Raw genomic sequence first — 57671 nt, forward strand, 5'->3', positions numbered from 1 at the left:
GCCGTCTTAACCCTCGAAGATTTGCATCACGATAGCGCGATGTTTGCCATGCTCATAGCTGTTACTTTTCGAAGATGTTATATACATCAGGAGGGAGGATGCCGATGCCAGATCGCTCGACGCGAGATTTTCCGGGCTATAGCCGCATATCAAAAGCCATGCACTGGATTGTGGCTTTGCTTGTTTTCGTGACATGGCCTCTGGGCTTGATGATTGGCTTCGTCAAGGATGACGTCAAGCTGGATTTCTATCTTATGCATGAAAGCTTCGGCTTTCTCGTGCTCTGGGCCATGCTGCTCAGAGTTGGATTTCGGTTTTTTCAATCACCGCCTCCAGTGGATAGATCCGCGCTAGAGCGTATTGCGGCCAATACGGTTCACGGGTTGCTTTACGTGTTTTTGATCATCATGCCCGTTTCAGGCTTCTTAGCCACAAATGCCCACGGGTTCCCCCTGCAATGGTTTGGATTGGTGACGATCTGGAGTCCGCTTGGCAAATCTTCGGAGATCGCGCCGACGCTCTCAGCCATCCACGAATGGAGCGCGTGGATCATTTTAGGGCTTTTCGCGTTACACATATTGGCGGTGATATTCCATCACCTCATACGCCGAGATGCCACGCTTTACAGAATTCTTTAGACAGGGACGTCGATGCAAAACCTCCATATGAATGACAGGCTTTGGACACGGCTCCTTTCACTACGCAATGGGAAAGAACCAATCGGCAGGCAAGATGTAGATCCGGCCTTTGCGCTTTACGGTCCGATTGCGTCGGCCAAGGATGGGTTTGTCCTTGCGCAGGTCGGTCAGTCTCTTGATGGTCGCGTTGCCACGCCAAGCGGGGATGCTCGCGATATTTCGGGACCTGAAGGGCTTGCGCATCTTCACCGCTGCCGCGCCCTTGTCGATGCGGTCATCGTTGGTATCGGAACCGTCCAGAATGATGATCCGCGCCTCTCCGTACGAGAGGTCTCAGGTCCAAGTCCGACCCGGGTCATCATAGACTGTCGCGGCGAATTGACCGGAGATGAGCGCCTGTTTCAAGATGGCGCTGCACCGGTTATCGTCATCCAGGGGCATGATGCGCCGAGGTCCTCACGCCGGTTCGATGTGGTGAGACTTCAACGTGGCCCAGATGGCCTCGATCCTCAGGACATCCTCGACTGTCTTGCCGAGCGCAGCTTGAAGCGGATATTGGTGGAAGGTGGCGCGAGAACAATCGCGCGTTTCATCGATGATGGGCTGGTGGATCGCCTTCACGTGACGATCTCACCTTTGATCATCGGCTCCGGACCATCCGGCATCTCGCTGGCACCTATCACGGAACTCTGCAACGCTCAGCGCCCATCAGCAGATGTCTACGTGCTGGGAGGCGATGTGCTGTTTGACTGTCGCATGAAAGCAGATACGTGCCTAAGTGCTGGGAAGGGCCAGAAAGTCCGTATGTCCAACGATGCAGAGGCTGCCGTCGCGGTCAATGTGTGAGTGGCGGAACTCGAGCCACTCATTGAATGCCGGATCGCTGACATTGCCTATTTCCTGCACCGGCCGATGAAGTCCCGCAAGAAACTCTTTCTGAAGCTCGGCTGAAGACGACCCAAGGCGCCAGGGGCTATCGGCAATCTCAACCGTAAATCCCAGTTCTTCACATCGATGAGAGAGGTGGGCAGAAGCGCCAGGTCCGAGAGCTGGGCCAAAGCCTTTGTCAGATCTCTGATGCAGGTTAAAATCTGCGGCAATCTGTTCATCCAGCGGATGCTTGATCGACCATTCCATGATGCCGTCATAGTTCAGCGCTGCGTAAAGGCCTATGTTGCGATGAGATAACTTTTCTACGAAGCGGTCGCAAAACTCCGATGAGCACAGATCGAAAAGAGCCGATGCGGTGACAATCGAAACATTATCGAGAAGTGTGTCGTCAAGATCGTTCAGGTCCTGGCGGTGGAACTCGATGTTTTCATGCACACCAATTTGACGCTTCGCCTCATCCAGCAACACGGTTTCATAGTCCAGAAGCTTCCAATTGCAGTGCGGCAGTGTCTGTGAAAGCGTCCGGTAGGTCGATCCTGTGCCGCACCCGATATCCATAATGACATGCGGTTGCGGAAGGGCATCGAGGTACTGACGCACTTTTTCGAGCATCGGCGCTGCTCTTGCTTCACGGTCTGCCGGTTCACGAAGTTTCAGCCAATCCTTGTCAAACCCGCTCATGCCAACTCTTTCAATGCCATCGAAATGATTTTCGATGTGTCTTCCCATTGCGGGAGTAAAGCGCCCGCTCTCGCGGCTGCTTCCGCCCGCTGACTGCGTTCCTCTTGATCGGTCAGCAATGTCCTCAGCGCGGAAGCGACCGCCTCGACATCGTCCACCTCAACAATGTAGCCAGCCTCACTTGGGACAACATCTGGCACCGCACCAGCCTTGCAGGCAATGATCGGCAGGCCATGAGACAGAGCTTCGGCAAAGACCATGCCATAACCTTCATAACGGCTTGCAAGCGCGAAAATGTCTGCCGTGGCGTAGGCCGTTGTCAAATCATCGGTTTCTCCAGCCAGATTAATGCGTTTTGAAAGACCAAGCGTTCTTATTTGCTCTTCCAGAGCATTGGCGATGGTCGTGTCCAAATGGGGGCTTCCGATGATCGTTGCTTGCCAATCTAGCTCGGAAATCCTCGCCAGCGCATTGATCAAAACATCATGTCCCTTGCGCCTTGTCAAAGAACCAACAGATAGGATTTGCGGGATTTCGTTTGCAACCTTGCGGGATGCCGGTGGCCTTACGGTTCCGGGCACTGCGACGCTGATCTTGTCAGGAGAAACACCGAAATTTCTCGTCAGTTCGGCCGCCGTCATTGGCGAGGTTACAAGAACATGGCGCACGGCACGGAGTGCTACCATTTCACTTCGCCGCAAAGGTTCCTGTTGTTCTGCGCTCAGCCCGGTTTCCAGCGCCAGCGGATGATGCACCAACGCCACGATTCTGAGGCGCTGAGCCTCACGGCTCGCCCAAGCATCCATGACACCGAAAGCCAGCCCGTCTATGACAACGAGCGCGTCATCGTCCAAGGATGACAACCGCTTTTCCGCTTCTGCCAGTGTGTCAGGAGTGGGGGAGGGAAAGCCATCTCCCAGCGGCTGAAAATCGATCTCCCAGCCGAGGTGTCGTAACCCTTTGATGATTTCTCGATCATAGCCATATCCCCCGGTCCTCAGTTCAAGGTTGCCGGGGTAGGCGAATGTGAGGCTTGGCGTCAAAGGTCTGCCTCATACCAGCCGCGAGCTGCGTGGGATTCATGCAGCGTAATCTTGAGGCGCGAGATCCGGTGGCTGCCGGGGCCCAAACGCTTGGCTGTCACTGCGGCTGCAAGCTCATCGAATATGTGTTTTGCGATGACTTCCGTGGTGCTGATCTTGCCTTTAAAGACCTCGACCTCATCCAGGTTTTGATAGTTCAGAGGCTTGAGAACCTCCGATAGAACGGTCGTTGCTGCGCCGATATCAACCGCCAGACCATCCTCGTCCACATCCTTTGTAAAAAATGCTGCGTCCACAACGAAGGTGGCACCGTGCATGCCTTGGGCCGGGCCGAAAACCGGGCGCGGCAGGCTGTGGGCGATCATAATGTGGTCTCGAACTTCGACTGCGAACATGGTCTCTCTTTCATGGGTAGCGGATGCGATGGCAAAGTGTGTCGTGTGATGAAAGGATACGTGGATAATCAGCAGCCAGATCATCAAACGACGTCTCGCCGGAAATTAAGTGGTCGAGATGGTCGTCTCGCAAAAGCTCAAGAGCCTTTGCCATACGCCGCCCAAACGTCCAGCGCGCCTTGCGAAATGCGGGGATGGAGCCGACCTGCGAGCTGACGAGGGAGAGCCGTTTTGAATGAAACGCGCCGCCCAGCGGGATGGTAACGGTGCCTTCGCCGTACCAGCTAGCCTCCACGATCCGCGCTTCCGTTCCGGCATGTTCAATGGCATTGGCAAGAGCTGCTGATGATGCCGATGCATTGATGAGCACGTCGAACTCGCCGTCCAGATCGCCAGCCTCTACGAACCGGATGTTCATGGCTTCAACGTGCTTGCGACGATCCGGGTTCACGTCAACGAGAGTGGTTTCCGTGCCCCCAATTCTGCTGGACAGGCTCGCCACAAGTGTTCCCACCACGCCGCTACCGAAGACGGCAACCCGGTCTCCTGGCTGAATGAGGGCATCCCACACGATGTTGAGGGCGGTTTCCATATTCGCGGCGAGCACGGCACGCTCTGGCTGAAGATTTTCCGGCAGGGGCGTAACCATATCCTGCGTCGTGACGAAGAAATCCTGATGGGGGTGGAGGCAGAACACCGGCCGGCCCAGCAATTCTGCTGGCCCATCTTCGATCATACCAACGCTGGAGTACCCGTATTTCAGCGGAAACGTGAAATCGCCGACCATATGCGGCCCGCGCATTCTGTCGAATTCGCTTAGGGGAACGCCGCCATTGAAGACAAGAGACTCCGTTCCCCGGCTAATGCCGCTGTAAAGACTGCGAACAAGGACCTCATGGGGCTCAAGGGCCGATCTCAGGTTTTCGTCCTTCATCGCACATTGGCCTGCGCTCTCTATCCAGAGCGCGCGAGCTGGGCGCCGTGCGGCGATTGTCGCGGTGTTCTTCGCAAATGCCAAAAGAGTGATCCCGTATGTGCGTGTTCAATGGAGCGTATGACGCAGAGCCACGTTTTGTTCCGTGAGTAAATCAAAATAAATTTACGGCTCACACAAAACCAGCCTGCGAATTTCATCGTAAAAACAGAAAACGCACAGGGAGATTATGTCCGATGTTGAATGCCTCCAAGCCATCTTTTCAGTTCAGCACGCCGGAAATCGACGTAGAACGCGCCGTTTCCGAGTTGCGTTATGGACGCCCCGTCGTGTTGTCATCGAACGAACGGAAGATGGCAGTTCTTGCTCTTGATGCCGTTACACCCTCTATTTACGACCAATTCGCAGCCGCATGCGATCAAACTCACTCGCTGCTGCTGACCGCCCCACGGGCATCACGCCTTGGTATCGCAGGACACCAGGATATATTGACGCCACTTGCGGGCGTGAACTTCGAGGCAGCTTCGCGTCTATCCTACGTTCTCGGCGCCAAGCGTCCTTCCAACTGGGTCGAGGCGGATACTCTCGCTTCCCAGACGGCAGAACTGGCGAGGATTGCTCTTTTGCTCCCTGCTATGATCGTCGCCGACATTTCAGCGACAAGCAACACATTTGCAGGATGCTGCCACTTATCTGCCGCTCACTTGAAAGGTGCAGATGTGGCCCGCCAGCGCTTCCAGCAGGTTGCTCGCACCCGCGTTCCTCTCAAGGAGCTGGGAGATGCTGAATTCGTCGTTTTCCGTGGCGGGCTCGCGCAGAAGGACCAAGTCGCAATTGTCGTTGGCAAGCCTGACATATCGCGCACCGTGCCGATCCGTATCCATTCATCCTGCATTACCGGCGATCTGTGTGGCTCGCTGAAATGCGATTGCGGCGATCAGCTTCAAAACGGGCTTGCTCTTCTCAAGGAAGCCGGTGGTGGCGTTCTGCTTTATCTGGATCAGGAAGGCCGGGGCACGGGTATCGGCGCGAAAATGCGCGCTTATGGCTATCAGCACCTCGGTCTGGACACGATTGATGCGGATGCGGAGCTTGGCCTTGCTGAGGATCACCGCCGATATGAGGCAGCCGTTGCGATGCTGTTGCTGATGAAAATCTCGAATGTTGCCGTCTATACGAACAATCCCACAAAGATCAGCGCGCTGAGGGCAGGTGGCATCAAAGTTGATGCGCGTGCGCCGGTCAACGGCACTGTGACAATGGAAAACCAGAATTACCTCCGCACGAAGACACTTCGTGCCGGGCATCTCATGGACTTGAAGGCGCTGGTTGCCGCAGAGTGATGTTTGGCCGCAAGGAGGAATGAATGGCGTTGATCCCAACTTATGCCGCTGAAAAAATGGGGGGCAGACGGCCCCTCATTCATAGCACGCTGGCGAACCTTGCCTGTCTCATGCTCGGCACGATCATCGTTGCAATCGTGTTGCGCGCAAAACTGGCCTTGGGTTGGGATTTCGTGGCGGCTGCGGTCCTGTCCCTTTCCCTCATTTTCGGCTTCGTCATGTATCTCTTGCCGGATTATCCCCACCGCAGGTTTGGCTATGCCAATTTTGTCACGGCATTTCGCAGTACGCTTGTCAGCCTGACCGGCGCGACGGTGATCTGCTTTGAGAGTTTGCATCAGGCGGATACCGTTCTCTGGGTACTGGTCGGCGTCGTTGCCTTCGCTCTGGCGCTTGATGGTATAGACGGTTATCTCGCCCGGAAATATCGCCAGGAATCTGAGCTGGGGGCGCGTTTTGACATGGAAGTCGATGCGCTTCTCATTCTCATCCTTTCCGTAGCCGCTGCCATACTGGCGAAGGCTGGGGCATGGGTCCTTCTCATTGGATTGATGCGCTATGGATTTGTCGCTGCTGGCTGGTTCTTCACCGCTTTGGCCGCCGATTTGCAAACCTCGTTCAGGCGCAAATTTGTGTGTGTGGTCCAGGTGTCAGCACTCTGCCTGATCCTCGTGCCTTTTGTCACCGTTCCTCTGTCGAGCTATCTCGCGGCTATTTCGCTTGCCATGCTTGTGATGTCCTTCGCCATCGACGTCGTCTATCTCCTGCGCAACGCGACGAGGAAAACTATTCCAGGCGCCGCACCCGCAAGTGACAGCCAGCCATAACTAATGCTCGCGGCAAGACCATCGGCGGAAGACGCGCCCAACAACGGCCAGAGTGCCGTCGCCGCAGCTTCGCGTGTTCCCCAGCCGCCAAAGCCGGTGGGGATCAGCATCGCCACCAGACAGAAGGGGATGATCGTCAGTCCTGCGATCCACGGCAGGCTGGAGCCCATGGCATGAGCCGTTATTAGGAAGACGGCGACATAGGCGAAGAGAATAGCTGCGCTTGTTGAGATTTGAAACAGCCATGCCTTGCGCCGGACGAAGACGTTGAGCAGGCTTTCAAAAAGGTTGCTCTCCACGTTTCGCCTTTTGACCCATATGGTGATCAGTATGACGGCGGCGATTGCGGCTATGCCGAGGATGATGAAATGCCACGAATACTGAACATTGTCGCTGTTCGACACGAAGGGCCAGATGGAGAGGCCAATCAATGCCAGAAGAAAAAGCGCAATCTGTCCGGAAAGCCTTTCGAAGATAACGGCCTTAGCGGATTGTTTCCACCCACCGTGCTCATCGCTGCGCATTCTCCAAGCTCTCAACGCATCACCACCCATGCCGCCCGGCAGGGTTTGGTTCAAAAGGCTGGCGACGTAGTATTCCCGAATTGCCGTGAAAGGCGCGATATCCTGGCCAAGACGTCTCGCCGTAAAACGCCATCTCAACGCCGACAGCACGATTTGCATCTGTACCAGCGCGAGGCAACATATGATCGCGGTCCAGGAGATGCGCGAGAGCGATTGTGCAAGACCCGCCAGATCGGCGCGCAGGATTATGATGATAAGAAACGCCAGCGTGGCGATGGACACGAATATTCGCAGTTTGTTCAAGCGGGGGCGCCTCTGTATTTTGCCTGTTTTTCCAATAGAATTCTACGTGCAGGAGACGGGAGCAGATTGCAGTGATGCGCCAAAGCCGAGTGGATCTCAAACACATTAACTTGAAAGCTGTGGTCGGCGCAGTTCTTTTCTCCGTCACCGCATTTCTGGCTTTCACGCTGCCGGACCACCCGGACGCTCTGGGAGTAGACGCATTTTTGCGTTTGCCGCTAGAATGGCCTGTCATCGCCATCCTCGTGCTGATGACACGGGGCTTGCTTAGGCGTCTCATCATCTATCTTTCCAGTTTAGTGGTCTTTGCCGTTCTCTTCCTGAAAATAGCAGATATCGGCGTGCAGACGGCGTTCCAGCGGCAGTTCAATCCTTATCTGGATTTGAAGATGCTGGCCGATGGCTGGAACCTGATTTCGGGTACCATCGGAACGCCCGCTGCCCTTATCGCTTTGACGGGCGGCATCCTTATTGTCCTGCTGGTCGTCATCATCTTTCTGAACTCGCTGCGGCAAATGGCTGAGGCCCAAGCAAGCCTTCGCAGATTACTCATTGGCGTTTTTGCATGCATCTTCGCAGGGGCGATGGCCCTTCTTTGGGTCGACAGGACGCGTGTGGAGTTGGCTACACCCACCTATCTGACTGGGCGGCTCGACCTCGTCGTCCGCTCTTTCGCTGATATGCAGGTGTTCGAAAAGCAACTCGGGGCAGGCCTTGGTCCGCGGGATGGAACCGGTCTTTTTCAGGCGGTGAAAGGCAAGGACGTATTTCTCATTTTTGTGGAGTCCTACGGGCGTTCGGCAGTGGATGACCCGCGATACTCAGGCGTGACGTTACCCCGGCTCTCGGCAATGCAAGCACAGATCGAGGCGGCGGGTCTGGAAGCGGCAAGCGGCTGGGTCACATCGCCAACTGTCGGCGGGCTAAGCTGGCTGGCCCATGGGACGTTGCTCTCCGGCCTGTGGGTCGATAGTCAGGCGCGCTATGACCGTCTGATGATCAGCCGCCAGCCGAGCTTGAACCGGCTGTTCCTGCAGGCTGGTTGGCAAACGGTTGCGGTTATGCCCGCCATTACGATGGCGTGGCCTGAGGCCGACTATTTTGGCTACAACCAGATCCTGTCCGCAACTGGTCTGGAATATCGTGGCAAGCCCTTCAACTGGGTTACGATGCCGGATCAGTACACCCTGTCGGCCTTTGATCGACTGGCATTGAAGCCTGCATCTTTGCGCGGTCAAAATGTCATGGCTGAAATCGCCCTCATTTCCAGCCATGCACCCTGGACGCCCGTACCAAGACTTGTTGATTGGGATGCAGTTGGCGATGGCTCGATTTTTAACAGTCAGGCCACCAGCGGTGATCCTCCTTCTGTGGTTTGGGCTGATCCCGAGCGCGTTCGCATCCAGTACATTCAAACCATCGATTATTCACTGGCGACACTTGGGGACTTCATGGCAAGGCAGGGGAAGGGCGCTGTCTACATCATCCTCGGAGACCATCAGCCCGCCTCCATCATTACCGGTCCAGGCGCGTCGAGAGCGGTGCCGGTGCACATCGTTACAGACGATGCACAGCTTCTCGCCCGCTTCCAGAAAGATGGGTTCACCAGCGGAATGACGCCTGTCAACACGACTGGAGAAAGGCCGATGAGCGAGCTACGTCAGCTGTTGATCGACGCGTTCAGCAGCACTCCGTTTCATGGGCAATGATTGGGAATGTCTGGAACTATTGAGCGGGTCTCAGCTTGTTACCGCAATATCTTAATCTTCACATCTCTGATATGAATGACCGGCGCTGTACGCTGTCGCCTTGGGAGTAAATGCACTTGAAATTGTTGGATGATTTCGACTGGTCAAAGACCCCGCTCGGACCAAAAGACCAATGGTCAGTTGCTCTGCGGACCACCTACGATCTCATCACGGCATCCGGATTTGGCATGTGCGCTACATGGGGCCCGGAAGGTACCTTCCTTTATAATGACGCCTACGCAGCATTTCTCGGCGACCGCCATCCCCAGGCTCTTGGGCAACCGATCATGCAGGTCTGGCCTGATGTATGGGATGAGATCAAACCACTCATTGATCGCGCCATGGCGGGAGAAACCATTCGCCTCGAGAACCTGCATCTGACGATGACCCGTAACGGATATGAGGAAGACACCTATTGGACGTTTTCCTACAGCCCCTTGCGTGATGGTGACGTGATCTCAGGCTTCCTGAATGTCGCTCACGACACGACGGCTCTCGTCTTCGCGCAAAAGCGTGACCGGGTCAATGCTGAGCGGGTGCAATTGGCGCTCGGTGCGGGTGCAATTATCGGCACATGGTTCTGGGACATACCAACGGATCGCTTTACCATCGATGCTGCTTTTGCGGATAGTTTCGGGCTCGACCCAGCACTCGGCAGGACGGGCATACCGTTAGAGCAGATCATATCGACCGTGCATCCAGATGATCGCGACGGCTTGATCGCAGCCATCAACGAGGTCATTTCTCGAGGGGGTGCCTACGCCCATCAATATCGTGTCCTGCGCCGAGATGGAAAGTACTACTGGATCGAAGCCAATGGGCGTGTCGATCTTGCCGAAGATGGCTCTCCTTCCAGCTTTCCCGGCGTCTTGATCGATGTCGAAGAGCGCCGTGCGGTCGAGGCTGAACGTGACCGGGCCATTTCCATGTTGCGTGCGCTGAATGACCAGTTGGAGCAACGCGTTTCAGATCGCACATCCGAGTTGCTGAAAGCGCAGGACGCCTTGCGGCAGTCCCAGAAGATGGAGGCTGTCGGCCAGCTGACAGGCGGGCTTGCGCACGACTTCAACAATCTTCTGGCGGGCATTTCTGGAAGTCTGGAACTCATGGGCCGCAGATTGTCTCAAGGGCGCGCGAACGAGCTGGATCGATATCTTTCCGCCGCACAGGGTGCGGTCAAGCGGGCGGCTGCGCTTACTCATCGATTGCTGGCCTTCTCCAGACGCCAGACGCTTGATCCAAAGCCAACCGATATCGACAAGCTGATTGTCGATCTCCAGGACCTGATACAGCGTACCGTTGGTCCGTCTATCGATATTGAGGTCACGAAGGCATCCGAAACATGGAAAACGCTGGTAGACCAGTCGCAGCTTGAAAATGCGGTTCTCAATCTTTGCATCAATGCGCGGGACGCCATGCCGGATGGTGGCAAAATCACCATCAGAACGGAAAATACGACAATTGAAGCGCAGGCGACGGATGAAGGCGGAACTTCGGCAGGCGAGTATGTTTGTCTGCGAATTACAGACACAGGCACGGGCATTCCAGCAGATGTGATCGACAAGGTCTTCGAGCCATTCTTTACCACCAAGCCACTGGGTCAGGGCACAGGTCTCGGCCTTTCTATGATCTACGGATTTGCAAAACAGTCCGGGGGAAAAGTCGAAATATCATCCGAGCAGACTGTTGGAACCACGGTCTGCATCTATCTTCCGCACCATATGATGGAAGGCGATATAGCCAATGAGGCCGTCGATTCCCGCACGCCCGGTGGGGCGAGAGCAGAGGAAACCGTACTGGTCGTCGATGACGAACCGACAGTTCGGATGCTGATTTCCGATGTGCTTCAGGAGTTCGGTTACACCGTCATCGAAGCCGCAGACAGTGCGACTGGCTTGAAGATTTTGCAGTCAGATGTCGGTATCGATCTGCTGATCAGCGATGTCGGCCTTCCAGGAGGGATGGATGGACGCCAAATGGCAGATGCCGCGCGCCTCAGCCGTCCCGGATTGAAGGTTCTGTTTGTGACTGGATATGCGGAAAACGCCGCTGTGCGGGACGGCAAGCTTGATCCTGGTATGGCTGTGCTAACCAAGCCTTTTGCCGTGGAAACTCTCGCGGCTCAGGTTCGCGAACTCATTGTGTGAAACTGGGCAGTCAATTGCATTGACCGCCCAAGTGGTCTCAGATGCGTGAGCCCTAGCTATCCGTTCCGCGCTGCTGGGTGATCGCCATAGCAAAGACGCCGTTTCCAACGCTCCAATCCGAATAATCGTTTTCGTGCATGAATATGAAAACATCTTTCGGAGAAACGGCTGCCTTTGCTTCCAGATTTCTGGTGATGGCCGCGTAGAGTGCGCGCTTCATTGCGTCGCTGCGACCTCTGCGCATCGTGATTTCAACGACGATCACATTGTCTGAACGCGCAATGCCGTTGAAGCTCCGGTCAAAAAAGAAGTCGCTACCCTGGTACTCGCTGACCAGATTGAACAATTCGTCCTCTGGCATGCCGATAGCCTCGACCAGCGCATCGTGAATGCCCCGGACGATTTCATGCTTCCTTGATGGTGCTGTTCCCGAGGGTATGGCTGTTTTGACAAATGGCATGCTTGATCTCGCTTTTCGTTCAAATCGATCGGCATTTGTTATCAGATGGAAATCGCTCTCCATATTGACGTGATAGCCGTGCCTATGTGACCTTCGCTCACATGAGAAACCGAAAGAATATACCCGTTGCCGCATTGCGGGCCTTTGAAGCCGCGGCACGTCACGGTCGGCTTGTGGCTGCTGCGGAGGAACTGTCTGTTACGCATGGTGCGATTAGCCGCCATGTCAGCCTTCTCGAGACAATGATTGGAACGCAGCTTTTCGAGGGGCCTAGAAATCGTCCGCAACTCACATCAGAAGGGCGGGTGTTGGGCTTTGCGCTCACCTCTGCATTCGACCAAATCGAGGATGCGTTGCGGATTGTCAGGCGAGGCGACGACACCATTCTGGATGTCGCTTGTCTCAGCACATTTGCCATGCGCTGGCTCATTCCGCGTCTTCATGATTTCACGACAAAGCATCCCCGCTACGATGTGCGTTTGGCAACAGACGATCGCATGCCGCGAACCCAGGTCGATGTGCAGATTCTTGTGTTGTCGCCCGATGCCGAGATGCCACAGGATTGCTCGCCGCTTTTTCAGGAGCAGCTAGGGCTCATCATTGCGCCTTCCATTGCAAGTGGACGGGAGCCGCTTGACCATGACGAAGCGTTTGCGCTGCCTAGGTTGGAAACCAAAACGCGCCCGCATGTATGGCAAGAATGGGCCCATCTTACAGGCCAGAAAGATCATGGGAATGGGATACGGGCCAGCATTTTCGATCACTATCACCTGACAATCGAGGCTGTGCTGAACGGATTGGGTGCAGCCATCGTGCCATGGCATCTTGTTGCCGGAGACATCGACTGCAGCCGCCTCGTTGCACCTTTCGGCTTCCTGCAGAGCGGCCTTCAATACGTTGTGAAGGTCGAGCGGCCCGGACGGCGGAAGACGGAGCAATTTGTGAGTTGGCTGAAGGAGGAAATTGCCCAGTTTCCTCAATCGGCAAAATGAGCGGATATCTCTAGGTCACACCTTTAGGGGCCGGCCACCGCGAATTTGTTGTTCGCGGTGGCCTTTAATTAGGGACCTTCCGGTTCAGGCAGTTCTGTAGCGTTCCAGCCAATGGGCGTATGGCGCTGGAAGCGTCCAGGATGGTTTATCGATACCGAGCTCACGCGCTGCCTGATATGGCCAATGATTGTTGGCGAGCAGCGGGCGTCCAAGCGATACCAGATCGACAACATCATCCTCGATCAGGCTGTTGGCCTGTTTCGCCTCGCTGATGAGCCAGCTTGTCGTTGCAGGCAGTCCAACTTCACGCCTTACGCGTTGAGCGATGGGCGCCATAAAGGCGGGACCCCACGGAATATTTGCGGTTGGGGTGGAAAATCCGATGCTGACGTCAATAATGTCGAGGCCGCCTGCCTTGAAGCGGCGAACCATTTCGATCCCTTCTTCCAGGTCGTCGGAGCCATCGAACTCGGTCACACCAAAACGAGCGGCCAGCGGCAAATGCTCCGGCCAGACTTCGCGCACGGCAGCTAGCGTCTCGAGAAGAAACCGCGCTCTTCCGTCAAAGTCGCCGCCATAATTGTCTGTGCGCTTGTTGGACCATGTCGAAAAGAAACTCTGGCCGAGATAACCATGCGCGAAGTGAAGCTCAAGCCATTCGAAGCCGGCGGCTAGCGCCCGCTTGGCGGCAGCGACAAAGTCTGCCTTGACCCGCTCAATATCGGCAATCTCCATTGCCTGTGGCACCTTGCCAAGGTTTGCTCCGAAAGCAACGGCGGATGGCGCTATGGTCTCCCAGCCACGCGGATCGGATTCTGGAATGTGGTCGTCGCCTTCCCATGGACGATTGGCGCTCGCTTTGCGGCCAGCATGTGCAATCTGGATTCCGGGAACCGCACCGGCAGCCTTCATCAGGCCCACGGCTTTTTTCCAGGGCTCAATCTGCTCATCGCTCCAGATGCCTGCGCAGCCGGGAGTGATACGGCCTTCCGGTGAGACGGCAGTGGCCTCGGCAACGATCAAACCTGCGCCGCCGCGCGCCAGGCCAGCCAAGTGGACATAATGCCAATCATTGATCGTGCCGTTCTCGGCCGAGTATTGGCACATTGGCGATACGACGATGCGATTTCGCAATGTCACGTCTTTAAGGGTGAAGGGGGTAAAAAGGGATGACATGATTGCTCCAACTGATAATCAGGAACCATCATATATGCTTTCGGTATTTCGATTACAATCGAACTATCCAATAAGATTTTCAAATGCTAGGTTACGTCATGCGCGCAATTCCACATCCCTCCATGAAAGACGTCACGCTCACTCAGGTGCTCTACGCTCTCAGCGATCCTGTGAGGCTGGGCGTTGTGCGTCAATTGGCGAATGACGGGCAGGCCACATGCTCTGCCCTTGATGGGGGAAGGCCAAAATCCAGCATGTCCCACCATTTCAAAGTCTTGCGCGAAGGGGGCCTTGTTTTGACGCGCACGGACGGGCCATCGCACTTGAATGAGTTGCGTCGTGCAGAGATCGATGAGCGCTTTCCCGGCTTGTTGAACGCTGTCCTTGCCTCATCGGATGAGCGGAGTTGATGGCCATGTTTGCTACGGGCTTGTCGTAACCTTCTTTTAGTCCGGCAGGTCTTTAAGGATCAGGAGCCTATTGCCTGGCGCGTAGGCTACGACCTTTTCTTGCTCCAACGCATCCAGAACGGCAATGATCTCGCTCTGCGAGAAGCCTGCCGCATTCATTGGCATTGCGATGTCGTTCAAATTGAACGACATTTCCGGCGATGTCTTGAGCGTACGCAGACGCTCCAGCAAAGCGACTTCTGTTTCAGAAAATCTGTTCATGTGAGCATATATAGGTCTTTTTCCACTCGCATGTCTTTACCAGATCGGCATTTATCCATCTACGAAGTGGTCCGCGTGCGCCGCCGCTCATAGGCAAAGTAGAATTTTACAGTATTGTTTATTTTGAAATATATAAAGCTAATATATCAGTATAAAATATCGATAAAAAGCTTATAATTTGCACATATTGCTATAAAAAATAAATTATGAACGTTTCAATTAAGATTATTTTTACAATCCGGCCTAAGAATGAATTGGCGGAAACAGATACTCGCCATGGTCGAAATATCCTTGCGGATGGCATGTGACTGACTTTACCTCTCATTGGAGGTTCGGCCTTTTACTTTCGGGCAGGGGTGGAAGAGGTGCAGTGCGCCGCATATGTGCAGGTCGATGTAGACCTGGGTGCCGGCGGCATGATGCCAACTTCTCCTGGAAGGTATCATGTTCAATTTTCGAGACAGATCCCGCATCGAAGCTATCGTCTGGATCGTGGCTTTTATTATCATTGCGACTTTTGCAGTCATGCTCGATGCCCACGAGGAGATCGATGCATTTTTTAGATCTCACGAACATTATCAATTGGACGAAATCGTCACTGCGCTTGCTATCGCTGGTGCCTTCGGCCTTGCTTATTCCGTTCTGCGCTTGAAAGACCTGTGGGTCGAAGGCAACCGACGTCGTCTCGCCGAAGAAAAGGCCGCAAATGCCGCTTATCACGACGGTCTCACGGGTCTGCCCAACAGGCGCTCACTCGATGCCGCCATCAGTGAATTTGACACGCGAAAGTCCAAGCGATCCAAGCATGCGGCTTTTTCCATAGACCTTACCGGGTTGAAGAAAGTGAACAGCGAGCTGGGGCAGGCTGGCGGTGATGTCGTTCTGAAGGAAATTTCTATTCGACTGCTAAACCTGGAGCCCGACGACAAGGTATTCCATGTTGGCGGTGATCGTTTCATGCTTGTCACGAACAGTCCAAGTTTTTCCAATCCTGAAGCTTATGCCCAACGGATCCTATTCGCTATCTGTCGACCGATTGAGTTTCAGGATGTCTCGATAGAGATCGCCGCAAGCCTCGGCTACGCATCCTTCCCCGACGACGCGAAGGATTTTTCGGGTCTGGTGCGGTTTGCTGAGAGCGCCATGTACGCGGCCAAGAAAAGTGGTCCCAATGTGATACTGGCCTTTACGCCTGCGATGGACAGGAAGGACCGTGAACGTGCGCAAATGCTGGCTGATTTGAAAGCAGCAATTCAAGCCAATACGATTTCTCCCCATTGTCAGCCGCTGATAGATTTGAAGACCGGAGAGATTGTGGGTTACGAGGCATTGGCTCGGTGGGAAATTCGGCCCGCTCAATTTGTTCCGCCGTGCGATTTCATTCCCCTGGCTGAGGAGACTGGACTGATCTCGGCGCTGACCGAACGCCTGTTCCTGCAAGCATGCAAGGATGCAATGACGTGGCCCCCGCACACGATCCTCGCTTTCAATCTATCGGCTTCCCTGTTGGCAGACCGACTCCTAGGCCTTAAAATCCTGAAAATCATCAATGAAACGGGCTTGGCGCCACAGCGCGTTGAACTTGAGGTGACGGAAAGCGCGATTATTCTGGATGCCGAAAGCGCGCAATTCGTTCTCAACAATCTTGTTCAAACAGGAATCAAGCTTGCTCTTGATGATTTTGGCACGGGGTATTCCAGTCTGTCGCAACTCTCGAGTTATCAGTTCCATACACTGAAAATCGACCGTAGCTTCATTTCGAGTTTTGAAGTGTGTGAGAAGCAGGACAAAATCGTGAAAGCGATTATTGCCCTGGGCGCAGGCTTGGGAATGAAGGTGACTGCTGAGGGCATCGAGAACGAGGGTCAACTCGCAAAGCTGGAAGCGCTGGGCTGTGATCTGGGGCAGGGTTATCTGCTGGGCAAACCGATGTCCGCGAAAGCCTTACGGTCACACAAAGTGTTCCGCATCCATAATCTCATGCCAGCAGAAACCAATCATTCAGCGTAATGCCGGGCACCCTGATATCGCTGCATAACAGCATGGATCATTAACCATGCCAACGTGATCGCCCCGACCATTTACCTCTTGCAAAGAGAAATGACCGAGGTTGTGGCTCGCTGGAATGAATACCAGGAGCAATGGAAAATGGCGAAAATTCTGATTACCGAAGATGAAGACGCATTGCGCGTCTTCGTGGCCCGCGCATTGCGCCTGGATGGCCACGAAACCCACGAAGCCGCTGATGGTGAGCAGGGGTTCGAGAAGCTGAGCGAACATACGTTCGATCTTCTGCTCTCTGATATCCGCATGCCGGTCATGGACGGGATCGAGCTGGCGCATCGCGCTTCATCGCAATTTCCGAACCTCAAGATCTTGTTGATGACGGGCTATGCCGAACAGCGTGAACGCGCCGATGACCTGATGGAAAAGATCATCGACGTTGTTCCGAAGCCTTTCGCGCTGCCTGATATTCGCAAGGCGGTCGCACGCGCACTCGCTGCGCCCCATGCTTGACGTGAATGCTAGTCGGATTTTGCGTCCGCAAGTGCGTTCAGTCGACCGATGATGGCGGAAAAATCATAGGGCTTGGAGAAGAATTCTGCCGATTCTGGCAGGTCGATATCATCGGGTGTCAGTCGGCCTGATGCCACGATGATCCCCGCCTCCGGGAAACGCTCAGCCACGACGTGGGCCAGGTCGATGCCGGTCAGTTCTCCTGGCATCTGAATATCTGTGAACAGCAAGTGCACGGTGTGCTCGGAGATGAGAACCATCGCCTCGTCAGCCGTTTCAGCCTCAATGATGCTGAAACCAGCGTCTTCGAGGGCATCAATCAGCGTCAACCTTATTAAAGGCTCGTCTTCCACCACCAGCACTGTACGCACACGTCACCTCCATTGAAGTCTTGTGCAGGAACCCGTAGAGCTTGGATGGGTTCCATGTCGTTTTTCGACAAGAGGGTGCCTTTGCGATGTGCCTGCCATGTTGACACAGCGCCTCGGTGACCCCGCCAGCAAATGCCAAGAGCGCCCGGACGTATGTCCGGTGCGGTCAGTTTCGAGAGGGAGACGCTTCAATGACGATCCAGGGACCAGCCCAGCCTGAGTGGAATGCAAGGGAGCTGCGCAATGCCATCAAGTCAGCGGGTGTTGCACTCTGGACATGGAGCGTGGGTGACGACAATTTCGTGATGGATGCCAAGGGCTATGAGCTGTGGGACCTCTCTGCGAAGGCGTCGTTGAAGTTTGAAGACCTGTCCATCAAGGTTCACCCCGCCGATCGAGACCGAGTAAGGGCATCGTTTGTTGCTGTAAAAGCTTCTGACGGACCATTCGAAATCGATTTTCGCATTTTGACGAGCAATGAGGAGGTGCGTTGGATTTCTGCGCGCGGCGAGGGGAACGAAGGTTGCGCCGACTCCGACAAGATGTCGGGAATTTTCCTAGATGTGACGGGCCGCAAACAGGCAGAGGAAGGTCATGAACTGCTTGCCGGTGAAATGAGCCACCGCGTTAAAAATCTGCTGGCACTCGCATCGGGCTTGACGACCATCACTTCCCGCTCAACCGAGACGAAAGAGGAAATGGCGCTGCAGCTGACGCAACGCCTGGCCGCACTCGGGCGCGCACATGATCTGGTGCGGCCTTTGCCCGATGGGCAGGGAAGTGCTGCGTTGCTGGGAGATTTGTTTGCCGTGCTGCTTGAACCTTACGATGACACCGGCGCGTTTTCAGGCCGGGTGCGCGTGGCTGTGCCGCGCATGGGCCTTGGGGAAAAGGCGGCAACGGGCATCGCTTTGATGATCCACGAGCTGGCAACGAACTCCCTTAAATACGGTGCGCTTTCCACCGCGGAAGGATTGCTCGATATTTCGGGAAGCAAAACCGGCGACGACATTGAGATTGTCTGGTCCGAACAGGGGAGAAAGGCAGCACCTCCTAAAACCACCGAAGGATACGGGAGCAAGTTGCTGAACCGCACCGTCACAGGTCAGCTCGGCGGCTCTATTGAGTATAACTGGACCGATGGCGGCGTGTTGATAACGTTGCGCATGAAAGGCAGCTTTCTGGCCCGCTGAGGCCATGACGGTTCCCGTGCGTCAGCGCGCAACGAGCTGCATGTTGAGTGGTTTTTCAGGGCGCAGCGTTAGCCGCATGATCGGCTTTGGAGCGTGTGTTTGAATGGCTGCAAGGCGTACCTTCTGTAAAAGCACCGCCAGAATGGCCACAGCCTCCATCACGGCGAAGGCATTGCCAATGCAAACGCGGGGTCCAGCGCCAAACGGCATGTAAGCGTAGCGATGCCTTGATTTGCTGGCCTCTGGATTGAAACGCTCCGGATCGAAGACCTCGGCGTCAGGCCAGATCGAGGCATGTCGATGGACCGCATAGATCGGCACCATAAGGACGGTGCCGGCGGGAATGAGATATTCACCGAGGCGGAAATCCTGCAAGGCCGTGCGCGTGATGACAGGTGCTGGTGGATAGAGCCGCATCGCTTCGGAAAAGACCTGGCGGGTATAGGTCAGCTTCGAGATGTGGTCACTTGGCAGATCCTCACCTTCCGTCACCCCGTCAATTTCGTTGAGCACCTTTTCCTCAATCTCTGGATGGCGAGCCAACAGGTCGAATGTCCAGGCCAGTCCGAGCGCCGTGGTTTCATGACCCGCGGTGATGAAGGTCATCAGATTGTCCACGATTTCCATGTCGTTCATTGTTCTGCCCGTCTCAGGATCCGCTGCCGAGAGAAGCATTGAGACCAGATCGGTCCGTTCTGCGGGCGTAGCGCGCCGTGTCTCAACAACGCGCATGAGGCTTGACCGCAGGAATTCAACAGCCGCCCTTGCCTTGCGGCGGCCGGGATAGGGCAGCCACTCCGGTGCTTTCAAAATACCTAGTGCAAGGGTCCAGCCCGTTGGCTTCAGAAAGTCGGAAATGCTGCGTTCCACCCTGTCGACGTCAATCCCGTGGCCGCCCGACATCATGCTCTCCACGATGATGTCGAATGTGGTGTGCATCATCTCGTGACCGATATCGATATTTTTCGAGCTGTTTGCCAGCCACTTGTCTCGCGTCCGCTGCGCTGCCGCAATCATCATCGGCTGCAACTCCAGAAGCTTATCGTGCCGAAATGCGCCAGCAACGGATTGGCGCTGCCATTTCCAATGTGCACCATCGGCCGTCAACAGGCCCTGGCCAAGGGCTAGCCCCAGTGCGCGTCGAACCTGATCGCCTTTGCACAAGGCGTCAGCATTTTTGACCAGTGCTTCATGGATGAGGACCGGATCGGCAATATGCACGGTCATCTGTCCGGCGGTCTTTGAGAAGACAACGGGCTCCGTAAAAATCGACGGAGGAATGGCGTCGAGCGGATTGCGAATGATGGCCGCAAGAATTCTGGGCGTTGATTGCGGGGTGACAGGAAAACGCTTCGCCGTTTGTTCCTCAGCTCCGGTCGTCATGTCCATGGCATCTATCCTTGATTGCGGGCGGCAACGGTTATAGTTCATTAAGGTGTTCACCCAAATAAAAGTAAGGTGGGCACCTTAATTCTGCAAGGGCAATGCAATGAAATCGACGATGCGTGTTGGCAGCGACAAAAAACTAAGCACACGAGATCGCATTCTCGAAGCGAGCCTTGCCTTGTTGAATGAAAAAGGCCCAGACCGAGTGACGACGGCGGAGATTGCACGCACGGTCGGCATCAATGAAGGCAACCTCTATTACCATTTCAAGACAAAAGAAGCTATTCTGGTCGCTTTGTTTCGGCAACTCGAAGCAGATGCGATCGCGTTTTCATCAGCCATCGGTGCCAATGAGATAACCGAGGCGGGCGCCTATGCAGCCTTCATGCGCGACTGGTTTTCGATTGTCTGGACGCATCGCTACATGTTCCGTGATCTTCCCGGCGTTATGGCCAACGCGCCTTCCCTGAGAGAGCCAATCGGCGTTTTGAGTGGTGCCATACGTCTTGCTGTGCAAGCGGGGATCACACAAATGGGGGATGTCGGTCTGATCGACATTCCGGAGGGTGAGGCCGCCGCACTCTTGGCAAATGTCTGGATCGTATCCACCTATTGGGCGGTCTATCTCAGCCTGCAGGAAGGTGTTGAGGACTTGCGTCCGCACCATCTCGATTGGGGGCTAAACCAGGTGACCAGCCTCTTCAGGCCTTATCTTTCACCCAGCGCATTGCAAGAATTGCAGGCGCTGCTGGCGAAACCTTTCGCAACAGGTGAGCGGTCCTGAGCAAGCTATGTCTTTTTGCATGGCTGCGGTGCAATGTCGTCTGTTTATTGTGCGTTCGAATTTGGTATGTTGTTTTCATCGAAGCGATGCACCTCCTCCCGCAAAGCTTCGAATTCAGACGGCCCACTCCTCCTCCCAGCCGTTGTTCGGTTCTTTTCGAAAAGCCTGCCGCACCTCCTCCCGCGGCAGGCTTTTTCGTTTGAACTTATGCTGGGGCGGCTTTCAAATTCCGATCGCACGACTGGTCAAGCCGCAAATACCGGCTCGCCGCCTATCCATGTGCTGATGATCGCATGTTCCTGATCCAGCACGACGAAGTCAGCGTCGCATCCGGGCTTCAACGATCCTTTCGCGTCGCCGACACCTGCGGCTTGCGCGGGATAGACCGTCGCCATGCTGATGGCTTCCGAAAACTCGATGCCGAGGACTTTGTGGATGAAGAGCACCGACGACAACATGTCTATATCGGCGCCGGCAAGGGTTCCGTCGGCAAGCGTGAGCCGTCCGTCTTTCCGATAAATCTGCCGACCGTTCAGCAAAAGACCGGCAATATCCGTTCCAATCGTCGACATGGCATCGGTGACGAGGAAGACATGGCCGGGGCCGCGCTTTGCACGGATCGCGGCACCCAAGGACGCAGGGTGCACGTGAAAGCCGTCTGCGATGATGCCACAGGAAAGCTCTCCCAGATCGAGCGCGGCTCCAACCAGGCCGGGCGAGCGGTTTTCCAGCGGGCTCATGGCATTGAAAAGATGTGTCACCACGCGCGCGCCAGCATCGGCATAGGTCTTGGCGGTCTCGTATGTCGCGTTGGTGTGACCCAGGCTGACGATAAAACCGGCCTCTGCGAGTGACTTCACTTGCTCAACCGTTGTGTTTTCCGGCGCGACCGTAATCATCAGCGCATCGAACTTGTCTGCGACAGCGAGCAAACGCTGAAGATCAACATCCTCCATCGGCCGGATCAGCGCAGGATGATGCGTGCCTTTGCGCGCCACGGAAAGATGTGGCCCTTCCAGGTGCAGGCCAAGGAAGCCTGGAACACCAGCCGTCTTCGCGTCAAGGCCAGCCTTGATTGCCGCAGCCGTAATCTCGGGCGTATCCGTTATCAGCGTCGACAGAAGGGATGTGGTGCCGAATTTGGCATGGGCCGCGCAGATCTGGCGTATGCCGTCGACGGATTGGTCGTCGTTGAGCATGACGCCCCCGCCGCCATTGACCTGCAAATCGACAAAGCCGGGAATGATGGTTGCGCCATTTGCGTCAATCCGCTCATGCCCTGAGGGGATTTCTGTCACAGGCACGATGCCCAAAACCTTGCCGTCGCTCAGCACAAGGGCACTGTTCTCATGCCAGGAAAAGCCATCGAAAATCCGGGCGTTTGTCAGCACTCTTTCCATGGTCAGTGGGTCTCCGTGACTTTCTTAAGAGCGGGCGGCGCGTCAGGATTGAAGCCTCGCGACCGAGACCATGCCTCCACGAAGCCATAGAATGGAACGATGAGTGTCAGCGCATTGGTCAGCGGATGCCCTGTCTCTACAAAGGGTAGACGGCGCGCGTGCGATGCGCCATCAGCCGTGATAAAAGAAAGTGCGCCTTTTTCACCGAGACTGTCTGCCGTCGCAAGGACAGAGGAAAACGCGGCATCCCGCGCCGCAAACGTCACCACCGGAAACCGTCGGTCGACAAGGGCCACCGGGCCGTGCAGAACTTCGGCGCTGGAATAGGCCTCGGCATGCATTTCCGATGTTTCCTTGAACTTCAGCGCAGCCTCGCTGGCAATGGCCAGAGATGGGCCCCGGCCCAGCATGAAAAGCGATTCAGCGTTGCCCAACTCATCGGCCAAAGCCTGCCAATCCAGCGTGATTGCCTGCGCCAGTTTTTCCGGCAGTTGTTGAATGGAGCGCTGTAGCTCCGCGTCAACAGTCCATTCAGCCAGAATGGCAAGGCCCGCCAACACCGAATTGAAGAAGGACTTGGTCGCCGCAACGGCAAGCTCAGGGCCTGCATTGATATCGACAGCATGTTCTGACGCATCTGACAAAGGCGAGGGCTGGGTGTTCGTCAACGATATCGTCAGCGCACCAGATGCGGCTGCTGATTGGGCTAGCGCGACAATATCGGGGCTTTTGCCGGATTGCGATATAGAGATGGCCGCTGCGCGATCCAGTTTCAGCGATTTGCCGTAGATCGAGGCTAGCGAAGGACCAATGGAGGCCACGGCACGCCCTGCCTGCTGCTCAATGGCATATTTCAGGAAATGGGCTGCATGGTCTGACGACCCTCTGGCGATGGTAATGAGAAAATCCGGGTCGCGATCCCGCAACGCCTTGCCAGCACTTTGCAAGGCATCATGCGAGCGGCTGAGAAGACGGCTGGCGGCGTCGGGTATTTCGTCAATTTCCTGGCGCATATGCGTTGGCATAGTATTCTCTTTTCTGTCAGTTCAATGGCCGCATCAGCCGTCAGTCAGGGTCATTTCCGCAACGAAGTCATAGGCATCACCGCGATAAAGCGAGCGGGTCAGTTCCACCACACGGCCGGAATCCAGATAGGAAATGCGCTCGATGGCAAGGCCCGCAGAGCCTTCCGGCACCGCCAGCAAAGCCGCATCCTCGCGCGTCACGTTGCAGGCTGAAATGCGCTGTACGGCACGAACCGGCCTATAACCTGTGCGATGCAATTCAGCGTAAAGCGAGGTCGTGACCGCGTGAGGGTCCGGCAGGATATCTGAAGCAAGGCTCGCCCGCTCGATGGCAAGCGGCAATTCATTGGCAATGCGCAGACGCTCCAGCCGTGCCACCATCATATCGACCTTTAGGCCCAGCATCATCATCTCGTCCGATGACGGGTGAAAAAGTCCGCGCCCCAGCCATTCCGAGCGGGTCACATAACCACGCCGCGCCATGTCTTCGGTAAAGGACGTCAGCCGTGACAAGGGCTGTTGCAGACGCGAGACGGGTTTCATGACGAAAGTGCCAGAGCCGTGCTTGCGGTTCAACAGTCCGTCCTTCACCAGATCATCCACCGCCTTGCGGACGGTGACCCGGCTCACATTGGCAAATTCAGCCAGATCGCGTTCCGGCGGCAGCGCCTGTCCGTGGCTGAGTTTGCCAGATAGGATCGCATCTTCAAGCGATTGGCGGAGCTTCACGTAAAGCGGTCCTGATCCGCTGGATTGAAGATCATCGGGAGAGAGAAACTGTGATAACCCCTCCATCATGCAGCCCCTTCCATCTCGTTCACGAAGGTTGCTTTCGCAAGGGCGACAGCACCGCAGAGCGCATCTTCGGCTGGAGGTGCAAGGCGTTCACGATGGCGCGCCGCGAGATAGGGCGCATAAAGTGCCGATAAGCCACCCAGCAGACACAGCCTGCCGCCGCTCGTTAGCTCTGATACCCGGTCAAGCGATGCGTCGATGAAGCCAGCGGCCTGTTTCAAAATGGAGAGTGCCGCCTCATCGCCAGCTGTGGCAAAATCGAAAACGCGGGGTGCGAAGCGCGCGTAATCGCCGGGCTTTGCGCTCTGCGAAAATGCGACCATCTTGCGTGGTTGATTGGAGAACTCTTCAAGAAGCGCACGGGTCATGGTCGTTTGCGGAGCGATGCCGTCACAGGCCAGCAGGCTTTCCTGCAATGCCATCTGGCCCAAACGTCCGCCACTTCCCAGATCTCCGAGATGATAGCCCCAGCCGCCCACATAGTGGATAACGCCTGCGCTGCGGGCGATATAGATTGTACCGGTGCCGAGAATAGCCACCGCCCCATCTCCGTCCCCCAGCGCGCCCTGAAGCGCAATCAGCCCGTCGGATTCGATCACGGAATGGCGAAAGGGCAGGCGTGGCATCACATAGGCGACGGTATTTTCGACGTGGTTACCCGCGAGGCCAAGATACGCGCTGGCGTCTTCAATGAGATTTGCATCGAGTCCCGCATCCACAAAAGCTGCTTTCGCAGCATCCGCGATATTTGCGATTGCTGTATCCGGCGCCGTCATGATGTTGGATGCGCCGCTTTTGCCCCGACCGAGAATTCGGCCTGATGCATCAGCGACTGCCGCCCGGCAACTTGTGCCGCCACCGTCGATTCCCACGAGATATCGCTGCATGAAACTGTCTCCTGAAAAGAAGATACCAAAAAAATACCAATATCCAAGAGAGAAAAATTAATTTCCATTAAAATCTAAATAAGCAATAGGAATCAATCCATTAATCAGACGTTTCTCGCTTCCTGGCCTCAAAAGTAAATCTAATATGAAAAGATGCTGGACAATTGGTATTTTTTTGGCATTAAATTCGGCGGCAGGGAGTTTTTTGATGAGCGCTGGCGGAACTGAAGGTTTGCACGAAAAGGCGAAGGGCCTCGACACTATGATGCCGGGTGACATTCTGTTGCTTTTGAGCGCGGGCCAGCAGGAGGCGGCGCAATCTGTCAATGCCGCTCATGACGCAATTGAACGTGCATCGGCACTTGCCGCGGATGCAATCGCGGCAGGGCGCAAGCTGGTTTATGTGGGCGCGGGCAGTTCCGGGCTGATGGCGATGGCCGACGCATTGGAATTGCCCGGCACTTACGGCATCGGGCGTGAACAGATTGCCATCCTGTTTGCCGGTGGCGCCAGCAATCTCTCCGATATGCCCGGCGCGCCCGAGGATGATGTCGAGCAGGCGAAGATCGACGCCGGGATCATCGTTGAAGGTGACTGTGTGGTTGCTATCACGGCAAGCGGATCGACACCTTATGCCCTGGCTGTCGTGCAGGTTGCGCGGGAAAGAGGCGCGAAAGTCGTAGCGATTGCCAATAATGTCGGCGCAAAAATCTTCGATATGTCGGATGTGTCGGTTCTTCTTAAAACGCCGCCGGAATTTGTATCGGGTTCAACCCGCATGGGCGCTGGAACGGCGCAAAAAATTGCGCTGAACATGTTTTCGACATTGATGGCCATTCGCCTCGGTCATGTGCATGACGGCTATATGGTCAACCTGCGGGCGGACAACAAGAAACTCGTTGAGCGCGCTGCACGGATCGTATCCGGCGTGACCGGCGTGGAGATAAGCGAAGCTGGACGATTGGTGGAAAAGGCGTCCGGCTCCGTGAAGATCGCTATCCTGCTTGCAGCAGGCGCGAAGACGAAGAATTCAGCTGAGCATATGCTGGAGGAAAGCGGCCACAACGTTCGGCGCGCGCTTCAGCTGATCGGCGAATGAGACTGGCAAAAATCACAGTTGTTGAGCGCCTTGAGGGCGTTACATCAAGAGGGAGAACAAGATGACCCGCACTATCACCAAGGCACTGCTAGTGGGCGCAAGCCTGTTTGGCTATGCAGGCCTCGCATCTGCGCAGGACGTGACGCTGACGATCGAAAGCTGGCGCAACGACGATCTTGCGATCTGGAAGGACAAGCTTATTCCAGCGTTTGAAGCCAAGAACCCCGGCATCAAGCTCTCGTTTCAGCCTATGGCACCGACCGAATACAATGCGGCACTGAATGCCAAGCTGGAATCCGGTTCCGCTGGCGATCTCATCACCTGCCGCCCGTTCGATGCTTCGCTGGAGCTTTTCAAGAAGGGCTATCTCGGCGACCTGACCAAGAATGCCGGCATGGCGAATTTCTCCGACGTGGCAAAGACCGCATGGTCCACGGATGATGGCGCTCAGACTTTCTGCGTACCGATGGCCTCGGTTATCCATGGCTTCATCTATAACAAGGACGCTTTTGAAGCGTTGAAGATCGAGGTTCCGAAGACGCAAGCTGAGTTCTTCGCTGCTCTCGACAAGATCAAGGCTGATGGCACGTACGTTCCGATGGCGATGGGCACCAAGGATTTGTGGGAAGCCGCGACCATGGGTTACCAGAATATCGGTCCCAACTACTGGAAGGGCGAAGAAGGCCGTCTTGCGCTGATCAAGGGTGAGCAGAAGCTGACCGATGCCGACTGGGTCAAACCTTACGAAGTGCTGGCCAAGTGGAAGGATTACCTCGGCGACGGTTTCGAAGCCCAGACCTATCCTGACAGCCAGAACATGTTCACGTTGGGCCGCGCCGCCATTTACCCGGCCGGTTCCTGGGAAATCTCTGGCTTTAACGCGCAGGCACAGTTCAAGATGGGCGCATTCCCGCCACCCGTCGAGAAGGCAGGTGATACTTGCTACATCTCCGACCATACCGATATCGGCATGGGCATGAATGCAAAGTCGAAGCACCCTGCTGAAGCTGCAAAGTTCCTGGAATGGGTTTCTTCGGCAGAATTTGCAGACCTTTACGCGAACGCTTTGCCGGGCTTCTTCAGCCTGAACAAGACAGCCGTGAAGATGGCTGACCCTGTTGCACAGGAATTCGTATCTTGGCGCGAAAAGTGCAAGCCAACCATCCGCTCCACCTACCAGATCCTGTCACGCGGCACGCCTAACCTCGAAAACGAGACCTGGGTCGAATCCGCCAATGTGATCAACGGTACGGATACGCCAGCTGTCGCCGCTGAAAAGCTGCAAAAGGGCCTCGACGGTTGGTATAAGCCTGCCAAGTAAGCCGACCTGTTCAAGCATGGCGGTTCAACAACCGCCATGCTCTTGCACATCTCCTCAATCGCATGAGAGCCGGATCATCGGTCGCGCGGACATGGTTCCGGGTAACACGGCTTCCTTTTTCCAATTGTTCGGACTGGTCCCATGAGCGCCGATATGATTTCAGACGATCAACGACCGATCAGGCGGCCCGTCCGCTGGCACATCTTCGTGTTCATGCTGCCAGCCTTTCTTGTCTATACCGCCGTGATGATCATTCCCTTGGGCAGCACACTGTGGCTTTCCTTTTTCAACCAGGTGGATGGTCAGAAAGTATTCGTCGGCCTGCAAAATTTCAGAACACTGTTTGGGGACGAGCGCTGGTCTGCCGATCTCTGGAATGCGCTCCTCAACAACACGATCTTCTTCATCATTCATATGCTGGTGCAAAACCCCATTGGCGTGGCTCTTGCAGCTTTGCTTTCGCTGCCGAAACTCCGGTTTTCGGCCTTTTATCGCACCGCTATCTTTCTGCCGACGCTTCTCTCCTTCGTCATCGTCGGCTTCATCTGGAAGCTTATTCTATCGCCGCTCTGGGGCGTTGCGCCCACATTGCTTGATCTTGTGTACCTGAAATCGCTGTTTGCGCCGTGGCTTGGCAAGCCCGGCTCGGCACTGATTGCAGTGTCACTGATTTCTGTCTGGCAATATGTCGGCATCCCCATGATGCTGATCTATGCAGCGCTTTTGAACATTCCCGATGAGGTGATCGAGGCTGCGGAAATGGACGGCATTACGGGCTGGAGCCAGTTCTGGAAGATCAAGTTGCCGTTGATCCTACCCTCCGTCGGCATCATTTCCATCCTGACCTTCGTCGGCAATTTCAATGCCTTCGACCTGATCTACACCGTGCAAGGCGCGCTGGCTGGGCCGGACGGATCGACGGATATTCTGGGCACATTGCTGTATCGGACCTTCTTTGGCTTTCAGCTCCAGCTTGGAGATCGCTCCATGGGCGCGACGATTGCAACGGTCATGTTCCTCATCATCTTGGCCGGTGTCAGCCTCTATCTCTTCGCCATTCAGCGCCGCATGCGCCGCTATCAGTTCTGAAGGGCAACAGCCATGTCGAAAGCACGCTCATCCCTGGCTCGCACGCTCGGTGCCCACGCAGTTCTCATCACCTATACGGCCATTGCGCTGTTTCCGGTGGTCTTGACCATCATCAACTCGTTCAAGTCGCGAAACGCGATTTTTCGCAATCCGATGCATCCGCCGCTTCCCTCGACCTTCGATCTGGTGGGTTACACGACGGTACTCGGGCAGGGCGATTTCGTGCACTATATGCAGAATTCGTTGATCGTGACCGTTCTCTCGATTGCACTTGTGCTTTTGTTCGGTGCCATGGCCGCATTTGCGCTGTCGGAATATCGTTTCAGGGGCAATACGTTGCTGGGCCTCTACATGGCGCTGGGTATCATGATCCCGATCCGCTTGGGCACCATCGGCATTTTGCAGGGCATGGTCGCAACAGGTCTGGTCAACACTCGAACCGCCCTTGTTCTGGTCTATACCGCGCAGGGCTTGCCGCTTGCGATTTTCATTCTGTCGGAGTTCATGCGCACGGTTTCCGATGATCTCAAAAATGCCGGGCGCATCGATGGGCTATCGGAATACAAGATTTTCTTTCGCCTTGTGCTGCCGCTGATCCGCCCTTCCATGGCAACGGTTGCGGTCTTCACCATGATCCCGATCTGGAATGATCTTTGGTTTCCGCTCATCCTCGCCCCAAGTGAGGCCACGAAAACCATCACGCTCGGTACGCAAATCTTCATCGGCCAATTCGTGACCAACTGGAATGCTGTGCTCGCCGCGCTTTCGCTGGCAATCGCGCCGGTCCTTGTTCTCTACACGATTTTCTCGCGGCAACTGATCCGCGGTATCACGGCAGGAGCGGTCAAATGAACGCGCAACCTCTGAAAGTTCTGGTCGCCGGTCTTGGCAATATGGGCATGAGCCACGCGTTGGCCTATGCTGCCAATCCCGGCTTCGAGATTGTCGGTCTCGTCAACCGCTCTGCGGTTACCTTGCCCCAACCATTGGCAAACCATCAGATCCTGCCATCCTTTGATGATGCGCTGGCGGAACTGAAGCCGGATCTGTGCTCAATCAATACCTATTCCGACAGCCACGCGGACTTCGCCATCAAGGCTATGGAAGCGGGCTGCCATGTGTTTGTGGAAAAACCGCTGGCAACCACGGTGGCGGATGCGGAGCGTGTTGTTGCGTGCGCCCGCGCCAATGGCCGCAAGCTGGTCGTTGGTTATATTCTGCGCCATCACCCATCGTGGATGAAACTCATCTCCCTCGCGCGGGACCTTGGCGGACCCTATGTGTTCCGCATGAACCTCAATCAGCAGTCTTCAGGCAAGACATGGGCCACCCACAAGGCGTTGATGCACACGACACCGCCCATAGTTGATTGCGGCGTGCATTATGTCGATGTCATGTGCCAGATCACGGACGCCAAACCGGTCTCAGTGCGCGGCATGGGCCTTCGCCTCTCCGAGGAGATTGCGCCAGACATGTACAATTACGGCCACTTACAGGTCACTTTCGATGACGGTTCTATTGGCTGGTATGAGGCGGGGTGGGGGCCGATGATTTCGGAGACGGCTTTCTTTGTAAAGGATGTGATGTCGCCCAAGGGCTGCGTGTCCATTGTGATGGACCCGAACGCAAAGTCTGACGACATCGACACCCATACGAAAACCTCGACAATCCGACTACACAAGGCCGCGACCGGGGCAGATGGCACTTTCATTGAGCCCGACCAGTTTCTCCAGATGGAAGGGGAGCCGGGGCATCAGGAGCTTTGCGACCGCGAGCAGGCCTATGTGTTGAAGGCCATCCGCGAAGACATTGATCTTAACCGACACATGACCGACGCCGTTCAATCGCTGCGCATCTGCCTTGCGGCGGATGAGAGCGCGCGAACCGGTCGCATGGTCGACCTGTGAGACTGGAGAGCATCCGTGGGTAATCTGACACTCAAATCCGTCGCCAAGTCCTTCGGCACCGTCGAGGTGCTGAAAGGCATTGATCTGGAGGTTAAGGACGGCGAATTCGTCATCTTTGTCGGCCCGTCGGGCTGCGGTAAATCCACTCTTCTGCGCACCATCGCCGGACTTGAAGATATCAGCTCTGGCCAGATCGTCATTGACGGTCGCGAAGTCTCTGCCGTGCCACCAGCCAAGCGTGGTATCGCCATGGTTTTCCAGTCTTACGCGCTTTACCCGCACCTGACGGTGAAAGACAATATGGGCCTAGGCCTGAAGCAGGCGGGAACACCGAAGGATGAGATCGAGACGCGGGTTGCGAATGCGTCAAATTTGCTGTCGCTCGGGCCCTATCTCGAACGGCGTCCGGCAGAGCTTTCAGGCGGGCAGCGCCAGCGCGTTGCCATTGGCCGCGCGATTGTGCGCGAACCCACGCTCTTTTTGTTCGATGAACCCCTGTCCAATCTTGATGCGGCCTTGCGTGTTCAAACCCGGCTTGAAATTGCGCGCCTTCACCGGCGCCTGAAGGCGACAATGATTTACGTCACCCACGATCAGGTCGAGGCCATGACGCTGGCCGACAAGATCGTTGTTCTGAACGCCGGTCGCATCGAGCAGGTTGGCTCGCCAATGGAGCTTTATAATCGCCCAGCCAATCTGTTCGTTGCGGGTTTTATCGGCTCGCCACAGATGAATTTCATCGATGCTGCTCGCCTTGGCGAAACCGGATACAAGACGCTTGGTATCCGTCCGGAACATCTCGTCTTGTCACGTGATAGCGGGACCTGGTCTGGCAAAGTCGTGCATGTCGAGCATCTGGGCGCAGATACGATTGTCTATCTGGAAAGCGAAACCATTGGCTTGCTGACCGTGCGCCTGTTCGGCGAACACGCCTATGCGCCCGACGATATCGTCCATGCGACACCTAGCGGCGGTGCTACCCATCGCTTTGGCGAAGACGGCAATATCGTCGCGTCCTGATCACCATTCCATAGTGAGGCCTCTGGTCCATGGCTGATATTTTGCTTGAGGTCTGCGTCGATGACGTTGAGGGGCTCCACGCTGCCATCGAGGGTGGCGCGGACCGGATTGAACTGTGCAGCGCACTTGCGGTGGGCGGGCTGACGCCCTCGGTCGGGCTGATGAGCCTTGCGGGTCAATGCACCGTTCCGTGCTATGCGATGATCCGACCGCGCGCGGGAGACTTCGTCTACTGCGAGGATGAACTGGCCGTGATGGAGGACGATATTAGATTTGCCGCGACATGCGGTATCTCCGGCATCGTCTTTGGCGCAAACCACGCCGATGGACGTTTGGACGAAGAGGTTTTGAAACGACTGTCGCATGTGGTCGACTCCATGCCACGTACCCTTCACCGGGCCTTCGATCTAGTTCCTGATTTGCCGCAAGCCGTTGATATCGCCGTTGCCTGTGGGTTTGAGCGTATCTTGACATCAGGCCGCGCGCCTTCCGTTATCGAAGGATTGTCCGATCTAAGAGCCACTCTGGATATTGCGGGTGATCGCATCTCCATCATGCCCGGCGCTGGCGTCAATCTTCAAACCATCAATGCTTTGCTGGCTCACGTAACGATAAAAGAGGTGCACTCTTCGTGCTCTTCCAGCGTGGCTGTCGACAAGCCAGACATCATCTCGTTCGGCTTCTCGGATGCTCATATCAAGCGGACCGACATAGACATCGTTCGCGCCATCAAAGCCCGATTGGCCAATTAAACGAGCGATCCCCGAACAACAAAAAGCCGCAGGCAAACCTGCGGCTTTTTCGTTCGAACTCTGGATGTGGCTTATACAGCCTCTTCCATCTTGTAGTCGGTATTCGCAGGCTCTTCCTTATGCTGGATGAGCGGCCGGTTGCCGGACATTTTTCGCACCAGCACATAGAAGACTGGCGTCATGAAGATGCCGAATATCGTGACCCCGATCATGCCTGAGAACACCGCGATGCCCATGGCCGAGCGCATTTCCGCACCGGCACCGGTGGAGATCACCAGCGGTACAACGCCCATGATGAAGGCAAGTGATGTCATCAGGATCGGGCGCAGGCGAAGGCGACTTGCTTCGATGGCAGCGGCTACAGGCGTTCGGCCTTCAAACTCCAGTTCCCGGGCAAACTCCACGATCAGGATCGCGTTCTTTGCCGAGAGACCGACAAGGACGATCAGGCCGATCTGCGTGAAAATGTTGTTGTCACCGCCTGTCAGCCAGACGCCCGTCATGGCCGCCAGCACACCCATCGGAACGATCATGATGATCGCAAGCGGTAGTGTGAGGCTTTCATATTGCGCGGCCAGCACCAGATAGACCAGCAAAAGCGCCAGCGGGAAGACGAGGAAACCCGAATTTCCGGCAAGGATTTGCTGATAGGTCAAATCGGTCCACTCATAGGCGATGCCGGCTGGCAGCGTTTCGTTGGCGATGCGCTCTATGGCAGCCTGCGCCTCGCCCGATGAGAAGCCCGGTGCCGGACCGCCATTGATATCGGCAGCGAGGAACCCGTTGTATCGCGTGGTGCGTTCAGGTCCCGTCGTGGCGTCAACTCTCAGGAGGGCCGAAAGCGGTATCATCTGACCGTTGGACGAGCGCACCTTCAACTGACCAATATCGTCTGCCTGCGCCCGGAACTTCGCATCTGCCTGCACCCGCACACTGTAGGTTCGGCCAAAGGCGTTGAAGTCATTGACGTAGAGAGAGCCGAGATAGATCTGCAACGTCTCAAAAACATCAGTCACGGAAACGCCGAGCTGTTCGGCCTTTGCACGATCAAGGTCAGCGTAAAGCTGAGGTACGTTGATCTGGAAGCTGGAGAACAGACCTGCCAGTTCCGGTGTTTGGTAGGCTTTGGCGAGGAAGGCCTTGGTCACCTCGTCAAGCTGTTGGTATCCGAAGCCCGCACGGTCCTCGATCTGCATCTTGAAGCCGCCCGTGGTGCCGAGGCCGTTGACGGGTGGTGGCGGGAACATGGCAATGAAGGCATCCTGAACAGCGCCGAATTTCTGGTTGAGCGCCATTGCAATGGCCCCGCCAGAAAGTTTCGGTGTCGTGCGCTCCTCGAATGGGCTCAATGCGACGAATACCACGCCCGCATTGGAGCTGTTGGTAAAGCCGTTGATGGACAGGCCCGGAAACGCAATCGCGTGTTCGACACCGGGCTGCTGCATGGCAATCTCGCTCATGCGCTTGATGACGTCTTCGGTGCGGTCAAGGCTTGCGGCATCGGGCAATTGCGCAAAGCCGATCAGATACTGCTTGTCCTGTGCGGGCACGAAACCGCCGGGCACGGCGTTGAACATGCCATAGGTAGCGCCCGCCAGCACGACATAGACGACCATGACGATGCTCTTGCGGTTCAACAACCCACCGACACTCTTGCCATATCCATTCGAGGCGGCACCAAAGGCGCGGTTGAAGCCCCGGAAGAAGCCGCCAAAGACCTTGTCCATGCCCCGTGTCAGCCAATCCTTTGGCGCATGGTGATCCTTGAGGAGCAAGGCAGCCAATGCAGGAGACAGGGTCAAGGAGTTGATGGCGGAGATGACCGTGGAAATCGCAATCGTCAGCGCGAACTGACGATAGAACTGGCCCGACAGGCCTGAGATGAAGGCAAGCGGCACGAAGACCGCGACGAGGACCAGCGCAATCGCGATGATTGGGCCGGAAACTTCTTTCATGGCGCGATAGGTCGCGTCGCGCGGAGAGAGGCCGTTTTCGATGTTGCGTTCGACGTTTTCCACAACCACGATGGCGTCATCCACGACGATACCGATGGCCAGCACAAGCCCGAAGAGGCTGAGCGCATTGATCGAGAAGCCAAAGACATACATGACCGCGAATGTGCCGATGATGGATACGGGCACGGCGATCAACGGAATGATCGAGGCGCGCCATGTCTGGAGGAACAGGATAACCACGATCACGACGAGCGCGATGGCTTCCAGCAGCGTATCGATGACCTTGTCGATAGATGCGCGCACGAACTGGGTCGTGTCATAGACGATTTCGTATTTCACGCCATCAGGCATCGCCGCCTGCAAATCCTGCATGGTGGCAGAAACCTGATCGGAAATAGTGATAGCGTTGGAGCCTGGAGCCTGAAAGACAGGAATGGCCACCGCAGATTCACCATCCAGCAGTGAGCGCAGTGCATAGTCCGCAGCGCCGAGTTCGACGCGGGCAACGTCACGCAGGCGGGTGATCTCGCCATTCGCGCCGCTTTTCACGATGATGTTGCCGAACTCTTCCGGCGTGGAAAGACGGCCCTGCGCGTTGACGTTGAGCTGAAGATCAACACCTGTGAGGCTTGGCGACGCGCCGATGGTGCCTGCCGCAGCCTGCACGTTTTGTTCGCGAATGGCATTGCTGATATCGCTGGCAGCCAGATTGTGCTCCGCCGCCTTTTGCGGATCGATCCAGACGCGCATGGAATAATCGCCAGCGCCGAAAATCTGCACCTGTCCCACGCCTTCAATGCGCGCCAGACGGTCCTTGATGTTGAGGACGGCATAGTTGCGCAGATAAGTGAGGTCATATTGATTTCCGGGCGAGACCAGATGCACGACCATCATCAGGTCGGGCGAACTCTTGACGGTAGAAACGCCAAGACTTCTGACTTCGGCGGGCAAGCGTGGTTCTGCCTGCGAGACACGGTTCTGCACCAGTTGCTGCGCCTTGTCCGGGTCCGTTCCGAGCTTGAACGTCACCGTCAGTGTCATGACGCCATCGGACGTCGCCTGACTGGACATGTAAAGCATGTCCTCGACGCCGTTGATCTGTTCTTCCAGCGGTGTTGCAACCGTTTCAGCAATGACCTTCGGGTTTGCGCCGGGATAGGTGGCGCGAACCACGATGGAAGGTGGAACGACTTCTGGATATTCGGAAATCGGAAGCGCGCGCATGCCGATGAGGCCTGCCACGACGATAAGGACCGATAGGACGCCAGCGAAAACCGGCCGGTCTACGAAAAATCTGGAGATGTTCATGATTTAGCCCTCTCCGGGTGAAAATCTGGACGCGAAGGACCGCTCCGGTGGCGATAGTCACCGGCAGGTCTTCGTGTCCTGTTCTGATCAATGGGACGGCGGACCCCTTGGGAGCAGGCCCGCCGGATTTTTTATTGCGAGGCCGCGACCTTTTCTTCGGTCTGTGGTGCTACGACAGCACCGGGGCGAATGCGCTGCAAACCGTTGACGACGATCTTGTCTCCGGCGGCGAGGCCGCTTTCAACGACCCGCATGCCATCCGCAGATGGGCCGGGCTTGATCTGTCTGTAGTTCACCTTGTTCTCGCCATCCACGACGAAGACATACTTCTTGTCCTGATCCGTGCCGATGGCGCGATCGCTGATCACGATGCGGTTTTCGGACTTTGGCTCACCCATGCGAACCCGTACGAACTGGCCGGGGATCAGGCGCCCATCCGCATTGGCGAACACGGCGCGAACACCAATTGTGCCGCTTGCGCTGTCAACCTGATTGTCGATCAGGTGCAGGGTGCCCTTGATCGGGGTGCCTTCATCAGCCAGCGTGCCCACTTCGACTGGAATTTGCTCCAGAGCCTGAAGCGCGCCATCCGAGACTGGCAATTGCGACAGGGCCTTCGAGACCATTTCTTCGCTGGCGTTGAAGCCCGCATAGATTGGATCAACGGAGACAAGGGTGGTGAGTGCCGGCGAGGTGGAGCCAGCGGCCACAAGGTTGCCAACGGTAATTTCGAGTTTGCCGACACGCCCCGACACGGGAGCGCGGAGCTGCGTATAGTCAAGATCCAGTTGCGCTGTCGTCAGTGCCGCCTTTGCGGCCCGTGCCTGCGCCTCAGCGTCAGCAACATTGCTCAGCCGCTGGTCGAGATCACTTTGTGAGATGGTCCGGTTCTCAGACATCCGGCGACCACGTTCAAGTTCGGTTCTTGCAAGGCTGACTTTGGCTTCGGCGGAGGCAACCTGCGCTTCCGCACCGGCAACTGTTGCCTGGTAAGGTGCAGGATCAATTGTGAACAGGGGATCACCGGCCTTTACCAATGCGCCTTCACGAAAATGAACCGCTTGGATCTGGCCGGCGACACGAGAGCGGATCTGGACGCGCTCGACAGCTTCCAGCCGTCCGGAAAATTGCTGCCAATGCGTCACATCGCGGCTTTCGACCACCGAGACAGTCACGGGAATTGCAGGCGTTTCAGCCGGTGCGGATGCAGCTATGGCATCGTTTTTCATGGGAAGATTGAAGAGGAATGCGGCCGCTGCTACGGACACGGCAAGGCCTAAGCCGGCACCCGCAAGGGCACGGCGCTTGTTCTTGAGCGTCATGGGATACTCCTTGGCTTCGTCTGAAGCCGATCAGTGATTGTGGGTCTGACTGTTAGTTCTTAAGGTCTTGAATAAAATCCGCAAATTCGGTGCAAACAGCAGAGAGCCACTTGCCACCTTCCCCGCGATAAAGTCCCGTCCAGCCATCGCCAGAAGGAAAAACATGTTGCCGAACAGGCACCCCTGCCGCTATCAGGCGACTGGCGTAGTTGACTGTCTCATCGTGCAGAGGATCATCCTGCGCGGTAAAAATGAGTGCCGGTGCGACACGGTCGAGCCGCGTGCACTGGCACGGTGCGGCATAAGGGTGCACAGAACCACATGCCTTTGCCAGATAACGGCTCCATCCCTCGGCCCACCGCTGGCGCATGCCAATCTTGTCGGCGTCGCGAAAAGAGATCGATGCCATAAACGGGTCGATCATCGGTGACAGCAAAATCTGCCCTGCGACCTTTCCCGGCATCCGATCCCGCGCCTTCAGCGCCAGACCGGCAGCAACGTTGCCTCCGGCCTCTTCACCGGCCACAAACAACAGCGACTTTGCACCGCCATATTGCTTTCGGGCACTGCTCAGGCAATCCAGCGCCTCGAAAGCACAATCGATTACCGCCGGAAATTCATTGCCCGACAGCGTGGTATAGTCGGCCTCGATGACAACGGCACCCTGGTCTGCCAATGCTCTCGCGACCGGAAGTTCAAGTCGCTGGCAGCCCTGTTCCTGAAACGAGCCGCCGCCGAGATAAAGCACCAGCGGCGGAGAGCGGTTTTCACTTTCGCTCCTGTAGATACGCACGGAAAGAGGTGGCTGCTTTGAGCCGCTGCCTTCCATAGTATGCCACTGCGTGTTCATCTCTTGCCCTCGGCAGGTTGTTCGAAAGAACCGCTCTTGCCGTCACTTCCAAAACCGATATTATTGTTCGGAAGAAAATGCGCAAGTACGCAAAAATGGAAACACTATTCCAAAAATACGGATAATAAAGATTGGGAGGGCGTCATGGATCAGCTTTCGGCAATGCGTGTCTTTGCACGCGTGGTGGAAACGGGCAATTTCACACGCGCCGCCGCCGCGTTGAATATGCCAAAGACCACTGTCACGAACATGGTGCAGGGTCTGGAGGCGCATCTGCAAACCACCCTCCTTAACCGAACCACGCGCAGGGTTATGGTGACGACCGATGGTGCGCTATATTACGAACGGGCGATCCAGATCATATCCGAAGTGGACGAGCTGGACGCCAGCCTTTCGAGCGCTAATGTTCAGCCCTCGGGCCGGTTGCGCGTGGAGATGGCAGGTGCATTCGCCGATAATGTCATCATACCCAACCTGTGTGACTTCCACGAGCGTTATCCTCTCATCCGGCTCGACCTCGGCGTTGGGGACAGGCTTGTGGATTACATCGCCGAAAACGTGGACTGTGCCTTGCGGGTGGGAACGCCGCGCGACCAGTCGCTCATCGCCCGTAAGGTGTCTGATCTGGATTTCGTGACATGCGCCGCTCCGCGCTACATCGAAAAATTCGGTGTGCCGCTGCAGCCGGAAGAACTTGAAGGTGATCACTACAGCGTTGGATATCTGAACGCGACCACCGGACACATCATGAATTTCGCATTCGATAACGGCACACGCTCGGTCGAGGTCAATCCGCGTTACATCATTGCCGCTAATGACAGCCGCACCTATCAGAATGCGGTGCTGGCCGGTCTGGGCATCGGTCAGCTTGCACCCTTTACCATCCGCGACGAGCTGGCAAAGGGAAACCTTGTTCGCATTCTGCCTGAGTGGAACCATGAGCCAGTGCCCATCTACATTGTCTACCCGCAGACACGGCATGTGACCAACAAGGTGCGTGTCTTCGTGGATTGGGCCGCCAAGTTGCTCAACAGAAATGCCTTGGGCGCACTTTAGATGCTGACGGCAAGGATGGACGTGCCGTCCACTGAATAAGTCATCAATGCGGGGAACGTTGCCCCGCCCATATCGTTTGCTGCACACACACAGGAGACAGATATGACCAGTTCAGACACAGATATCGGTAAAGTTTGGGAACTCGCTGACAAAATCGGGTTTTGCATGCTGACAACCCAGACCGGCACGGATTTGCGTGCCCGCCCCATGTCGGCCTATTCCGAACAGCTTGAGAACGCTTTCTATTTCCTCACAGATGTTGCAAGCCACAAGGATGAGGAAATTTCCCGCGCTCCCAATGTCTGCCTCGCATTTGCCGATTCCAAAGGTCAGAAATATGTTTCTATCACCGGCGTCGCAGAGGTGCAGAATGACCGTGAGAAAATTAAGGAATTGTGGGCCACGCCCGCAAAGGCCTGGTGGGATAGCGCAGAAGATCCATCCATTCGGATTTTGAAAGTAACGCCATCCTTCGCAGAATATTGGGACAGCCCAGGCACTGTCATCAGCTATATTAAAATGGCTGCAGCCGCCGTCAGCAACACCCGTCCCGACATGGGTGAGAACGCAAAAGTCGAGATGTAGGAAATTCACCAAATCTCATATTTTCAGTAACTTTAGCATTCTGGTTGGCGCTTGCTCGCGCCAACCTCTCGCTTCCGGCAGGGTATGCGCACTCCTACATAGGGCGGAACTGCCCTAAGAAAGCTGTCGGCGGGTTCATGCCAACGCTACCTTAGGTAGTTCTTTATTATAAAAATAGCATAGACGGATGAGCGACTCACGTTCCTCGTAATTGATCATCGACCCCAACTCCTTTCCCCTGCAATTTTAATGGGCCTGACGGAGCTAACCCAGTCTGTCATTTTTTTGAAGTAAATTTAGATGCGTGAGTGCCCCGACGCAGCATTTAAATCAATGAATAAGAATATAATGCTATTTCATAACTACTTCTATGCTGGATGAGCCCGGTAAGGTCGTGCGTTTATTCGGGGGAATTTTAATGGCGCGGATATTTTCTTACTTTTCTTTCAGATTACTTCTCACGTTTTTGGCGAGTTTGCCGCTAGCAGCCGTTGTGGTGCTGGGGGCCATCGTCACATTGGATACATATCGGGCGTACCAGAAGCTCTTGGATGCTTCGGTGCTTGAAAGTCTCGCTGCCAATGGCGGTCGGCTGATGATTAATCTACCCGTAGAAAGTGCAGCGTCTGCTGAGCAGCGCTCCCAGGCGCGTAAGAATACGGATGACGCCTACAACGCAGTTGTTCAGAGCTATGATAAAGTGGTCGAGGTAGGCTATGCGGATCCTCTGCTTCTTCAGATCAAGCGTAACGTTGATGAACGATACGCCAAGCTTGCCGAATTTCGAACGAAAGTAGACACGGGAACTGCCGAACCACTGGCAAGTCTGGCATATATGCAGCCGCTGTCTTCAGCCTCGATTCGTCTGGCAAGCCGGGCCGGTAACCTTATGGAAGACCGCGACCTTCTGCATGGTGTGACCGGCTATAATGCGTTTTCGCAATACAACGAAGGTTACCTTGTGTTGAACCGCCTCGGTATACAGTATGCGAAAAATGGAACCCTTTCGCTTGATGAGTATGCGCGGGTCCACGCAGCTACCACTCAAATTCGCATCTTTAATCAAGGCGTCCAGGAATTTGTCGCCCCTGATGTTGTTGCTCGTCTCGATGCCTTCATGCAGTCCCCTCCAGGACTTATGATCCAAAAGGCCATAGACGGGATGTCGAAGAACACCACCTTCACTCCAGTGCCGGCTGACCTGGAAAACTGGACAAAGGCGATGGTTGAGCGTCGCGATCTGGTCAAGGACGTGCTGCTCGCAACCTCCAAAAACGTTAGGACAACGGTCACGTCGAAGCTCGACAAGGCCTATGAATCTCTTCTTGTGTCCCTGTCTATCCTCGCAGCATTCATCATCGTTGCGATCAGTCTGTCCGTAGCGACCGCACGGTGGCTCTCAAGCGCGATCCGCCGCGTCAGTTCTCGCATGTCTGATCTTGCCGCTGGCAACACACAGGATCACATTCCCTTTGCTGACCGCAAAGACGAAATTGGGGACATTGCACGCTCTGTTGAAATTTTCAGGGATGCCGCAATTCGCAATCAGGCGCTTGAAGCCGAAGCTGAAGATAGTCGTCGCCGGTCTGAAGGTGAACGTTTGAACCTTCAGCGGCAGGCAGAAGCCGATGCCGAAGCACGCCTCAATCAGGCAACGGCATCGCTTGCTGCCAGCCTTCGTCGTCTTGCCGACGGTGATATGCAGTGTGAGGTCCGTGAAGCGTTGGCGCCTCAGTTCGAAACACTGCGCGAAGACTTCAACGCGTCAGTTCGCCAGCTTCGTGACGCGCTGCTCAGCGTCAATAATTCTGCCACGACGGTAGCCGGCGGCTCGAAAGAGATTTCGGACGCATCCGACGATTTGGCCAAGCGCACAGAACAGCAGGCTGCGTCGCTGGAACAGACCGCGGCGGCTCTGGAAGAGATCACCTCTAACGTGGTCGCCACAACAAGCCGCACATCAGAAGCTCGCGATGTTGTGCGCAACGCTCGGTCTCGTGCAGATGAATCAGGCTTGGTTGTGCGTAACGCCGTTGCGGCCATGGAACGTATTGAAACGTCGTCGCAGCAGATCGGTCAGATCATCGGTGTCATTGATGAGATTGCCTTCCAGACGAACCTGTTGGCTCTGAATGCGGGCGTTGAAGCTGCCCGAGCAGGTGAGGCAGGCAAGGGTTTTGCTGTTGTTGCTCAGGAAGTTCGTGAATTGGCGCAGCGGTCTGCGAAAGCGGCCAAGGAAATCAAGACGCTTGTCTCAAATTCAGCTGTAGCCGTTTCGGAAGGCGTGAAGCTTGTTAGTGAAACGGGTGAGGGGCTCTCGGCCATCAAGGACCTCGTCCAAACCGTGACGGCCCACATGGATGCTATTGCCACGGCCGCTCAAGAGCAGTCGCTGGGTCTTGCCGAAGTGAATACAGCCGTCAACCACATGGACCAGGCCACGCAACAAAACGCTGCGATGGTGGAAGAGATGAATGCTGCCGGTGCCGCGTTGGCGCAGGAAAGTGGTTCGCTGAGCGAGCTACTCTCCCAGTTCAAGTTGGGGACAACAGGCAGGATGAGCTCATCGGCTGGCCAAATGGAGCGTCAGGCTGTTCAATACAGGCGAAGTGCATAATTGCCAAGCTTTGCTTCCTCCGTTTGTTCGCAAGGACAAATGGGGGGCGCCATGCCAGCACGGCGAACCGCCAGACTGACCTGACGGTGTGCCACCCATAAAAAAGCGGCGGTCTGCTTGGTGCAGACCGCCGCTTTTCAATTCCGGCAGCTACTCAATCCAAAGGAACAACCTGTTCTGAAACACGTTCAGGCTGGCAGCAAACGTTACGATTAAAGTACGCTAACGTTCTCAGCCTTAGACTTGCCCGTCTTGCGGTCCTGGCCGACTTCAAAGCTGACCTTGTCGCCTTCTCTCAGCGATCCACCGCGCTGCAAGGAAGACACGTGAACGAATACGTCCGTGCCGCCATCCTCTGGCGTGATAAAACCAAAGCCCTTGTCGTCGTTAAAAAATTTTACAGTGCCAGTTGGCATGACAGTTCCTTTCGAGTTCCTGAAGCGATTGCCTTCGCTGCGGACTTTTATAATGCAATTGCCCATCAATCAACTGCCATAGCGACGACGCAAAAGCTATGGTGAATTGATACAGATGTTGATGTTAGATGATTTTTTGCCCCGGCAGCGAGGGTGCTGCCAAGGTCGAGGCGTTACAACGTCCCGCCAAGCTCATCTTCGATATGCGCACGGATGATTTCGTCGAACGAGGTCTCTGCCGTAAAACCTAGCGACTTGGCGCGTGTCGCCTCAAATCCCGGTGCCCAACCAGCAACCATTTTCATGATCATTTCATCCGGTTCCCGGCGGATCAGGCCAACAGCATTCTCTCCCGCAACCCTTCGCAATGCTTCGATCTGTTCACCCACGGTGGCGCTCAGCCCCGGCATGGAGAGCGCGCGGCGCGGGCCGACCTTATCGAGGTCAATCGTTGCGCCATGCAGAAGAAAGCCCACGGCGGAACGGGGCGATGTATGCCAGTGGCGCACGTCGTCCGAAACCGGGAGTACGGCTTCGCGACCGATCAGAGGCTCCCGCAATATGTTGGAAAAGAAGCCGGATGCAGCCTTGTTCGGGGTGCCGGGGCGAATGCAGATTGTTGGTAGCCGAATGGCGATACCATCAAAAAAGCCTCGGCGGCTGTAATCAGACAGTAGGAGTTCGCAGATTGCCTTCTGGGTGCCGTAACTCGTCAGCGGCGTCGTGTGGTAATCGTCTGAAATCGGGTAGGGCAAGGGTGCGCCGAACACTGCGATGGAAGAGGTAAAGACGACGCGGGGCTTGTAGCCATCGACGCCATGGGCAAGGCGAATGGCGTCAAAGAGATAGCGGGTACCATCCAGATTGATGCGATAGCCCTTGTCGAAATCAAGCTCTGCTTCGCCAGATACAATGGCCGCCAGATGAAAAATCACATCGGGGCGCGTTGCTACGAGCTTTTCGGCCTCGCCCACCGTGGACAAATCCGTTTCTCGCGCGTCGACAACGCCATTAAAACCAGCGGGACCTTCTGGCGCGATGACATCGACCAATGTCATTTTGGAGACCTGATCTCCGCCCAGATGTCCTTCGCTTGCCAATTTGGCCGCGAGCTTGCGGCCTACCATGCCAGCCGCGCCTATGATCAGAACATGCATTTCGTTTCCTCCTCCACACATATGCTCAACGCCCAACGGCATTCACAATGCAGCCGAACATTTCTATTGTAAGGTTGTCTGATAACCATATATTGCTGGCTTGAAAACAGGGATTTGGCCATATCCCGTCGAAAATAGCCCCCATGCGTCAATTAACGTGATGGTCGGCGTAGATTTAATTGAAAGGCAGGACCATGAGTGCAGATGTCGGGAATTCGGTCGGGCATCGCCAAGCCTCTTTGTCTGCGGCGCTTGGCAACGATATCGTGCTCGTTGACCCCGAGGAAATGCTGCGGTTTTGCCGGGATTGGCATGGGGATGTGACAAGCGGCGCGATTGCCGTTCTGCGCCCGCGCTCCACACATGATGTCTGTGCGGCGGTCAAGCTATGCCGTGAATTGGGAATTTCCATTGTCCCGCAGGGCGGCAACACGGGTCTCGTGCTCGGCGGGATTCCCGATCAGCCAGAAGCACAGGCCATCCTGAGCCTGGAGCGCATGAATGCTGTGCGCAGGATTGATGCGGATGATTTTTCCGCCGTGGTCGAGGCGGGTTGTGTGCTTTCGGAGTTAAAAGATCGAATTGCCGAAAAGGGGATGTTTTTTCCACTGGCGCTGGGCGCGCAAGGCTCTTGTCGCATTGGCGGTAATGTTGCCACCAATGCCGGCGGCATCAACGTGCTTCGCTATGGCATGACCCGCGAATTGGTTCTGGGGCTGGAAGTTGTGTTGCCGGATGGCACTGTTTTTAATGGTCTCTCGACCCTGCGCAAAGACAATCGTGGCATTGATCTCAAGCAGCTCTTCATCGGCTCTGAGGGCACTCTTGGCATTATCACCGCCGTCTCCCTCAAGCTGACGCCCTTACCCGACCAGATTGCAACGGCGTTGCTCGGTTTGAATTCCCTTAACGATGTGATGACCCTTTATCGTCGTGCACGGCGAGAATGCTGTGACCTGATGTCGGCATTCGAATTTATGCCACCACTTGCGTTCACGCTGGCCAAGGAGGCGATCCCTGATCTGCCGATCCCAATGGCGGCTGATTATCCGGCCTATGTGCTGATGGAAATTTCCGGCTCGGGACTGATTGATATCTCCGATTTGATGCAGCGCTTTCTGGCTGGTGTCATGGAAGACGGTCTCGTCGTTGACGGCGTCATCGCAGCGTCGGAGGCGCAGACCCGAAACCTGTGGAAAATACGGGAGGGAATGAACGAGGGGCAAGCCAAGCGTGGTCAGCACATGCGCACGGACATTTCCGTTCCCCTTTCCCGTCTCGCTGAATTTGTGGAGGAAGCTGAAAAGGCGGTGAGTGAGGCGCTCCCAACATGCGTGAGCGTGTCTTACGGTCATGTGGGAGATGGCAATGTTCATCTGAATGTCCTGCCGCCGCAAGGCTCCTCCAAAGAGGAGGCTGCTGCGATGATTTATCAGGCCAAGACAGTCGTGAATGTTGTCGTAGATCGCTTCAATGGCAGCATCAGCGCCGAACACGGCATTGGCCGTCTGAAGCGTGCAGACTTCGAGGAGCGCTTGGAGCCTGCGCATCGCCACTTGCTGGCGGCGTTGAAGCGGGCCATCGATCCATCCATGGTGATGAATCCCGGATGCCAATTGAATTTTCCGGACAGATCATAGAATAATCCGGCACCATGAAAGGTAGGCAGAGTGAATGGTGGCGGATTTTGGTCAGATAAAGCGCAATGAGCATCTCCCGGCACGCATCGCGGGACATATTGGCAAGGAAATTGCCGATGGCCGAATCATGCCCGGAGAAAAACTGCCGACGGAACACATCCTGGCCAAAACCTTTGGTGTGAGCCGTTCCGTTGTGCGTGAGGCAATTGCTGAGTTGCGCAATGAGGGGCTGGTCGAAACGCGGCAGGGCATCGGCGCTTTTGTGACTGAAGCGAAAACACGCGGCTCCATTCGCATCGAGCACGCAGCTCTTCATGATCGCGAAAGTTTCCGCAGTCTTTTCCAGCTACGTATTCCGCTGGAAATTGAGGCGGCAGGGCTCGCCGCAATCCACCACGACGCTGATGATCTGGCGCAACTTGACAAGGCGCTGGTCCTCATGACCGGTGCCGCCAAATGGACAGAAGAGGGAATCGTTGCAGATCTTGCCTTTCATAGGGCATTGGCTGCGGCCACTCACAATGAATATTTCCCGCTTTTTATCGGCTTCATCGCTGAGCGGATCAGTCTGACCATTAACGCCGCTCGCGCTACTGCGGTTCTTGAGGAGATTGTGGAAATCACAATTGCCGAGCATGTGGCGATCCGGGATGCTGTCGCAACGCGTGATCCCGTCAAATCGCGTGCCGCGATGCGCCATCATCTGATTGGTGCAGCGGAGCGCATCGATCTCACCCTTGAGGTTTACTGACAAGCAGTGCCGCCCTGTGGGCAACAATCATTTGCATCGTATCGCTGCTGCTTACCTGCTGGACATGATGCAAAAGTCATACTAGAGAACGTTTAGGAGTATTGTCAGACATCCTGACAAGAAGGCAAGCGGGTGCTGGAGGGCACGGCTTGCTTGGAAATGGGAGGAGCACCTGTGAAAAGCGATCGTGTACTACGCGCAGAGTCCATTTTGCCGGATGATGCTGCCAGCGCTCTTCTTGTCGGCCGTGTTTGGTCCAATGCTCGCGGTGGCCCATGCCCGGTTCTCATATCGAACGAGCGTGTGCTTAATCTGACCAATATCGCCGCGACAATGACGGGCCTGCTTGAGACGGCTGACATCGTTGCCCGCTTGCGCCAAGCGCGTGATCTGCCGGACCTTGGCGATCTCCAGAGTTTCCTGTCGAAAGAAGCAGGTTACCTCTTAGCTCCCATCGACCTGCAAGCCGTAAAGGCCGCCGGTGTGACCTTTGCTGACAGCATGCTGGAGCGAGTCATCGAAGAGCAGGCGAAGGGCGATCCGCGCCGCGCTCAGGATATTCGCGTCAAGCTCGCGCCGGTTCTCGGCGATAGTCTTCGTGGCCTTGTTGCCGGTTCCGAACAGGCCGCGGCGGTAAAGGCATTGTTGCAGGATATGGGCCTCTGGTCGCAATATCTGGAGGTCGGCATCGGGCCAGACGCTGAGATCTTTACCAAGTCCCAACCCATGTCTTCTGTTGGCTGCGGCGATCTCGTCGGCATTCATCCCATCTCGCAATGGAATAATCCCGAGCCCGAGGTCGTTCTTGTGCTGCGGTCTGATGGCACGATCGTTGGCGCCACGCTTGGCAATGACGTTAACCTGCGGGATGTCGAGGGGCGGTCGGCTTTGCTGCTGGGTAAGGCGAAAGACAATAATGCTTCCTGCTCTATCGGCCCTTTCATCAGACTTTTCGACGATGGCTTCACGATGGAAGACCTGCGGCGGGTTCGGGTTGGGCTGAAGGTGCAGGGTGAGGATGGGTTCGAGATGACAGGCGAAAGCCCGATGGAAGCCATCAGTCGCTCGCCAGAAAGCCTTGCGGCGCAGTTGCGCAACCGCAACCACCAATATCCTGATGGCGCCGTCCTCTTTCTCGGTACGATGTTTGCGCCCGTCAAGGATCGTCGCGGCGCGGGCCAGGGGTTTACGCACGAAGTCGGAGACCGGGTAGAAATCTACACCGCGAAGCTCGGGCGGCTGGTGAACTGGGTCGAGCGGACCGATGCGTGCCCCGAATGGACTTTTGGCGTTAGCGCTCTCATTCGCAATCTGGCAGAGCGCGGCCTTCTGGGGACGGTGTAAGCCATGCAAAGAGCCATTGATCTCTTCTTTCGTTTCCTTGAACTCCTGTTGATCCTGCTGCTGTCCGGCATGGCGATCATGGTGTTCGTCAATGTCGTCATGCGATACGGCTTCAACTCCGGCCTCAACGTATCAGAAGAAATGTCTCGGTATTTCTTCGTCTGGCTTACCTTCATAGGTGCAGTCGTGGCCTTCAGAGAGCATGGTCATCTCGGCATCGAGACACTCGTCATGTTCCTTTCTCGCCGGGGACGCATCATCTGCATGTCTCTTGCCAACGTCGTCATCACTGCCTGTTCCGGCATATTTTTCTGGGGAACGTGGAAGCAGTTCCCGATTAACGCCAGCATGTCTGCTCCCGTAACCGGCATGTCGATGATCTGGGTCTATGGCGTCGGTCTCTTCACTGGCGCCGGAATGGTACTGATCGCCTGCGAGCGGTTGTTCCGATTGCTGACAGGGCGCGTGACGGACGAGGAGATTGCTGTCTTCGCCGGTGAAAATCTGACGATTGAGCAGCTGGCGGAGCGTACCTGATGACCCTTCTTGTCTTCATCGCATCGCTTTTGGGCGCCATGGTTATTGGCGTGCCCGTTGCCTTTGCATTGATGTTCTGCGGCGTCATGCTCATGTGGTTTATGGGTATGTTCAATACGCAAATCATCGCGCAGAACATGATTGCGGGTGCCGACACCTTCACGCTACTGGCGATTCCTTTTTTCATTCTGGCTGGCGAGTTGATGAATTCTGGCGGCTTGTCCCGCCGCATCATCGATTTTGCTATCGCTTGCGTCGGGCATATTCGTGGTGGCCTCGGTATCGTTGCCATTCTGGCCGCGATCATCATGGCGAGTATTTCGGGCTCCGCCGCAGCCGACACCGCTGCTCTCGCTGCCATCCTGCTGCCAATGATGGCAAAGGCTGGTTATAATGTGCCGCGCGCCGGTGGCTTGATTGCCGCCGGTGGCATCATTGCACCCGTCATTCCTCCGTCCATGGCGTTCATCGTCTTCGGCGTCTCTGCAAACGTTTCCATCACGCAGCTTTTCATGGCCGGTATTGTCCCCGGTTTGCTGATGGCGCTCGCGCTCGTCGTTGCCTGGTTGATCGTCGTGCGCAAAGACAAGGTTGAGCCTTTGCCAAAGGCGCCGATGTCGGAGCGTTTGACGGCAACGGGACGTGCGGCCTGGGCGCTGGGTATGCCTGTCATCATTCTCGGTGGCATCAAGGCTGGTGTGGTTACCCCGACTGAAGCTGCCGTAATCGCCGCTGCCTATGCGATGTTCGTTGGCATGGTGATCTACCGCGAATTGAAACCACGAGATTTGGCTGGTGTCATTCTGCGGGCTGCCAAGACCACCTCGGTCATCATGTTTCTGGTTTGTGCAGCGCTGGTTTCGGCTTGGCTTATCACGGCTGCCAACATACCGGCGGAGATCGCGGGCTATATCGAGCCGTTGATTGACCGGCCGATGTTGTTGATGTTCGTTATCATGGCGCTCGTGCTGGTGGTCGGTACTGCTCTTGATCTGACGCCAACCATTCTCATCCTGACACCGGTTCTGATGCCCATCGTCAAACAGGCTGGCATCGATCCCGTCTATTTCGGTGTCATGTTCATCATGAACAATTGTATCGGGTTGATCACGCCGCCAGTAGGCGTGGTGCTGAATGTCGTCAGCGGCGTCGGGAAGATCCCGCTGGGCAAGGTCACGATCGGCGTCTGGCCGTTCTTGCTCGCCCAGACGATTGTTCTGTTCCTGCTGGTCATATTCCCTGACATCGTGCTCGTGCCTGCCCGTTGGCTGCGCTAGCGCTTCGCAATCTACACGTCGTTTTCAATCGATCCTGGGAGGATAAAATGAGAAAACTGCTTCTAGCCACCACAGCAATTGCCTTCAGCATGGTGTCGGCATTGCCGGCTTTTGCGGAATACAACGCTCGCAACATCCGTATTTCCAACGGCATCAATGCCGATCACCCCGTCGGTGATGGCATCAAGGCCATGCAGGCCTGCCTCGACGGAAAGTCTGGCGGCAAACTGAAGATTACCGCATTCTGGGGCGGTGCCCTCGGTGGTGACTTGCAGGCCACGCAGGCCCTGCGCTCCGGCGTTCAGGAAGGCGTTGTTACATCCTCATCGCCGCTCGTTGGCATCATTCCCGAGCTTGGTGTTTTCGACCTGCCATTCCTGTTTGCCACGCCGCAGGAAGCCTACACCGTGCTTGACGGAAAGTTCGGCGACATGATGAACGAGAAGCTCGCGGCAGCGGGACTGGTTAATCTTGCCTACTGGGAAAACGGTTTCCGCAACCTCTCGAACTCCGTCAGACCCGTGACCAAGTGGGAAGACTTTTCGGGGATGAAGGTTCGCGTCATGCAGAACAACATTTTCCTGGATACCTTCAAGAATTTGGGTGCGAACCCAACGCCGATGGCATTCGGCGAGGTCTTCTCGGCTCTGGAAACCAACGCAATCGACGCGCAGGAAAATCCTTACGTCACTATCGACACTTCTAAGTTCTTCGAAGTCCAGAAGTACATCACCGAGACCAATCACGCCTATACTCCGTTCCTCCTGCTCTTCTCCAAGGCAATCTTTGATACTTACACGCCAGAAGAACAGGCAGCTCTTCGTGAGTGCGCGGTTGTCGGACGTGACAAGGAGCGTATGGTCATTCAGGAACTGAACAAGAAATCCCTCGAAAAGATCAAGGAAGCTGGACTGAAGGTGAATACGCTGTCACCGGAAGAGCAGGCCCGTATTCGTGAAAAGTCGATGGTGGTCTATCAGAAGCACAAGGACCAGATCGGTGCTGGTGTGGTTGATTCCATCGTTGCGGAACTTGCGGAAATTCGTAAGTAACGCTCGCTATCGATCGCAAGAAAAGGGGCCGGGTTGGATGACCCGGCCCTTTTCTATTGTCGCGATGCAGACATTGGCTGCGCCTGACAAAATTCCAAAAGCAATTTATCATATGTTTACGTTCAACACATCGTATGACACTATTCGGTTGTCGGGGTTTCACGCGACCCTGTAATGAGAAACCGGAGAGCGCAGATGTATCTCGGAACCCAATTACCGGCCCGCAACGATGACGATTATCGAGTGATGAAGCAGCTCGGCGTCAACAATGTCTCGGCAACGCCGCCGGGTGATTGGCGCAAGTGGGACCGCGAAACGCTTGAAGCATTCCGCGAGAAAATTGAAAGCTTCGGTCTTACACTCGATATGACGCAGCTACCGATGCCATCGAACCGTGTTGATGGCGATTCCCCATGTCGGGACATCATGCTCGCCGGCCCGGACCGCGACAGCCAGATCGATGGTATCTGCAGGCTCATTGAAAACTGCGCCGCTGCGGGCATTCCTTCTGTCCGCTACAATTTCAATTACATCGGCATTCCGCGCACGCCCATGGAGCCCGGACGCGGTGGGTACATGGCCGAAGCATTTCGTTTGGAGCTTGCCAATGCCGGCGAGCCTGCGCCTAAGGGCGTCGGCACACTCGATGAAGATACAATCTGGGAGAGGGTGGATTATTTTTTGCAAAGAGTGGTGCCGGTGGCGGAAGCGGCAAATGTTCGGCTTGCATGCCACCCTCACGATCCTGCAACGCCACCAGGCTATATGGGCGTTACACGCGTTCTGGGTTCCGTTGAAGGCATGAAGCGTTTCGTCGGAATGCATGAAAGCCCCGTCCACGGCCTTAATTTCTGCATCGGCACACTAGGTGAAATGGTCGAGGATGTTTCCGAAGTGCCTGAGATCACGCGGTGGTTTGGCGAGCGTGGCAAGATCATGAATATTCACTTCCGAAACATTGTCGGCAAGCGATACTCTTTCCGGGAAAGTTTTCCAGAAGAAGGCGATATAGATATGCCTGCCGTGATCGATGCGCTTCGCGACACGGGCTACAAATACATGGTCATGCCAGACCACGCGCCGACGCTGTCTGGCGACAACCAGCAACAGGTCGCTTTTGGCTTCTGCTACGGTTATATCGCCGCACTGCTGCAAACGCGGAGCTGAGGCGTCTCACTCGTTTCGGCGTCCCGTCGGGTCTGTGCCGGATATGATCCGACACAGCCACATTGTGCCGTTACCGGCGTGCTATGTCGCCCGCCAATCGGAATGGGCTTGAGACGACCGCACCGGCTGCATCAAACACGAAAGCGCCGATGTTTGTGCCATTTGTCTGCATGCGCCTTTCCGCGTCTGCAAGGTCTCCCGAAAACTGGGCGAGGGCCGCATAGCGATCGTGGCCCAAACCGTCGGATGACTTCAAGGACGAAATGTCGATGACGGTCAGGCGCTCTTCCTTGGCTGTCTGCTGGATGAGAGGGTCATTGATATCCAGCATCCCAACGCGTGGCCTTTCGCCGCCCACAAAGCTGGAAATTTTCAAGGCACTATCGCTGTTTGATACCAGCAGCGTGACAGGTGTGGGGATGTGGCCAATGTCCGCGAGTTGTGATTTGAACACGTCTGCATCGATATCGGGCGCTGCCAGAACGATCTGGAGTTTCGAAAGAACATTACCCTGTCCCTCAAGCCTCAATTGTCTTGCTGCCTCCATGGATAGGAAGCCGCCCATGCTGTGACCAAACAGAACGATGCGCTTGACCTTTGGTGCCTTCGCAATTGCCTGCAGAAGAGCGTTGAGCTGCGAGCGGGAATAAAGGACAGCGTCGCGGTCGGCTACATAGCCCGTCACGCTGGCGGCAGATGGCCAGGAGAACATGATTGGCGAGCCAATGGCCGTGGCATCTGCCGCCATTTGCGCGGTGCGATACAGCGCCTCCTGATAGGAGTAATTGTAGCCATGCACGAAGACGGAAACCGTGCCGTCAAATCTGGTAGAATGCGTCGCATCCTTGACGAGAGAATCCAGCGTCAGCCTCTCCCGCTTCGTTACGATATATTGCTGTTTCGGGTTGGGCTTTGTAGAAGGATATGCAATCGAAATGTCCTTTCTGTCGGGTGGGACTGAAAAAACAAAACGGTCATATTGAACGTCGTTCCCCCATCGGTTGCCAAACGAGTTGTCCTTTGGCTCGAAAACGCGGTTCGTTACAGCAAGCACATCTACTGTTTGTGCAGGCGTGGTGCGCAGGACGACAGGCTTGAGAACCTCGGTACCAGGGCGGGAAACGCAGCCGGACAATGCCAGGGCAAGGGCGGATACGATGAAAATGCGGCGTGGGAGTTCGCCCATGCAGAAGTGAGAAATCGTCACGCTCAATATTGCCTTGCTGATGAGATGGAAAAAGAGGGCGCTTGCGCGCCCTCCTGCAGATCAAGCCGTTGCCGGTTCGTGCGGTTTCTGGTTCTCGTCTTCACGCGGAATTCGGAACCAGGCGACGTAGAGTGCCGGCAGGAACAGAAGGGTCAAGACCGTTCCGACGACAATACCGCCCATCATGGCATAGGCCATTGGTCCCCAGAAAATCTCGCGCGAGATCGGTATCAGCGCAAGCGTTGCGGCGGCTGCGGTCAACATGATCGGCCGCATACGGTGCTCGGTAGCCTCGATAACGGCCCGCCAGGGGCTGACACCTTCTTCTCGTAGTTGCTCGATTTGTACCACAAGGATCACCGAGTTTCTGATCAGAATTCCGATGAGTGCGAGAATCCCGAGGATCGCCACAAAGCCCATCGGAGCATTGCTGAGCACGAGGGCTGCGACAACCCCGATGAGGGCCAGCGGAGCGACGGCGAAGACCAGGAACAGTCGGCTGAAGCTCTGAAGCTGGAACATCAGAATCGTCGCCATGACCAATAGCATCATCGGAGCCACGGCCGCGATGGGTCCCTGCGAGTCTGCACTCGATTCGACGGATCCACCGATTTCGATCTTGTAGTCTGTTGGGAGTGAAGCGGTGAATTTTTCGACTTCAGGCTTCAACTGCTCGACAATCGTCGCTGGCTGGGTTGGGCCGACAACGGCTGCCTTGATGATGATCGTCGGCATGCGGTCACGACGACCGATCATGGGCTGTTCCAGTTCGTAGCGGAACTTGGCAACAGCTGAAAGCGGCACGGCTTTTCCGTTTGATCCCGAAAGCTGAAGATTTCTGAGCGTATCGATTGAACCGCGTTCAATATCTTCAGCTCTGCCCACGACGTCGACCAGATAGATATCGTCTCTGACCTGGGTCACGGCTGTGCCCTTGACCACGTCGTTCAGCAAGGTTGCAATATCCTGAGACGAGACGCCAAGCTGCCGGGCTTTATCCTGAAGGACATCTACCTTCACGACGCGAGACGGTTCGTTCCAGTCATACGCCATGTTGGACAGAAGTGGATTGGCGCCGATGATGGTCCCAAACTGTTGCGCCAATTGACGCACCTTCTGGATGTCAGGTCCGCTGATGCGATACTGAACGGGTTTTCCGACTGGCGGACCGATGTCGAGAAGTTTCACAAACGCATCTGTGCCAGGGAAGGTCGTTGACAGATAGGCCTGAATGTCGGTCCGGAGCCGGTTTCTGGCTTCAATATCCTTCGCTACGATAACGACTTGGCCGAACCATGGAGCAGGGCTCTGCACATCGTAGGACAGGATGAACCGGGGTGCACCTTCGCCGACATAGGTTGACCAATGGTCAATGTCGCCATTGCCCACGAGTTTTTCGGTCTCGAACTGCGTCAGCTGCCTGTTGGTCTCGGCAATCGTGCTGTTTTGAGGCAGACTCCAGTCAATCACCAGCTCGGTACGGTCGGATGCCGGGAAGAACTGCTGCTGGACGAGGCCCAATCCACCAATCGACAAGCCGAAAATGACGATTGTCGTGATGATGGTGACCCACCGCCAGCGCATGGCGAGCCGGAGCGACCATGCAAAGGCACGCGTGAAGCGTCCCTGGTTATCGTGGTGGGATTTCATAGTCTTCGGCAGGATGACGACGCCGAGCAGCGGCGTGAACACGACCGCGACAATCCACGATACCACAAGCGACACGGCAATCACGACGAAGAGCGTGAATGTAAATTCACCAGCGGCGCTGTTGTTAAGGCCGATCGGGATAAAACCGGCAACCGTCACAAGAGTACCCGTCAGCATTGGAAATGCAGTCGATGTGTAAACGTATGTGGCGGCCTTTCTCAAGTTATCGCCAGCTTCCAGACGTGACACCATCATTTCGACGGCAATCATCGCGTCGTCCACCAGCAGGCCCAGAGCAATAATGAGTGCACCGAGCGAGATTCGCTGAAGCGAGATACCCGAATACTCCATGAACACAAAGGTGATGGCCAGAACGAGTGGAATAGATACGGCAACGACGAGGCCAGCACGCACGCCCAAGCTGATGAAGCTGATGGCGAGAACGATGGCGATGGCTTCAAAGAGCGCGGTCGTAAAGCCGGAAACAGCTTCCTCAACCACGGCGGGCTGGTCGGATACACGCTCAACGGTCACGCCAATGGGAAGGTCCGCCACCACACGCTTCAGTTCTTCGTCAAGATCCTTGCCGAATGTCAGAAGGTTTGCGCCGGGCTTCATGCCGATGGCAAGACCAATGGCTGGCTTGCCCTTGAAGCGGAAAAGGGCAGATGGCGGGTCCACGTAGCCGCGCTTGATTGTTGCAATGTCGGTCAAGGGGAAATAGCGATCATTGACCCGGAGATTGATGGTCTTCAGGCTCTCTTCTGAAAGGAAAGCTCCGCCAACTCGCAAAGCGATGCTTTCCGGTCCTGCATCGACAAAGCCGGACTGCGTTACCGCATTCTGTGCCTGCAAGGTGCTAATGATTGCCTGTCGGTCTATTCCGAGTGCGGCAATCTTGCGGGTAGAGAACTCAAGATAAATGACTTCATCCTGCTCGCCAACGACATCGATCTTGCCAGAATTCGGAACGGTCAGCAGCCTTTCGCGGGCGCCTTCCACAAGGTCACGCAATTGCCGCTGGGACAGGCCATCCGAAGTGAATGCGAAAATATTGCCGTAGACGTCACCAAAGGTGTCGTTGAAGAATGGGCCAATCACACCGCTTGGAAGGTCACCCTTGATGTCGTTCACCATGTTGCGAACTTTGACCCAGTTTCCGGTCACGTCTTTCGCCTGGGTTGTCGCCAGCAGCTCAAGGTAAATGGTCGTCTGACCGGCCTTGGTCTCGCTTCGCGTATAGTCGAGAGCATCAAGCTCCTGAAGCTTCTTCTCGATCCTGTCGGTAACCTGCTTTGCGACCTCTTCGGCAGAAGCTCCCGGCCACTGCGCGTTGATGATCATCGTCTTGATCGTGAACGCAGGGTCTTCTTCGCGTCCCAGATTGATGTAGGAAAAAGTCCCGGCAATCATGAAAATGATCATGAAGTACCAAACGAGCGAACGGTGATCGAGCGCCCAGTCAGAAAGATTGAACGATTTCACTGGGCATTCTCCTGCTCGATACGTACGGCCTGGCCGTCCTTCAGTTGGTTGACGCCGGCAACCACCACACGGTCGCCTGGGTTGATGCCCGAGGATATGATAACGGGGCCGCCTTGAACGGATGCTGGATCGACAGTGATGTCACGGGATGAGACTTTTGCCGCGTTTTCATCAACGATCCAGACGCTGGTTTTGGAGCCGTCGACCTTGATTGCCGATGGCGGCACGCGAATGATGGACTGAGCGTCGGCAGTCGCGGTTGCTGTTATGACCGCACCAAGACGGAGCGCGTCAGGCGGGTTGATCAATGTCAGCTTCGTCCGGAAGGTCCGTGTTGCGTCGTCAGCTTCTGGCGCGATTTCACGAACCACGCCTTTCGCGTGATAGCTGGCGTCAAGCTGCAGAGCCACATCGAAGGCGGCGCCTGACTTGAGCAATGCTCCGGCGGTCTCGGGAACATCTATGACGGCGTCTCGCTCTTTCGGCTGCGCGACGGTCACAACGCTTTGTCCGGCAGATACGACCTGTCCAACCTCGGCAGACGTTTTGGTAACAACGCCGTCAAACTCAGCAAGCAGACGGGAATATCCCAATTGCTCGTTGGCCTTGTCCAGATTTGCCTGAGCCTTGTTCACGTTCGCCACCGCGGTTTCGCGTTCCTGCTGTGCGCTTTCGAAGGTTGCCTTCGCAGCAGACTGGCGCTCGAACAGGGTTTGCTGGCGCTGCTCATTCGTCACGGCATTGGCAAGCTGAGCCTGCGCATTGGACAGATCTGACTGCGAACTCCTGACAGCAAGCTCCAGAGAAAGCGGATCAATTGCTGCGAGGACATCGCCCTTCTTGACGATATCGCCGACCTGCACGTTACGCGCAACGATGCGTCCGAGAATGCGGAAACCGAATTGCGTTTCAATGCGTGCAGTCACGGTTCCGGGCAGCGTCAACGTCGCAGCAGGGGCTGGCTTAACGACAACGGACAGCACAGGTCTCGGCTTTTCCACCGTTTCCTCATGCTGTTCGCAGGAAGTCAGAAATGTTGCGGCAGCCAAAAGCGTTGCCGCGGTCAAGGACGTCTTCATTGAGCGGCTCCCTCGTATGTCACAGTTTCTCCAAGGGCCAAGAATTTCGTGCCGGTTACGACAACCATTTCACCTTCGGAAAGGCCTGACAGGACCGAGAAGTGGCCATTCGCATATTTTCCAACTTTGATTTCGCGCACGGATACCGCAGCAGTTTTGGGATCGATGACCCAAACTGCAGTCTTGCCTCCCAGCGATGTCATCGCAGATGATGGAAGCTCGATGGTATCGACTGGTTTGTAATGCGCAATGGCAACAACCGGGCTGCCGAGCCTGACATCAGCCTTTGAATCCAAGGTCAGTTTGACGCGTATCGTGCCTGTGGTGGTATCCAGCGTGGGCGAAATTTCGCGCACCGATGCCTTCATCTCATTGCCGCCGGATAGCAGCTTGACGATGATATCGTTTTGAATTTCTCCACCCAACAGGCTCGTTTCGTCGGCCTCTATGACCGCATCGCGTGGGCCGTCATGGGCGAGTGTGAAAATGAGTTGGGCTGCCTGGGCGACCTGGCCGACCTCCGCATTGCGGGCGGTGATGATGCCGTCGGCGTCCGCTTTCAACTCGGTCTGCTCCAGAGCATCACGCGCGGTGTCTACCTGCGCCTGTGCGGACTGAACTGTGCCCTGACCAGTCAGAAATGCTTCCTGCGCCTGATCCAGCGCAGCTCGCGTTGTGACGCCGGTGCTGAAAAGACTTTGCTGGCGGTCATAGGCCTGCCGCGCTTGAGTCTGCTGAGCCTGCGCTGATTGCAGTGTGGCCAGCGCGACCTGAAGGTCCGCTTTCTGCTCTTGCGGGTCGATGCGGGCAAGAACCTGCCCATTGGTGACATGGTCACCAATGTCGACGAACCGTTCGACGATGCGTCCGCTGACACGGAAAGATAGATCGGATTGT

General features: G+C 55.8%; 52 protein-coding genes (1 of these 52 running past the window's edge). 29 read left to right on the top strand and 23 right to left on the bottom strand.

Going from position 1 to position 57671, the window contains the following annotated elements; all coding sequences use genetic code 11:
• Window positions 1-104 precede the first annotated feature (104 nt).
• Both RQI55_RS15925 and RQI55_RS15930 read left to right on the top strand, forming a co-directional pair.
• Window positions 105-638 carry a cytochrome b gene (locus tag RQI55_RS15925; protein ID WP_279290567.1) on the top strand — a complete coding sequence of 178 codons (534 nt, stop codon included), beginning with the start codon at window positions 105-107 and terminating at the stop codon, window positions 636-638.
• A gap of 27 nt (window positions 639-665) precedes the next feature.
• Window positions 666-1484 (top strand): RibD family protein, encoded by an 819-nt coding sequence (locus tag RQI55_RS15930; protein WP_311273190.1) that lies wholly within the window; start codon window positions 666-668, stop codon window positions 1482-1484.
• Here RQI55_RS15930 and RQI55_RS15935 read toward each other — a convergent pair.
• The 4 genes from RQI55_RS15935 to RQI55_RS15950 are packed head-to-tail and all read right to left on the bottom strand — an operon-like array spanning window position 1413 to window position 4582.
• Window positions 1413-2210, bottom strand: coding sequence for a class I SAM-dependent methyltransferase (locus RQI55_RS15935; protein ID WP_311273189.1), 798 nt, complete (start codon window positions 2208-2210; stop codon window positions 1413-1415). The genes RQI55_RS15930 and RQI55_RS15935 overlap by 72 nt on opposite strands.
• Window positions 2207-3253: a glycosyltransferase family 4 protein gene (locus tag RQI55_RS15940; protein ID WP_243258319.1), complete on the bottom strand. Its 1047-nt coding sequence runs from the start codon at window positions 3251-3253 to the stop codon at window positions 2207-2209. Before RQI55_RS15940 ends, RQI55_RS15935 begins: the two co-directional genes overlap by 4 nt.
• Complete coding sequence (locus tag RQI55_RS15945; protein ID WP_243258318.1) at window positions 3250-3648, bottom strand: 6-carboxytetrahydropterin synthase; 399 nt, start codon at window positions 3646-3648, stop codon at window positions 3250-3252. The genes RQI55_RS15940 and RQI55_RS15945 overlap by 4 nt, the downstream gene beginning before the upstream one ends.
• A gap of 10 nt (window positions 3649-3658) precedes the next feature.
• Window positions 3659-4582, bottom strand: a complete 924-nt coding sequence (locus RQI55_RS15950) for a zinc-binding alcohol dehydrogenase (RefSeq protein WP_243258317.1) — start codon at window positions 4580-4582, stop codon at window positions 3659-3661.
• 236 nt (window positions 4583-4818) lie between these two features.
• Between RQI55_RS15950 and ribA the strand changes: the two genes are divergently transcribed.
• Both ribA and RQI55_RS15960 read left to right on the top strand, forming a co-directional pair.
• Window positions 4819-5925, top strand: coding sequence for a GTP cyclohydrolase II RibA (gene ribA / locus RQI55_RS15955; protein WP_243258316.1), 1107 nt, complete (start codon window positions 4819-4821; stop codon window positions 5923-5925).
• Between the two features lie 23 nt (window positions 5926-5948).
• Window positions 5949-6752 (top strand): CDP-alcohol phosphatidyltransferase family protein, encoded by an 804-nt coding sequence (locus RQI55_RS15960; RefSeq protein WP_243258315.1) that lies wholly within the window; start codon window positions 5949-5951, stop codon window positions 6750-6752.
• On the opposite strand, the gene RQI55_RS15965 is transcribed toward RQI55_RS15960, so the two are convergent.
• Entirely contained in the window at window positions 6683-7579 is an 897-nt protein-coding gene (locus RQI55_RS15965) for a lysylphosphatidylglycerol synthase transmembrane domain-containing protein (RefSeq protein WP_243258314.1), read from the bottom strand. The genes RQI55_RS15960 and RQI55_RS15965 overlap by 70 nt on opposite strands.
• 74 nt (window positions 7580-7653) lie before the next feature.
• On the opposite strand from RQI55_RS15965, the gene RQI55_RS15970 reads away from it, so the two are divergent.
• Both RQI55_RS15970 and RQI55_RS15975 read left to right on the top strand, forming a co-directional pair.
• Complete coding sequence (locus tag RQI55_RS15970) at window positions 7654-9288, top strand: sulfatase (protein WP_311273188.1); 1635 nt, start codon at window positions 7654-7656, stop codon at window positions 9286-9288.
• 116 nt (window positions 9289-9404) lie between these two features.
• A complete protein-coding gene (locus RQI55_RS15975) occupies window positions 9405-11474 on the top strand; it encodes an ATP-binding protein (protein ID WP_243258312.1) in 2070 nt (689 codons plus the stop codon).
• Window positions 11475-11526: 52 nt separating this feature from the next.
• Here RQI55_RS15975 and RQI55_RS15980 read toward each other — a convergent pair whose 3' ends face one another.
• Window positions 11527-11934, bottom strand: a complete 408-nt coding sequence (locus RQI55_RS15980) for a tautomerase family protein (RefSeq protein ID WP_243258311.1) — start codon at window positions 11932-11934, stop codon at window positions 11527-11529.
• Window positions 11935-12035: 101 nt separating this feature from the next.
• Between RQI55_RS15980 and RQI55_RS15985 the strand changes: the two genes are divergently transcribed.
• A complete protein-coding gene (locus RQI55_RS15985) occupies window positions 12036-12926 on the top strand; it encodes a LysR family transcriptional regulator (RefSeq protein ID WP_243258310.1) in 891 nt (296 codons plus the stop codon).
• An 84-nt stretch (window positions 12927-13010) separates the two neighbouring features.
• Here the strand turns inward: RQI55_RS15985 and RQI55_RS15990 are convergent, their stop codons facing one another.
• Complete coding sequence (locus RQI55_RS15990) at window positions 13011-14102, bottom strand: NADH:flavin oxidoreductase/NADH oxidase (RefSeq protein ID WP_243258309.1); 1092 nt, start codon at window positions 14100-14102, stop codon at window positions 13011-13013.
• 98 nt (window positions 14103-14200) lie between these two features.
• Here RQI55_RS15990 and RQI55_RS15995 point away from each other — a divergent pair, with 98 nt between their 5' ends.
• Window positions 14201-14512 (top strand): helix-turn-helix transcriptional regulator, encoded by a 312-nt coding sequence (locus RQI55_RS15995; RefSeq protein WP_243258308.1) that lies wholly within the window; start codon window positions 14201-14203, stop codon window positions 14510-14512.
• Window positions 14513-14548: 36 nt separating this feature from the next.
• Here the strand turns inward: RQI55_RS15995 and RQI55_RS16000 are convergent, their stop codons facing one another.
• Complete coding sequence (locus RQI55_RS16000) at window positions 14549-14773, bottom strand: hypothetical protein (protein ID WP_243258307.1); 225 nt, start codon at window positions 14771-14773, stop codon at window positions 14549-14551.
• A 444-nt stretch (window positions 14774-15217) separates the two neighbouring features.
• Between RQI55_RS16000 and RQI55_RS16005 the strand changes: the two genes are divergently transcribed.
• Together RQI55_RS16005 and RQI55_RS16010 are read left to right on the top strand one after the other, a co-directional pair.
• The gene (locus tag RQI55_RS16005) at window positions 15218-16783 is read left to right on the top strand and encodes a bifunctional diguanylate cyclase/phosphodiesterase (protein ID WP_311273187.1); all 1566 of its coding nucleotides are present in this window, start codon (window positions 15218-15220) and stop codon (window positions 16781-16783) included.
• A gap of 138 nt (window positions 16784-16921) precedes the next feature.
• Entirely contained in the window at window positions 16922-17290 is a 369-nt protein-coding gene (locus RQI55_RS16010; protein WP_042617187.1) for a response regulator, read from the top strand.
• 8 nt (window positions 17291-17298) lie between these two features.
• On the opposite strand, the gene RQI55_RS16015 is transcribed toward RQI55_RS16010, so the two are convergent.
• Window positions 17299-17661 carry a response regulator gene (locus RQI55_RS16015; protein ID WP_042617129.1) on the bottom strand — a complete coding sequence of 121 codons (363 nt, stop codon included), beginning with the start codon at window positions 17659-17661 and terminating at the stop codon, window positions 17299-17301.
• A gap of 191 nt (window positions 17662-17852) precedes the next feature.
• On the opposite strand from RQI55_RS16015, the gene RQI55_RS16020 reads away from it, so the two are divergent.
• A complete protein-coding gene (locus RQI55_RS16020; protein ID WP_042617128.1) occupies window positions 17853-18854 on the top strand; it encodes a sensor histidine kinase in 1002 nt (333 codons plus the stop codon).
• A gap of 21 nt (window positions 18855-18875) precedes the next feature.
• On the opposite strand, the gene RQI55_RS16025 is transcribed toward RQI55_RS16020, so the two are convergent.
• A complete protein-coding gene (locus RQI55_RS16025; protein WP_243258305.1) occupies window positions 18876-20243 on the bottom strand; it encodes a cytochrome P450 in 1368 nt (455 codons plus the stop codon).
• 100 nt (window positions 20244-20343) lie between these two features.
• On the opposite strand from RQI55_RS16025, the gene RQI55_RS16030 reads away from it, so the two are divergent.
• Complete coding sequence (locus RQI55_RS16030; protein WP_243258304.1) at window positions 20344-21024, top strand: TetR/AcrR family transcriptional regulator; 681 nt, start codon at window positions 20344-20346, stop codon at window positions 21022-21024.
• Between the two features lie 245 nt (window positions 21025-21269).
• Here RQI55_RS16030 and nagA read toward each other — a convergent pair whose 3' ends face one another.
• The 4 genes from nagA to RQI55_RS16050 are packed head-to-tail and all read right to left on the bottom strand — an operon-like array spanning window position 21270 to window position 25131.
• The gene (nagA, locus tag RQI55_RS16035; protein WP_042617125.1) at window positions 21270-22430 is read right to left on the bottom strand and encodes an N-acetylglucosamine-6-phosphate deacetylase; all 1161 of its coding nucleotides are present in this window, start codon (window positions 22428-22430) and stop codon (window positions 21270-21272) included.
• Complete coding sequence (locus tag RQI55_RS16040) at window positions 22427-23449, bottom strand: SIS domain-containing protein (RefSeq protein WP_243258303.1); 1023 nt, start codon at window positions 23447-23449, stop codon at window positions 22427-22429. The genes nagA and RQI55_RS16040 overlap by 4 nt, the downstream gene beginning before the upstream one ends.
• A 33-nt stretch (window positions 23450-23482) precedes the next feature.
• Window positions 23483-24247 carry a GntR family transcriptional regulator gene (locus RQI55_RS16045; RefSeq protein ID WP_052496782.1) on the bottom strand — a complete coding sequence of 255 codons (765 nt, stop codon included), beginning with the start codon at window positions 24245-24247 and terminating at the stop codon, window positions 23483-23485.
• Window positions 24244-25131: a BadF/BadG/BcrA/BcrD ATPase family protein gene (locus RQI55_RS16050; protein WP_042617123.1), complete on the bottom strand. Its 888-nt coding sequence runs from the start codon at window positions 25129-25131 to the stop codon at window positions 24244-24246. The genes RQI55_RS16045 and RQI55_RS16050 overlap by 4 nt, the downstream gene beginning before the upstream one ends.
• 208 nt (window positions 25132-25339) lie before the next feature.
• On the opposite strand from RQI55_RS16050, the gene RQI55_RS16055 reads away from it, so the two are divergent.
• From RQI55_RS16055 to RQI55_RS16085, 7 genes are all read left to right on the top strand, one after another.
• Window positions 25340-26230 carry an N-acetylmuramic acid 6-phosphate etherase gene (locus RQI55_RS16055; protein WP_311273186.1) on the top strand — a complete coding sequence of 297 codons (891 nt, stop codon included), beginning with the start codon at window positions 25340-25342 and terminating at the stop codon, window positions 26228-26230.
• Window positions 26231-26291: 61 nt separating this feature from the next.
• Window positions 26292-27551 (top strand): ABC transporter substrate-binding protein, encoded by a 1260-nt coding sequence (locus RQI55_RS16060; RefSeq protein WP_042617121.1) that lies wholly within the window; start codon window positions 26292-26294, stop codon window positions 27549-27551.
• A 141-nt stretch (window positions 27552-27692) separates the two neighbouring features.
• Window positions 27693-28640 carry a carbohydrate ABC transporter permease gene (locus tag RQI55_RS16065; RefSeq protein WP_042617120.1) on the top strand — a complete coding sequence of 316 codons (948 nt, stop codon included), beginning with the start codon at window positions 27693-27695 and terminating at the stop codon, window positions 28638-28640.
• A gap of 12 nt (window positions 28641-28652) precedes the next feature.
• Window positions 28653-29492, top strand: coding sequence for a carbohydrate ABC transporter permease (locus tag RQI55_RS16070; RefSeq protein ID WP_042617119.1), 840 nt, complete (start codon window positions 28653-28655; stop codon window positions 29490-29492).
• Complete coding sequence (locus RQI55_RS16075) at window positions 29489-30547, top strand: Gfo/Idh/MocA family protein (protein WP_042617118.1); 1059 nt, start codon at window positions 29489-29491, stop codon at window positions 30545-30547. The genes RQI55_RS16070 and RQI55_RS16075 overlap by 4 nt, the downstream gene beginning before the upstream one ends.
• A 15-nt stretch (window positions 30548-30562) precedes the next feature.
• Window positions 30563-31567, top strand: coding sequence for an ABC transporter ATP-binding protein (locus RQI55_RS16080; RefSeq protein WP_042617117.1), 1005 nt, complete (start codon window positions 30563-30565; stop codon window positions 31565-31567).
• 29 nt (window positions 31568-31596) lie between these two features.
• Complete coding sequence (locus RQI55_RS16085) at window positions 31597-32319, top strand: copper homeostasis protein CutC (protein WP_052496781.1); 723 nt, start codon at window positions 31597-31599, stop codon at window positions 32317-32319.
• 71 nt (window positions 32320-32390) lie between these two features.
• Here RQI55_RS16085 and RQI55_RS16090 read toward each other — a convergent pair whose 3' ends face one another.
• From RQI55_RS16090 to RQI55_RS16100, 3 genes are all read right to left on the bottom strand, one after another.
• Complete coding sequence (locus RQI55_RS16090) at window positions 32391-35582, bottom strand: efflux RND transporter permease subunit (RefSeq protein ID WP_243258301.1); 3192 nt, start codon at window positions 35580-35582, stop codon at window positions 32391-32393.
• 131 nt (window positions 35583-35713) lie between these two features.
• Window positions 35714-36904 carry an efflux RND transporter periplasmic adaptor subunit gene (locus RQI55_RS16095; protein WP_243258300.1) on the bottom strand — a complete coding sequence of 397 codons (1191 nt, stop codon included), beginning with the start codon at window positions 36902-36904 and terminating at the stop codon, window positions 35714-35716.
• Window positions 36905-36956: 52 nt separating this feature from the next.
• A complete protein-coding gene (locus tag RQI55_RS16100) occupies window positions 36957-37754 on the bottom strand; it encodes an alpha/beta hydrolase (protein ID WP_042617114.1) in 798 nt (265 codons plus the stop codon).
• A 144-nt stretch (window positions 37755-37898) separates the two neighbouring features.
• Between RQI55_RS16100 and RQI55_RS16105 the strand changes: the two genes are divergently transcribed.
• From RQI55_RS16105 to RQI55_RS16115, 3 genes are all read left to right on the top strand, one after another.
• Window positions 37899-38810: a LysR family transcriptional regulator gene (locus RQI55_RS16105; protein ID WP_042617113.1), complete on the top strand. Its 912-nt coding sequence runs from the start codon at window positions 37899-37901 to the stop codon at window positions 38808-38810.
• Window positions 38811-38912: 102 nt separating this feature from the next.
• A complete protein-coding gene (locus RQI55_RS16110; RefSeq protein ID WP_311273185.1) occupies window positions 38913-39395 on the top strand; it encodes a pyridoxamine 5'-phosphate oxidase family protein in 483 nt (160 codons plus the stop codon).
• Between the two features lie 370 nt (window positions 39396-39765).
• Complete coding sequence (locus RQI55_RS16115) at window positions 39766-42012, top strand: methyl-accepting chemotaxis protein (protein WP_279290566.1); 2247 nt, start codon at window positions 39766-39768, stop codon at window positions 42010-42012.
• A gap of 212 nt (window positions 42013-42224) precedes the next feature.
• Here RQI55_RS16115 and RQI55_RS16120 read toward each other — a convergent pair whose 3' ends face one another.
• Window positions 42225-42428: a cold-shock protein gene (locus RQI55_RS16120; RefSeq protein WP_042617110.1), complete on the bottom strand. Its 204-nt coding sequence runs from the start codon at window positions 42426-42428 to the stop codon at window positions 42225-42227.
• Between the two features lie 173 nt (window positions 42429-42601).
• Entirely contained in the window at window positions 42602-43585 is a 984-nt protein-coding gene (gene denD / locus RQI55_RS16125; RefSeq protein WP_311273184.1) for a D-erythronate dehydrogenase, read from the bottom strand.
• 194 nt (window positions 43586-43779) lie between these two features.
• Between denD and RQI55_RS16130 the strand changes: the two genes are divergently transcribed.
• The 7 genes from RQI55_RS16130 to RQI55_RS16160 all read left to right on the top strand — a co-directional run bounded on the left by RQI55_RS16130 (window position 43780) and on the right by RQI55_RS16160 (window position 51353).
• Window positions 43780-45225, top strand: a complete 1446-nt coding sequence (locus RQI55_RS16130) for an FAD-binding oxidoreductase (protein ID WP_311273183.1) — start codon at window positions 43780-43782, stop codon at window positions 45223-45225.
• A 34-nt stretch (window positions 45226-45259) separates the two neighbouring features.
• Window positions 45260-45976: a FadR/GntR family transcriptional regulator gene (locus RQI55_RS16135; RefSeq protein WP_192065758.1), complete on the top strand. Its 717-nt coding sequence runs from the start codon at window positions 45260-45262 to the stop codon at window positions 45974-45976.
• A 159-nt stretch (window positions 45977-46135) separates the two neighbouring features.
• Complete coding sequence (locus tag RQI55_RS16140; RefSeq protein WP_311276918.1) at window positions 46136-47320, top strand: fumarylacetoacetate hydrolase family protein; 1185 nt, start codon at window positions 46136-46138, stop codon at window positions 47318-47320.
• 3 nt (window positions 47321-47323) lie between these two features.
• The gene (locus tag RQI55_RS16145; RefSeq protein ID WP_311273182.1) at window positions 47324-47857 is read left to right on the top strand and encodes a TRAP transporter small permease; all 534 of its coding nucleotides are present in this window, start codon (window positions 47324-47326) and stop codon (window positions 47855-47857) included.
• The gene (locus tag RQI55_RS16150) at window positions 47857-49134 is read left to right on the top strand and encodes a TRAP transporter large permease (RefSeq protein ID WP_042617104.1); all 1278 of its coding nucleotides are present in this window, start codon (window positions 47857-47859) and stop codon (window positions 49132-49134) included. The genes RQI55_RS16145 and RQI55_RS16150 overlap by 1 nt, the downstream gene beginning before the upstream one ends.
• 47 nt (window positions 49135-49181) lie before the next feature.
• Window positions 49182-50186, top strand: a complete 1005-nt coding sequence (locus RQI55_RS16155) for a TRAP transporter substrate-binding protein (protein ID WP_042617103.1) — start codon at window positions 49182-49184, stop codon at window positions 50184-50186.
• Between the two features lie 195 nt (window positions 50187-50381).
• Window positions 50382-51353 carry a mannonate dehydratase gene (locus tag RQI55_RS16160; RefSeq protein ID WP_243258294.1) on the top strand — a complete coding sequence of 324 codons (972 nt, stop codon included), beginning with the start codon at window positions 50382-50384 and terminating at the stop codon, window positions 51351-51353.
• 70 nt (window positions 51354-51423) lie between these two features.
• Here the strand turns inward: RQI55_RS16160 and RQI55_RS16165 are convergent, their stop codons facing one another.
• The 4 genes in view from RQI55_RS16165 to RQI55_RS16180 are tightly spaced (at most 60 nt apart) and all read right to left on the bottom strand, a layout consistent with a single transcriptional unit that may run on beyond the window.
• Window positions 51424-52560, bottom strand: a complete 1137-nt coding sequence (locus tag RQI55_RS16165; protein ID WP_243258293.1) for an alpha/beta hydrolase — start codon at window positions 52558-52560, stop codon at window positions 51424-51426.
• Between the two features lie 60 nt (window positions 52561-52620).
• Window positions 52621-55695, bottom strand: coding sequence for an efflux RND transporter permease subunit (locus RQI55_RS16170; RefSeq protein WP_243258292.1), 3075 nt, complete (start codon window positions 55693-55695; stop codon window positions 52621-52623).
• On the bottom strand, window positions 55692-56774 hold the full coding sequence (locus RQI55_RS16175) for an efflux RND transporter periplasmic adaptor subunit (RefSeq protein WP_243258291.1): 1083 nt from the start codon (window positions 56772-56774) through the stop codon (window positions 55692-55694). The genes RQI55_RS16170 and RQI55_RS16175 overlap by 4 nt, the downstream gene beginning before the upstream one ends.
• Window positions 56771-57671, bottom strand: the 3' portion of a protein-coding gene (locus RQI55_RS16180) for an efflux RND transporter periplasmic adaptor subunit (protein WP_042617099.1). 173 nt of this gene lie beyond the right edge of the window; 901 of the gene's 1074 nt are visible here — the last part of the coding sequence; its start codon lies off the right edge, out of view; its stop codon occupies window positions 56771-56773. Before RQI55_RS16180 ends, RQI55_RS16175 begins: the two co-directional genes overlap by 4 nt.

Origin of the sequence: Rhizobium sp. WCS2018Hpa-16 (genome assembly GCF_031843705.1) — a bacterium.
GTDB lineage: Bacteria > Pseudomonadota > Alphaproteobacteria > Rhizobiales > Rhizobiaceae > Agrobacterium > Agrobacterium tumefaciens_C.

Bases quoted from the DNA above. Each gene is read 5' to 3' on its own strand.
- RQI55_RS15935 (WP_311273189.1), bottom strand. From the start codon at position 2,210: ATGAGCGGGTTTGACAAGGATTGGCTGAAACTTCGTGAACCGGCAGAC.
- RQI55_RS16075 (WP_042617118.1), top strand. From the start codon at position 29,489: ATGAACGCGCAACCTCTGAAAGTTCTGGTCGCCGGTCTTGGCAATATG.
- RQI55_RS16175 (WP_243258291.1), bottom strand. From the start codon at position 56,774: ATGAAGACGTCCTTGACCGCGGCAACGCTTTTGGCTGCCGCAACATTT.
- RQI55_RS15985 (WP_243258310.1), top strand. From the start codon at position 12,036: ATGAGAAACCGAAAGAATATACCCGTTGCCGCATTGCGGGCCTTTGAA.
- RQI55_RS15945 (WP_243258318.1), bottom strand. From the start codon at position 3,648: ATGTTCGCAGTCGAAGTTCGAGACCACATTATGATCGCCCACAGCCTG.
- RQI55_RS16050 (WP_042617123.1), bottom strand. From the start codon at position 25,131: ATGCAGCGATATCTCGTGGGAATCGACGGTGGCGGCACAAGTTGCCGG.
- RQI55_RS16145 (WP_311273182.1), top strand. From the start codon at position 47,324: ATGCAAAGAGCCATTGATCTCTTCTTTCGTTTCCTTGAACTCCTGTTG.
- RQI55_RS16110 (WP_311273185.1), top strand. From the start codon at position 38,913: ATGACCAGTTCAGACACAGATATCGGTAAAGTTTGGGAACTCGCTGAC.
- RQI55_RS16020 (WP_042617128.1), top strand. From the start codon at position 17,853: ATGACGATCCAGGGACCAGCCCAGCCTGAGTGGAATGCAAGGGAGCTG.
- RQI55_RS16135 (WP_192065758.1), top strand. From the start codon at position 45,260: ATGGTGGCGGATTTTGGTCAGATAAAGCGCAATGAGCATCTCCCGGCA.
- RQI55_RS16000 (WP_243258307.1), bottom strand. From the start codon at position 14,773: ATGAACAGATTTTCTGAAACAGAAGTCGCTTTGCTGGAGCGTCTGCGT.
- RQI55_RS16105 (WP_042617113.1), top strand. From the start codon at position 37,899: ATGGATCAGCTTTCGGCAATGCGTGTCTTTGCACGCGTGGTGGAAACG.
- RQI55_RS15980 (WP_243258311.1), bottom strand. From the start codon at position 11,934: ATGCCATTTGTCAAAACAGCCATACCCTCGGGAACAGCACCATCAAGG.
- RQI55_RS15960 (WP_243258315.1), top strand. From the start codon at position 5,949: ATGGCGTTGATCCCAACTTATGCCGCTGAAAAAATGGGGGGCAGACGG.
- RQI55_RS16055 (WP_311273186.1), top strand. From the start codon at position 25,340: ATGAGCGCTGGCGGAACTGAAGGTTTGCACGAAAAGGCGAAGGGCCTC.
- RQI55_RS15950 (WP_243258317.1), bottom strand. From the start codon at position 4,582: ATGAAGGACGAAAACCTGAGATCGGCCCTTGAGCCCCATGAGGTCCTT.
- RQI55_RS16130 (WP_311273183.1), top strand. From the start codon at position 43,780: ATGAGTGCAGATGTCGGGAATTCGGTCGGGCATCGCCAAGCCTCTTTG.
- RQI55_RS15930 (WP_311273190.1), top strand. From the start codon at position 666: ATGAATGACAGGCTTTGGACACGGCTCCTTTCACTACGCAATGGGAAA.
- RQI55_RS15990 (WP_243258309.1), bottom strand. From the start codon at position 14,102: ATGTCATCCCTTTTTACCCCCTTCACCCTTAAAGACGTGACATTGCGA.
- RQI55_RS16095 (WP_243258300.1), bottom strand. From the start codon at position 36,904: ATGACGCTCAAGAACAAGCGCCGTGCCCTTGCGGGTGCCGGCTTAGGC.
- RQI55_RS16160 (WP_243258294.1), top strand. From the start codon at position 50,382: ATGTATCTCGGAACCCAATTACCGGCCCGCAACGATGACGATTATCGA.
- RQI55_RS15925 (WP_279290567.1), top strand. From the start codon at position 105: ATGCCAGATCGCTCGACGCGAGATTTTCCGGGCTATAGCCGCATATCA.
- RQI55_RS16120 (WP_042617110.1), bottom strand. From the start codon at position 42,428: ATGCCAACTGGCACTGTAAAATTTTTTAACGACGACAAGGGCTTTGGT.
- RQI55_RS16005 (WP_311273187.1), top strand. From the start codon at position 15,218: ATGTTCAATTTTCGAGACAGATCCCGCATCGAAGCTATCGTCTGGATC.
- RQI55_RS16025 (WP_243258305.1), bottom strand. From the start codon at position 20,243: ATGGACATGACGACCGGAGCTGAGGAACAAACGGCGAAGCGTTTTCCT.
- RQI55_RS15970 (WP_311273188.1), top strand. From the start codon at position 7,654: ATGCGCCAAAGCCGAGTGGATCTCAAACACATTAACTTGAAAGCTGTG.
- RQI55_RS16155 (WP_042617103.1), top strand. From the start codon at position 49,182: ATGAGAAAACTGCTTCTAGCCACCACAGCAATTGCCTTCAGCATGGTG.
- RQI55_RS16115 (WP_279290566.1), top strand. From the start codon at position 39,766: ATGCTGGATGAGCCCGGTAAGGTCGTGCGTTTATTCGGGGGAATTTTA.
- denD (WP_311273184.1), bottom strand. From the start codon at position 43,585: ATGCATGTTCTGATCATAGGCGCGGCTGGCATGGTAGGCCGCAAGCTC.
- ribA (WP_243258316.1), top strand. From the start codon at position 4,819: ATGTTGAATGCCTCCAAGCCATCTTTTCAGTTCAGCACGCCGGAAATC.
- RQI55_RS16150 (WP_042617104.1), top strand. From the start codon at position 47,857: ATGACCCTTCTTGTCTTCATCGCATCGCTTTTGGGCGCCATGGTTATT.
- RQI55_RS16045 (WP_052496782.1), bottom strand. From the start codon at position 24,247: ATGATGGAGGGGTTATCACAGTTTCTCTCTCCCGATGATCTTCAATCC.
- RQI55_RS16090 (WP_243258301.1), bottom strand. From the start codon at position 35,582: ATGAACATCTCCAGATTTTTCGTAGACCGGCCGGTTTTCGCTGGCGTC.
- RQI55_RS16060 (WP_042617121.1), top strand. From the start codon at position 26,292: ATGACCCGCACTATCACCAAGGCACTGCTAGTGGGCGCAAGCCTGTTT.
- RQI55_RS16140 (WP_311276918.1), top strand. From the start codon at position 46,136: ATGGGAGGAGCACCTGTGAAAAGCGATCGTGTACTACGCGCAGAGTCC.
- RQI55_RS15995 (WP_243258308.1), top strand. From the start codon at position 14,201: ATGCGCGCAATTCCACATCCCTCCATGAAAGACGTCACGCTCACTCAG.
- RQI55_RS16070 (WP_042617119.1), top strand. From the start codon at position 28,653: ATGTCGAAAGCACGCTCATCCCTGGCTCGCACGCTCGGTGCCCACGCA.
- RQI55_RS16100 (WP_042617114.1), bottom strand. From the start codon at position 37,754: ATGAACACGCAGTGGCATACTATGGAAGGCAGCGGCTCAAAGCAGCCA.
- RQI55_RS16030 (WP_243258304.1), top strand. From the start codon at position 20,344: ATGAAATCGACGATGCGTGTTGGCAGCGACAAAAAACTAAGCACACGA.
- RQI55_RS16010 (WP_042617187.1), top strand. From the start codon at position 16,922: ATGGCGAAAATTCTGATTACCGAAGATGAAGACGCATTGCGCGTCTTC.
- RQI55_RS16085 (WP_052496781.1), top strand. From the start codon at position 31,597: ATGGCTGATATTTTGCTTGAGGTCTGCGTCGATGACGTTGAGGGGCTC.
- RQI55_RS16065 (WP_042617120.1), top strand. From the start codon at position 27,693: ATGAGCGCCGATATGATTTCAGACGATCAACGACCGATCAGGCGGCCC.
- RQI55_RS16040 (WP_243258303.1), bottom strand. From the start codon at position 23,449: ATGCCAACGCATATGCGCCAGGAAATTGACGAAATACCCGACGCCGCC.